Source organism: Staphylococcus condimenti, from assembly GCF_001618885.1.
GTDB lineage: Bacteria > Bacillota > Bacilli > Staphylococcales > Staphylococcaceae > Staphylococcus > Staphylococcus condimenti.
Genome location: NZ_CP015114.1, coordinates 806112 through 863782, shown reverse-complemented (window position 1 = coordinate 863782; position 57671 = coordinate 806112). Strand labels below are relative to the sequence as shown.

Sequence of the window (57671 nt, the reverse complement as noted above, 5' to 3'; positions counted from 1 at the left end):
GAAGTTGTCCGTATGCTTACGACTTCCAACCACATGGATATACACCAACTTATGATGAAGTTATGCTGCAAGATGGTCATGTATGGATTAGTTATGATTGGAAAGGAAAAAGATATTATTTACCAATTCGTACATGGAATGGACAAGCTCCACCTAATCATTCGGTAGGTCCATTGTGGGGAACAATAAGTTAAGTTATAATTGAAGTGTGAGTAATGGATAATGTCCATCCATTTGAGGATTGCTTGGCTGAGCAGTCCTCTTTTTGTGTTTTAAAGTCAAGATTGATATAGAACTTATAAAAAGTAAAATTTGACTGTAAAAATCATTAGCTCTATAATTATCATTAGTACACATATAAATCTGTATCATTCACACCCCAATTATACGAAGCGTTAAAACTTACACTACACTCCCTCCAATAATACAGTTTTGTGTACTTTTTATACATAATTTACCCACCTAAATAATAGGTGGGCTTTTTTTATACATATAAACATTGGAACGCTTATCACTTTATTAGTTCCTTATATGTTCATGTTGCTGTGTAAATCGCCGGAGCTGAAGGCGGTCGGTAAAGCATCCTTTATCCCGACAACCTTCGCAGTAAATGAGCCTTTATTATTTGGTGCACCAATTATCTTGAACCCGGTATTTATGATTCCGTTCATTATTACACCTATTTTAAACTCATGGGTTTTAAAATTCTTCGTAGATAATTTAGGAATGAACGGATTTATGCACTTCTTACCATGGCCGACTCCAGGTCCAATTGGTATCTATATGGCATCAAACTTCTCAGTATTATCACTATTATTAATTGCCATAATCTTAGTTTTAGACTTTTCAATTTGGTTCCCATTTGTAAAAGCGTATGACAAATTGAAATTAGATGAAGAACGCGAAATCGAATTAGCGAAAGCAAGCGGAGTAGCTGTTGCTGGTGCTGAAGCAGGCGCTGCTGCAACTGCACCTGTAGAAGTAGAAGAAAATACTCCTGATTACAATTCACGTGAACATACAAACGTTTTAGTTGTGTGTGCTGGTGGTGGAACAAGTGGTATCTTAGCAAACAGCTTAAACAAATATGCTAAAGATAATGATATTTCATTAGAAGCAACAGCACGTGCATATGGTCAGGATATGGATTTAATAAAAGATATGGATATTGTAATTCTTGCACCTCAAATGGATGCAATGAAAGACGAAATGAGAAAATACACAGATCAATACGGTGCTGTTTTAGTACCAACGACTGGTAAACAATACATTGGCTTAACTCGAGATGGAGAAGGCGCAATGAAATTGATTTTCGAAAAAATCAACGAAAACAACAAATAATAAAAGGAAAGTACACACATTGCCCCTTACTGCATTACCCACGACATCATGAACTTGCATAAGCGGTAAGGGGCACCATTTGTGTGTGAAATCATCATATTGAAGATTCTAATTAAAAAAGGAGACATATATAATGAGTAAATTGCCTAAAGACTTTGTATTAGGTGCGGCAACTGCTGCGTATCAAGTTGAAGGTTCTAGTACTGTTGACGGAAAAGGTAGAGTTTTATGGGACGGATTTTTAGAAAAACAAGGAAGATTTTCTCCAGATCCAGCAAGTGATTTCTACAATCGTTATGAAGAAGATATTCGCTTAGCTTCAGAATATGGTATTAAAGGTATCCGTATTTCAGTAGCATGGTCTAGAATTATACCTGATGGAACAGGAGAAGTTAATCAAAAAGGAATAGAATACTATAGAAATGTTTTTGAAACTTGTCATAAATATGGCGTCGAACCTTATGTGACGTTACACCACTTTGATACACCAGAAACACTTTTTGAAAAAGGAGACTGGCTAAACAAGGCGCAACTTGATGCATTTGATAGATTTGCTGAGTTAGTATTTGATGAATATCATGATATTGTAAAACATTGGATGACTATCAACGAACCTATTGCTTATGTTCAAGGACAATATATTACAGGTGCATTCCCGCCTGGTGAACAATACAATACTTTAAAATGTCTTCAAGCACAACATAACCAAATTGTAGCTCATAGCCGAGTGGTTAACCTTTTCAAATCTAAAGGTTATGAAGGGGAAATCGGTTTAATTCACGCATTAACACAATTTTACAGCATTGATAATCAACCATTGAATCAAATTGCTGCATATAAACATGATATATTCATGAATGGTTTCATGTTAGATGGAACTTTCTTGGGTTACTATACTCCTGAAAAATTAACAGTAGTTCGTGAAATCTTAGGAGACGAATTTGAAAAATTAGATATCCGTGAAGAAGAGTTAGAAGAAATGCGTAAAGCAGCTCCACAACTTGATTTCTTAGGAATTAATTATTATCAAAGTAACTGGATTAAATATCATAATCAAGAAAGCTATATTCATCATAATGGTACTGGTGACAAGGGAACTTCTGTTTTCCGAGTTAAAGGTATTGGTGAAGTAGTTAAAAATGAAGCTATTCCGACAAATGACTGGGATTGGTACATTTATCCACAAGGTTTATATGATATGATTTTACGTATTAAAAATGATTATCCAAATTACAAAAAAATCTATATCACTGAAAATGGTTTAGGTTATAAAGATGTTTTAGAAGAAAATGGAGAAGTTCATGATGAAGATCGTATTGACTATATTAGTCAACACATTGATGCGATTGAACGTGCGTATGTTGATGGCGTTAATGTCAAAGGATACTTTGTTTGGTCATTACAAGATATGTTCAGTTGGTCAAATGGATATAATAAACGTTACGGATTATTCTACATTGATTTCGAAACACAAAAACGTTATATCAAAGATAGTGCAAAATGGTATAAAGCACTTTCATTAGATATTTATGGGAAATAATATTAATGTTTAAAGCCTCGGCATTGCCGAGGCTTTATTTGTTAACGTTCAGTTTCTTTAAAATATTGAATGCGTTTTTTAATATTATCTCTCACTTCTTGGAATTTTGACCAATCTTTTCCTGCTGGGTCTTCAAACCCCCAATGTGCTTTTCTTACATTTGAAGAAATGATTGGGCAATTTTTATCAGCATGATCGCATAGTGTAATGACGAGGTCAGCTGAGTTTAAATCTTGTTCAGTAATTTTATCAGAAGTTTGATGACTGATATCAATGCCGTCTTCTTTCATTGCTTCGATTGCTAATGGATTGACACCGTGGGACTCAATTCCACCTGAATAAACGTTCCAATTTTCTCCTAATATATTTTTAGCATAGCCTTCAGCTATCTGGCTTCGACATGCGTTTCCGGTACAAATAAAATAAATTTTCTTTTTAGTCATTTAGAAACTCCTTATTTAAAATAATAACATTGATATATATAATCCTAACAATGTCGCAAATAAGACAGGTATCGTAATGATAATGCCAGTTTTAAAATAAACACCCCAAGAAATTTTCATGCCTTTTTGCGAAAGTACGTGAAGCCATAATAAAGTTGCTAGAGAACCGATAGGAGTAAGTTTAGGCCCTAAGTCAGCACCGATAATATTTGCGTATATAAGCGCTTCTTTAATTAAACCAGAAACCTGTGCTTGGTTAATAGATATAGCATCTATCATGACTGTAGGCATATTATTCATAATTGCAGATAAAATTGCAGATAAAAAACCCATGCCGATGACACTTGAAAATAATCCCAAGTGTGAAATTTGGGTAATGATTTCTGATAATAATGTCGTAATCCCTACATTTTTCAGCCCGAAAACAACAAGATACATCCCAATAGAAAATACAACAATATTCCACGGTGCGCCTTTAATAACTTCTTTAGTATGTACAGCTTCTGACTTATTAGCTAATAAAAGAAAAATCAATGCGATAACACCTGCAATGATTGAAACAGGTATGCCGGAGAATTCGCTAATAAAGTAACCAGTAAGCAAAATAATAATAACGAACCATGATATTTTAAACAATCGAAAATCTTTAATCGCATGTTCTGGCGAAGTTAACTTTGAAATATCTACAGTTTTAGGAATGCTTTTTCTAAAATAAAGAAATAAAATCAATATACTCGCAATCAAAGAAAAGAGGTTAGGAATAATCATTCTGAAAAAATATTCAATGAAATTAATGTTGAAGAAGTCGGCAGATACAATATTAACTAAGTTACTTACAATTAATGGTAATGATGTTGTGTCTGCAATAAAACCACAAGCAATAATGAACGGGAAGACATGCTTTTTATTGAATTTAAGATGTCTTACCATTGCAAGAACGATTGGTGTTAGTATCAAAGCTGCACCGTCATTAGCAAATAAAGCAGCTATTAACGCACCTAAAAGTACGATATAAATAAACATGCGTACGCCATTACCTTTAGAAGCGCGTACCATGTGCAGTGCTGCCCATTCAAAAAAGCCGATTTTATCTAGTATTAGAGAAATGATAATTAATGCAACAAAAGTGAGGGTGGCGTTCCAGACAATTTGCGTTACTTCACCTAAATCATGAATAGAAACTACACCTGTTATTAAGGCAAGTAACGCTCCTATAATGGCTGTAATACCAATGTCTAATCCTTTAGGTTGCCATATAATAAAAATAAGGGTCAATATAAAAATTGTCAGTGCAATAATCGTCATTCAAAAAATCCTTTTCTTTGTAAGGTTCGTTTTATAAATATTATGATAGCACTAAGTTATATCTATCGTACATAGTGAAAACCACCAAACAAGTAGATGATTGGTGGTTTTCTTTAATGATTTTATTGAATGTAATTATTTAATTGGTGTAGCTGTTTCGTCTAATACTTTATTTAAACTTTCGATATTTGATTTACCTTCAGTGCGGAACCATTCTTGAACAGCTGCGTCACCTTCGGCAAAATGATCAGTAGCGCCTCTCCATGTTGCACGTCCACATAATACACCATTGAAAGTTGATCCTGCTTCTTTAGCAAAATATAAAGTTTTTTGGAATAAATCAGCAGAAACACCAGCACTTAAGTAAATATAAGGTAAGTTTGTTGATGCAGCTTGTTCTTTAAAGGCTTGAACAGCTTCTTCTTTAGTGAATAATGCTTTTTCACCAAATCCTTCAACAAAGTTCATGTTAACAGGTACTTCTACTTTTAATACATCAACATTGAAACGAGGTTCAGAATATTTTTTCATTGCTTCATTTACTTTGTGTGCTTTAACTTTTGCAAATTCTTCAGAACCGCTATCAGCATTGTTGGCATCATAAGAAACGATTTCTAAGAATAAAGGTAAACCTTCAGCAACACATTCGCTGCCTACACGTTCAACAAAAGCTTCTTTTTGATCATTGATTGCTTTATCTTCGTCGATGTCTACATATACTAGTAATTTAACAGCATCTGCGCCAGCTTCTTTAAGACGTTTAACAGACCAAACATTTAATAAGTCAGGAAGACGTCCTGGTTCTGATGCATCGTAACCAGTTTTTTTCATAAGCAAGTAATAACCCAGCATTTTCAGCACGAACTTTAGTTGCAGGTAAACCATATTCAGGGTCAAGTAAGATACTTGAAGCATAAGGAGTTAATTCTTCAGAAACATGGACTTTAAATTGTTCTAAGTCTTCTGTTTTAGCATCTTCGCCTAATAAGCGTTTTAAAGCACCACGTTGGTCAATTGCTAATGCAGCGATGTAGTTTTTGTCGTTTAATAAAGGTTTGATGGATTTTGTCATGAGGTTTTTGCCACCTTTTCAATAATTATTTGATTACTATATTTTTTAAAGTTATCTAAATCAACATGTCCAGTTCTTGCTTCTAATGCATTTGATATTCCTGCTGCCATAGCAAATTTAGCGGCTACTTCATAGTTATTATTTTGTGAAAGACCATAACTGAAACCAGCTAGACTACTGTCTCCAGATCCTACGGGATTCACTGCAACAATTTTTGGAATATCAACGTTGTAAACTTCTTCGTTATAACGCAAAAGTGCTCCATTTTTTCCTAAAGATAATAAAATATATGGGATATGAGCTAAGCGTTCATCTAATAATTGATTTGCTAAATCTAAATTATCTGCACTTGTAATTTCATTAATCTCCTCATCATTTGGTTTAATAAGTAGAGGAGGGCAGTGTGTTGAATGTATTACAGTGTAATTCAGTACTTTGCCAGAAGTGTCTAAACAAACAGGAATCTCTTGTTTGTGTGCGATTTCTAATAATTTAACGTAATAATTTTCAGGGAATCCTTTAGGAAGGCTGCCTGAAATTGTGATTAAATCATAATCAGATGCAATAGTATTGAAGTGCTCTAAAAATCTTGTTTGAATTTCTTCTGGCTGTAAAGCGCCGCTTTCAAGAATTTCTGTTTGACTACCTTCACTATTTATAGCGATACAGAGTCTTGTAGAAGCGGGAGAAATAGTGAAATCATGGTTGATATTCGTTTCATCTAAATTATTTGTAAGCCATTCACCGAATTTACCACCTATAATACCAGTACAAGTTACAGATAGTCCTAATTCGTTAGCTACCCGCGCAACATTAATACCTTTTCCTCCAGCAGATTTATAATCTTCTGAAGCACGCTGTACAGTATTTATTTCAAAGTTGTTAATAGGATAATTAATGTCAATTGCAGGGTTTAATGTAACGGTTAATAATTTAAAAGTCATTAGTCGTGATATTCTCCGTTATCCCATTTTTTCAAGTAACCATCGAACATCTCATGTGAATAATGAACATCTTCTGGTTTTAAAGATTCGTTCATTACTTTAATAAGCGCTTCTTTTTCCGGAGTTGGTTCATACTCTGTTTCAGCAAATGTATCAACAATGTTTTTAATTAAATCTACACCTGTAACCATACCGCCAGCTGCGATAATATTACAGTTATATTCACTTTTAGCTAAGCGTGCGCTTGTTGCATCTCGAACAAGTGCTACACGAGTTCCTGGTACTTTATCTGCACTAGCGGAAATACCTACACCTGTACCGCATAAAGCAACACCAAAATCTACATCTCCGTTAGCGACTAATTCACCGATACGAGTTCCATAAATAGGGTAGTGTGTACGTACATAATCGTAAGTTCCAACATCAATAACTTCGTGTCCGTTATTTTTTAAATAAGTAGCAACTTCTGCTTTAATATTAGTAACAATATGGTCACAACCAATAGCTATTTTCATAATTTCAATTTCCTCCTATTAACATAAAGAATTCAACATATCAATTCTGATTTGATGACGGCCAGCGTCGTATCCTGCTTTTAAGAATGCTTTAACACAGTTTAAAGCGTTGAGTTTACCAACGACTTCACTGCCTAAAACGATAACGTTTGTATTATTGTGTCTATGCGTCATTTTTGCTGATTGCTCATCAGAAACAGTTGCAGCAATGATATTTTTTTGTTTGTTAGCAAGAATAAAAGGTGCAATACCGTATTTATCAATGATAATGGCTTTAGTACCTTCATGTTCTTGAACATATTTAGTAACCTCAAAAGTAATCTCATCAACTGTTTTTGCTGAACTATTTACTGATAAATCCTCGATTTCGTAATCTGCATCAGCTAATGATTTTAAAATAAAATCTTTTAATTCTTGTGATTGTGCATCGCTATGAATAACAATAGACATAATAAATCCTCCTATTCGAAAATGTTTGAAATTGTTCTCATATAGAATATACACTTTGCTTATAAGTATGTCAATTTTATATAGTCGGATATATTGATGTATAAGGTTTTATAGAAGGTGTTGGTGCATATTATTCATAAATTAGACATAAAAAAACGCACATTCAAAATGTGCGTTTATGTTCTAATTAAATTATAAAATTTTAGTGAGCTTACTATAATAGTCTTCAACTTCAGATGATATTGCACTATCAGTAATAATTGCATCTAGATCTCTAACTTTATAGAAGGGGGTGAATGCGCGTGTATTGAATTTTGAACTATCAGATACCAAATATTTTTCAGTTGATTGACTCAAGATGAGTTCATTAGCATTTCCTTCTTCTTCGTTTGCTGTAGTAGCTTCATCATCTATAATACCATTTACTCCAATAAATGCTTTATCAATATGTAAATTTTTGAGCATTGAAATAGCTAAATGTCCGATAAATGAACCTGTCTTTTTTCGATACCGACCGCCAATTAAAACAACATCCATATTTTCAATATCCTTATATTGTTCAAATATATAGAGCGAATTAGTTATAATATGCAGCTTCATTTCTTTAATATATTGATAGATAGCTTCATTTGTCGTTCCTGAACCGATGAAAATGATATCGCCGTTTTGAATAAGTCGACTTGCTTTCTCAGCAATAACACGTTTATTTTCACTATTCAATTGTTGTTTTTCTTCGTTTGCCAATTCATTGTAGAAAGTAGAAGAATCGACAGCACCACCGTGTACTCTGACTAACAAAGATTTTTGTTCAAGTTCTTTTAAATCTCTGCGAATCGTCATAGGCACCACATGCATTTCTTCTGATAATTCCTTAACTGATACACTTTTGGATTGTTTTATTTTATTAAGTATGAATTGATGACGTTCTTCTTTTAAATTCAACATTTTCACAACCTGTGTCTTTTTTTCTTAATGTATTGTAATTATAGCATATAGTATGATGTTACTTTTATTAAAAATGTGTCTTATTTAGCATATGATAATGCTTCAAAAAGCATATTTTTAAATTTAGATTTATCTACTGAAAGTACAACAGTAGCATTTGTTGTTTTGCTGCTAAAATCAACTACAGTTTCTCCTTTAGTGTAGGTGCCTGTCAATTCAATATTTACTTCTGCTTCTTTTACTGTGAAATTTTCAGGGTGAAGTAAGTATAGAATGGTATAAGCATCGTAAACTGCAATACCTTTACCAAATTGATCTCCGTGATAATGATTGAACATGTGATATAGCATGTTTGATGTTTCGTTATTACTTTGCAATTCGTTTATTGCATCATATGAAAGGCTAGCACCGCGTGCTACATCTAAACCGACCATTGTAATTGGGATATGAGCATTAAAAACAATATCTGCTGCTTCTGGATCACAATAAATATTGAATTCAGCAGCTGGAGTAACATTTCCTCTACCAGCACTACCACCCATTAAAATAATCTCCTTAATATAATCAGTTACTTCTGGATAGGTTTTCAATAATAAAGCGATATTAGTCAATGGACCTATAGGGACCAATGTAATGGGTTCGTCTGAATTTAATAAAGTATCTTTCATAGCTTTTACAGCGTTATCTGAATCTAATAAATCATAATTGGCCTCTGGGAATTCATAACCAGCCATCCCTGTTTCGCCGTGTACGTGTTCAGCATCTACAGGTTGATTGATAAGAGGCGTAGCTGCACCTTGATGTAATGGAACATCACTGTTGAAAAATGCCTTTAACTGCAGTGCATTGCTTGTAGTTTTATGGATATTTACATTTCCATTGACTGTAGTAATCATTTTCAAGTCTAAAGCAGGGTGGTTCAATGCAATACTAATTGCAGCTGCATCATCAATACCAGGATCTGTATCTATTATTATTGGTGTTGACATTTATAAATTCCTCCTAAGTGAATATTGTAATTTATTAATATGTACTATTACTTATATTCTATTCTATGTAAAAAAAGCCGGTGGGGCAAATGCCTCACCAGCTTTTTTGTGCTTTCTTGTAGTATAAAGTTTTATATTACATATGTGCACTGTGTCCGCCAACCATTACCCAGTATGAACCGATTACAGTTATAAGAGTAATAATAATGGCGAATATAACTTTGAATGATTGCGCTTGTCCATCTTTACCTTCAGTTAAATGCATGAACATTAATAACTGAACTGCAGCTTGGATGAATGCGAACCCAAAGATAATTGTAATTTTAGCATTGAGTGTCAATGATGTGTAAAGAGTCACGAAAACTGCAAGTAGTGTCAGAACAATAGAGGCTATAAAGCCGACTGTATGTTTTACGATTGTATTCATCCGCTATACACCATCCCTATCATATATACTGCAGTAAAGATGAAAATCCATACAACATCTAAGAAGTGCCAGTATAAACTTACGATAAATAATTTTGGAGCATTGTGTTCATTAAGTCCACGTGTTGCCACTTGGATTAATAAACAAATAATCCAGACGATACCTAACGAAACGTGGGCACCGTGAGTTCCTAACAAGATGAAGAAACTTGACCAGTAAGAACCGATTTGCGGTGTTACACCTTCAGAAGCATAGTGCGCAAATTCGTAGATTTCTAATCCGACGAAGACAGCACCAAGCGCAACTGTGATGATCATCCAAATCATCATTAATTTTTGTTTTTCCTGTCTCATATAGTAAATTGCGATACCGCATGTATATGAACTAATCAATAATGCGAATGTCATCAATAATACTAATGGAAGTTCAAACAATTCAGTTGTTAATTTGTGTGCGTAATCACCAGCATGTTGCATAATTAGCAACGTTGCAAATAGAGTACCGAATAAAGAAAATTCAGCTGTTAGGAAGATCCAGAAGCCAAACTTGTTCAAATTACCTTCATGCGAACGTGCATCAATAGTGTTTGTATCATGCATGACTTGCTGCCTCCCTTTCTTTTTCGCGAGCTTCACGTAGTTTTGCTTCAGTAGCAGCTACTTCAGAAGCTGGAATATAGTAACCGTGATCTTCTTGGAAGCTTCGATAAATCATACAACCGAATACACCGATTAAGCAGATGATTGCTGGAATGATTGTTTCGAATGTTAAGAAGAATCCACCGATTGTCATGAAGATACCCATGAAGAAACCAACAGGTGTGTTGTTTGGCATATGAATATCTTTATAGTTATGGTTGTCTAAATAATGACGACCTTGTTTTTTCATGTCTACAAATGTGTCTAAGTCATCCCAATCTGGAATGATAGCGAAGTTGTAAACAGGTGGTACTGATGAAGCAGTACTCCATTCTAGAGTACGTCCAAGACCCCAAGAGTCACCACTTGCAATGCGTGGTGATTTTAAGTGACTGTAGATAATGTTAGCAACTAAGAATAACACACTTGCAGCCATCATTAATGCACCGATTGTTGAAATAACGTTTAACATGAACCAACCATCTGAAGGCATGTAAGTGTATAAACGACGAGGCATACCATCTAATCCAAGAATGAATTGAGGCATGAAACATACGTTGAATCCAATTACAAATAACCAGAAGAATGGTTTGTTTAAACGCTCATTCAATTTATAACCCATCATCTTAGGATACCAGAAGATAAGTGCTGCGAAACAAGCGAATACAACACCACAAACTAATGTGTAGTGGAAGTGGGCTACTAAGAAATACGTATTATGGTATTGATAGTCAGTAGACGCCATCGCAAGCATTACACCAGTAACCCCACCGATAGTGAATGTTGGGATAAATACTAATGAGAATAGCATTGGTGATTCGAAAGTAATCCGACCTTGATACAATGTGGCTAACCAGTTAAATATTTTAACACCCGTTGGAACAGCGATTAACATTGTTGAGATTGAGAAGAATGAGTTGATTAAAGCACCATTACCCATTGTGAAGAAATGGTGAACCCAAACTAAGAAACTCAAGAATGAAATAGCAGCTGTTGCCCAGATCATACTCTTATGTCCAAATAAGTGTTTACGTGCAAATGTTGGAATGATATCTGAGAAGATACCGAATGCCGGAAGGACAACGATATATACTTCAGGGTGCCCCCATACCCAGAAGAAGTTCGCCCATAACATCGGCATACCGCCATGTGCAACTGTAAAGAATTGTGTACCGAAAATACGGTCAATTGTCATAAGCGCTAGTGTAACTGTAAATACTGGGAATACCAAGATTACGATTAATGCTGTGATAAATGTTGTCACTGTGAACATTGGCATTTCCATAAACTTCATTGTTGGTGATTTACTTCTTAAAATCGTTACAAAGAAGTTAATACCAGTCATTAATGTACCGATACCTGAGATTTGAATCGCAAGTAAGTAGTAGTTAACACCAGGACCAGGACTGAACTCACCAGCAAGCGGTGCATAGTTTGTCCAACCTGCAGCAGGTGAACCACCGACGATAAATGAAAGGTTGAATAATAACATTGCGCCTGCGAACAACCAGAAACTGATATTGTTCATAACAGGGAAGGCTACGTCACGTGCTCCGATTTGCAATGGAATAACTGCATTCCATAAACCGAAGATGAAAGGCATTGCCATGAAGATAATCATGATAACACCGTGTGTTGTGAAAATTTCGTTGTAGTGGTTTGCTTCCAAGAACGTATTGTTTGGAATTGTTAATTGAGTACGCATTAATAACGCATCAATACCACCGCGGACGAACATTAAGATTGCACAAAGCAGGTACATGATACCGATTTTTTTATGGTCAATTGTTGTAAACCACTCTTTGTACAGATATTTCCACAATTTAAAGTATGTGATTACTGCGATGACACCAATAACTAGGAAAGGAGCACCAATTTGCGCCATTGTAATCATCCAGTTACCGTGAACGAGTAATTCATTCCATGGGAAATTCATTAATGTTCACCTCCATCATTTTTCTTTTCTAACTCTGAAGCTTTTTTATCTTTAGAGTTTTTGTGAGCTTTTTCCATTTCGTCCATATTATGAGATTCTTCTTTCTTGAACTCATTGTTATATGGTTTGTCGTTAGGCAAGATCATTTCTTTCATGCCATGACGGTTATACATTACGTTAGTAATTTGTGCTTTACGTGCTGGATATTTTGCATCTGGTTTGCTTAGAACGCCTTCTTTTTGATCATAGAAGTTTGGATCTTTTGGAGTGAAGTGGAAACGTTTATAAGCATAGAAGATATATTCTGGATCAGCTGCTGGATCAACAAATGCCATGTGTGTTCCGCTGAATGTCAACTCTTGGTTTTTAGTTGTAGGTAAAAGTTGTTTGTCGAAAGTATCTTGTTTAAGAGTTTCTTTCTTCTTAGCTTTATCTACCCATTTGTTAAACTCAGAGTTATTAACAACATGAACTGGGAAAGTTTGACGTGCAAAGCCTTCACCGTTGAAGTTAGAGTTACGTCCACGGTATGTACCTTCTTTGTCACCTTCTAAAGTCCATTCCATTGTCATAGCTGTCATAGCATATTTTTGACCGCCAAGTTGTGGAATCCAGAAACTTGTCATAGTATCCATAGATTGCAATTTGAATACTACCGGACGATCTTTAGGAATCGTTAAATGATTCACTGTTTCAATTTTTTGCTCTGGATAAGCAAAGAACCATTTGAAACCTGCACTTGTTGCATAAACAACGACTGGGTCTTTGTCGCTAGCAGGTGGTTTTTCGTAATCATACAATGTTTTGACTGTTGGAATAGCCAAAGCAAGTAAAATAATGAATGGTACGATAAACCAAATAGTTTCTAACAATGTGCTGTGATGAATTTTGCCTGATTCAGTGGTATTTGAATAACGGTATTTATAAGAAAATACAGCAAATAGAACAAACACAACACCAACAATAACAAGCATGAAAATGATTGAATAAATAATCAGCCATTTTAAACTACTTGCCATTGGCCCTTTTGGGTTAAGTACTTCCATATGTTCGCAACCGCTGAGTAAAATCAACGAGCCAAACAATAGAAGCAAAGACTTGATTTTTGACACTTTATTGACCTCCTAATACTACAATTGTAGGGCTTAACAATAATTTTAAGATATTACGTGATATTTACAAGTGGGTGGAGGAAACTTTTTTTGAAAAAATAAAAGGAAGCCCAACAGACACTAGGACTGACGGGCTTTCACAGATTTGTTAAAATTATGTGTCCATTTTGTGAATACTGCCATAAATTGCAATTTCCACAAAAATAGACGCTATAGTTGAGAATCCTTATCAATTAAGGGATGTAAGCGATAGCGTCGGATTTAAAATAAAACAAACTATTATTAATTTTTTTATTCTAATTATTTGACTTCTATGTAACGTTCTGAAATTTCTTTCGCGCCATCTGAGTCAATTACTTGATATTCAACTTTATACTTTCCAATTTTATTAGTATCAATATTTCCTTTAACTTTAATTTGATCAGTTAAATCGCCGTCTTCTTTATCAAAAGCACTGACTCCATTCAATAGGTTGTAATTTTCACCTTTTTGAATGATAGCATCTTCAACGCCTTTTAATTCAGGTACAGAGTTGTCAGTAGCTTCAGCATTCAAATTAGGTGTAACAAGAGTTGCTGAAACACCAAGTGCTGATAAAGACTGTAACAGTTTGTGCATTTTTATCGACCTCCGAATTCAATGGCTAACGTTTTGGTTTATACATATACTATAACGATTTATTTATTAAGTCACATCATACTATGGACCTAATCTTTATGATACATACAATATTAAATGATAATTATGAAAATTAGATTAAAAACGCGTAAAATTTTCAGAAAACCCGAAATAGTGTGGATGGATAGGCCTCTTATATAGTACAAAAAATTGAAACTATATTCAGCTTAATGTTTTAAAGTTAGGCAAAAGTATATAAAAAGTAATAGATATATGTCTAAAAATGTTGTTATTTTTGACTATTATGTGAACTCAGGATTTAAATGTTTATAAATCGACAAAACAGTATTATGATTAAATTGAGTCGAAGAGGGAGTGAAGTTAAATGTTAACTGAACAAGAAAAAGATATTATTACAAAAACAGTACCAGTGTTACAAGACAAAGGTGTTGAAATTACGTCATTCTTCTATAATAGAATGTTTAATGAACATCCTGAGTTACGTAACATGTTTAACCAAACCAACCAGAAAAAGGGTTTGCAATCAACTGCCTTGGCACAAACAGTATTAGCTGCAGCAGCAAATATTGAAAATTTAGGTTCAATTATGCCTGTTGTAAGAGAAATTGCTTATAAACACTGCGCATTACAAGTACCTCCAGCTGGTTATAAAATTGTTGGAGATAATTTAATCGCAGCTATTATGGAAGTTTTAGGTTTAGAGGAAGAAGATCCAATTATTCAAGCTTGGATTAATGCTTATTGGGAAATTGCCGATGTATTTATCGAAGTTGAAAAAGAAATGTATAGCGATATGTTATGGGATGGCTTCCAACCGTTTAAAATTACAAATATTGAAAATGTAGCATCTGACATTAAAGCATTTACAGTTTCTTCAGATGAATATGATTTAAGTCAATTTATTCCAGGTCAATATATCACTGTTGATGTAAGCAGTGAAAAATTACCGTATAGAGCAAAACGTCACTATTCAATCGTTGGTGGAGACAACGACACATTAACATTTGCAGTTAAACGCGACGTTACAGAAGATAATGAAGGCGAAGTATCAACTATCCTTCATGATGAATTGAAAGTCGGAGACGACATTAATCTGACTGCTCCAGTAGGTGCGTTCAGATTGCATGAAGAAAGCAAACCGCAACTATTCTTAGGATCTGGTATCGGGGTAACTCCTTTAGTATCAATGTTCGAAGCTGCAGTTGAAGGCGACGCTGAAAGTGTACAATTCATTCATAACACACGTAATGTCTCAGATGTACCTTTTGCTGAACGTTTAGCAAACTTTGCAGCAGAATATGATAATGCTGAATACACATTACACGATAAAGAAGCAGAAGGTTATATTACTAAAGAAGATTTAAAACCATATGTTTCAGATGATACACAAATTTATATTTGTGGCGGCATTTCTTTCTTAAAATCAATCGTTAATGAATTATATGAGTTGGGTGTCGACAAATCTCGTATCCACTTCGAAACATTCATTCCACGTTTAAGTGTAGAAGTTTAATTTTAAGCAGAATTAAAAATCATTTATTAATATTGGCTCTCTGTCAAATAGGACTGGTGGCTCAAATTATAGAGGTTAAGCAGCTTTTAGCTGCTTAATCTCTTTTTTAGGATTCGAGGAAAAAAGTCTCGTACATAAAATAATACGATTGCGCAAATTAGTGAAGTTTCTATAACCGAAAGAAACCCTTTTTATCAGTTTGATCTTATTATTAATACCTTCGAGCGGACCGTTGGTCAGATTCGAATATTCCAAAGTATTCAGTACCATGTCATGATAATTTTTAAGTGTTCTGATGGAAATTTGAAGTTTGGGGGCAATGTTTCCCATGGTTATTGCCTGTATGGTTGATGTATATAACTGTTCATCATTTTCTTTTAAAGCGTAACGCAGCTGATGGACATAGTGATGCGTGTTTAACAATTTATCATCAAAATCCAATAAGAAATCTACAATTCCTTTGGTGGTTTTCCATTGTTTGAACAGAGGAACTTTATTATATTCGAACATCTCCAATTGTTCATAAGGTTTCAAAAGCAGTTTCCAGTAACGCTTATATTTATTGTAAAGCGGTCTGTCGTTATTTCGGAAAGTATTCATAACACTGACACGAGTCATATTCAAAGCACGATTCAATGATTGTACAATATGGAATCGGTCTATAATAATTTTGGCATTAGGGAATACTTCGTTGATCAAAGACATATAAGGTTCGTACATATCGATAGATACCGTCTTCACACGTTGTCTTTCAGCTAGTGAATAACGATAAAAGTGCGTTTTCAGAGCTGCCAATCTGCGATCGGGAACAATATCTACGATACGATGGGACACAGCATCAGCATAAATAAAACTCATATTATGGCTGACATGTTTGACACTTTTGAATTCATCCATCATTAAATGTTCAGGCAAAGCGCTGAACGGCTTTTGAGCAATCTGAGAAGCAGCTTTATCTATCATCCGAGCAACTGTAGAAGCCCCGACAGCACACGATTCAGCAATTGATTTTTGAGAACGGATTTCGGTAGCTTTCTGCAAAACAGCTAAACGGGTATTATCCGAAATATGGCAATGTCTCTCAACTATTTTTGTTTCAGCAGTGAAGTGCGTACAGCAGTGCTTACAGTAAAAACGCTGCTTCTTCAGGTTCAAATAGGCTTGTCTTTCAGATACCTTAGGTATCGTAATACGGGAATTCTTCATTCCATTTTTTATAATGGAGTACTCGGTATTTTTAAAGCCGCAGTTTTCACAGTGCTCAGGAACGTACGTCAATTTTCCAAAGTAGAATAGACACGTTTTTCCTTTATACTCTTTTTCTTCAACCTTAGTATCGAATTCTATATTTTTATCTTTAATTCCCAGTGTAGTTGATATAAAATGATTCATAGGCGCAACTTATCTCCTTTAATTTGGGTTTGGTCACTTTAAATTATAGAGATAATTGCGCTATTTTTATATCAAAAAATCGGACGAGTGATTTTCTCACCAGTCCGATTTAGTATAGAACCTTAATATTAAGCAGACAAGTCTTGATTATAGGCTTGTCTGCTTTTATTTGTTTTTTAAAGTTGCTAATATTAAATAAAATGAAAGGGGAAATGAAAATGGATGAAACGAATCAATTATTAAAAAAGTTAACAGATGTTAATGGGATTGCAGGACATGAAATGCAAGTTAAGGAAGCAATGCGTGAATATCTTGCCCCTGTATCTGATGAACTGATTGAAGACAACTTAGGCGGTATTTTCGGCAAAAAGAAAGCTGCCAATGGAAATAAGACTTTGATGATAGCAGGACACTTAGATGAAGTTGGGTTTATAGTAACTGATATTGATGAAAATGGTTATATCAAATTTGCAGCTGCCGGTGGATGGTGGAGTCAAGTCATGCTTTCACAAAAAGTGACAGTTACAACTGAAGATGGCAGTGAAATCAGAGGGGTAATCGGATCTAAACCTCCTCATGTATTAGCACCTGAAGAAAGAAAACAAGCGATGGATATAAAGAATATGTTTATTGATATCGGGGTTTCTTCAAAAGAAGAAGCGGAAAAATTAGGAATAGATTTAGGAGATATGATAACACCATATTCTGAATTTGAAGTGATGGCAGATGAGAATTATTTATTAGCTAAAGCTTTTGATAATCGTTTCGGATGTGCGCTTTCAGTGGATGTATTAAGAAATTTAAAAAGTGAAGCGATTGATATTAATCTTGTTTCTGGTGCGACAGTACAAGAGGAAGTAGGTTTACGCGGTGCTAAAGTTGCAGCACATAAAATTAAACCTGATTTGGCAATCGCTGTGGATGTAGGAATTGCATATGATACCCCTGGAATGAAAGGTGGTACTGAGCAATCTGAACTTGGCAAAGGACCACTGGTTATTTTTATGGATGCAACAATTATTGCTCATGTTGGTTTACGCAGACATATTAAAAAAGTAGCTAAAGATAAAGGAATTGAAGTGCAGTGGGGAACTACGCAAGGCGGCGGTACAGATGCCGGAAGTATACATCTTGTAGATGATGGTATACCATCAATTGTCATCGGCGTACCTCTAAGATATATGCACTCGAATGTTTCTATTATGCATAAACAAGATTATTTGAATGCAGTGAAGTTAGTTACTGAAGTTGTGAAATCTTTAGACGATGAAACAGTTGAAAATATTAAATGGTAATAAAATAAATGGAAAAGGGAGAAGCCTACATTTTTTGTAAGCATCTCCCTTTTTGTATAGTGAATGAAAATTAAAAAGTTCCCTCAAACATCTAGATTTTCATTCTTCAAAATGAATTATTCAATACCTCGACGCATTTTCTCAGCTAGTAAAGTATTATTCAATACCATCGTAATTGTCATAGGGCCAACGCCGCCAGGAACAGGAGTGATTGCACCTGCAATTTCTTTGACGTCTTCATATTCAACGTCTCCTTTTAATTTTCCGTTTTCATCAGGTGTATTACCAACATCGATGACAACGGCACCTTCTTTAACATCTTCTTTTGTAACTAATCCAGGTTTACCTACCGCACTGACTATGATATCTGCATCTTTAAGATGTTTGCTCATATCTTTTGAATGAGAATGCAAGATAGTTACAGTTGCGTTTTGTTGAATCAATAATTTTGAAACAGGTTGACCAACGATATGACTGCGGCCGATTACTACTGCATCTTTACCGTCTAAGTCAATATCTGCATTTTTAAGCAATTCCATAATACCAAGTGGTGTACAAGGTACAAAAGTTTGCTCATCAATGTATAATTTACCGATATTTTGCGGGTGGAAGCCATCTACATCTTTTTCTGGGTTGATAGCTTCAAGTACTTTTTGTTCACTTACTTGTGATGGAAGCGGTACTTGAACCAAGATGCCGCTAACGCTGTCATCATTATTCAAACGTTCTAGTTCGTTTAATACTTCTTCTTCAGTTGCTGTTTCCTCTAAATGTACGATTTCTGAGATCATACCGATTTTTTCAGCAGCTTTCTTTTTAGATTTTACATAGCTAAGACTAGCACCATTATTGCCCACTAAGATTACAGAAAGTTTAGGCGTATAGCCCTTTTCTTTTAACGCTTCAACTTGATCTTGCAACCCTTGGCGATAGTCCTTTGCAATTTGTTTGCCATCTAAAATTTTTGCAACCATGTGTAAATTCCTCCTAAATAATTTTCGAACTTTAACAAAGATTAAAAAGTGTAAATTAACGAATTTACGTATAATTACGTAATTTTCTTTAAAAAAACTGTCGAAAGTTCGATTTTTGATTGAAAAAGCATTACCTGATTTGTTATGCTATATCTGTAATATACAACTTACTTGATTAAAATTTCAAATAATTGAAAGGGTGTTCAATTTGAAAGTGGCAGTTATTATGGGCAGTTCTTCTGACTGGAATATTATGTCAGAAAGTTGCCAGATGTTGGACCAATTTGGAATTCCGTACGATAAAAAGGTAGTATCTGCACATCGTACGCCGAAATTAATGTTCGACTTTGCGACAGAAGCCAGATTAAATGGTTATGATGTCATTATTGCAGGCGCAGGCGGAGCAGCGCATTTACCAGGAATGGTTGCTTCAATGACAACATTGCCTGTTATTGGCGTTCCTATTGAATCAAAAAGCTTAAAAGGATTAGATTCACTGTTATCTATTGTGCAAATGCCAGGTGGTATTCCAGTTGCTACAACAGCAATCGGCAAGGCAGGAGCTAAAAATGCAGGTATTCTTGCCGCACGTATTTTAAGCATTAAGAGTGATGAAGTACGTAAGAAGTTAGAAGAGTATCAGCAATCACTAGTAGACAAAGTAGGAGAGATGCAAAGTGAACTTCAATAAATTAAAATTCGGTGCCACTATAGGAATTATCGGCGGCGGACAATTAGGTAAAATGATGGCGCAATCAGCTCAAAAAATGGGCTTTAAAGTTATCGTGTTAGATCCTGATGCTGAGGCTCCTTGTCAGTATGTAGCACATGAATTTATTAATGCTGCTTACGATGACATGGATGCTTTAAGAAAATTAGGAGAAGTTTCAGACGTCATTACTTATGAATTTGAAAATATTGCTGCAGATCAATTGAAAGCATTAACTGAAGAATTCAATGTTCCCCAAGGCTATCAAGCTATCCAATTACTTCAAGACCGTTTGACTGAAAAGCAGACATTAGAAGCTGCTGGAACTAAAATTGTTCCTTATGCACAGTTGACTAAACCTTCTGATTTGGATGCCACAGTTGATAAATTAGGTTATCCATTTATGGTAAAAACACGTTTTGGTGGATACGATGGAAAAGGGCAAATACTAGTTCGAGATGCAAATGACTTGAATGAAGCGAAAACTCTTGTCGAAAACCAAGAGTGTGTAGCTGAACAATTTTTAGATTTATATAAAGAAGTCTCACTAACAGTTACTATCGGAAATGGCGGTCAAATTAGTTATTTCCCACTTCAAGAAAACGAACACCGCGACCAAGTTCTTTTTAAAACAATCGTCCCAGCACGTTCTGATAAAGAAAACGAAGCACGAAACGAAGTAGATAAAATTAAAAATAAAGTACACTTTGTCGGAACTTTCACTGTGGAATTCTTTATCGATAAAAATAATGATCTTTATGTAAATGAAATTGCACCACGACCACACAATTCTGGACATTATTCTATTGAAGCTTGTGATTATTCACAATTTGACACACATATTTTAGCTGTCACAGGTCAGAAGCTGCCAGAAAAAATTGAAGTCTTAAAACCTGCAGTTATGATGAACCTGTTAGGAAAAGATTTAGATTTATTAGAAGATGAATTTGGTGACCATCCAGAATGGCATGTACACATTTATGGCAAAGCATCAAGAAAACCAGCAAGAAAAATGGGACATATGACAGTGTTAACAGATGATGTTGATAAAACAGAACAAGAAATGTTAACAACCTTTAAAGGAGGAAACAAGTAATGTCATTATTATATGAAGGAAAAGCAAAACGTATTTTTTCAACAGATGAAGATGGCGTATTAAGAGTTGAATATAAAGATGAAGTGACAGCAGGAAATGGTGCGAAAAAAGACCACATTGAAGGTAAAGGTCGACTAAATAACCAAATTACTTCAATTATTTTTGAACACCTGAAAAAACATGGTATTAAAAGCCACTTTATAGAACAAACATCAGAAACTGAACAACTTGTACGTTCAGTAGAAATTATACCGTTAGAAGTTGTTGTAAGAAATATTGCAGCAGGTTCAATTACCAAACGTTTGGGTTTTGAAAAAGGACATGAATTCGAAACACCGCTTGTTGAATTCTTCTATAAAAATGATGACTTGAATGATCCTCTTATCACAGATGACCATGTTAAATTATTGAATATTGCAAATGATGAAGAAATTGCAAAATTGAAAAAAATGGCATTAGAAATCAATAAAGCATTAGTTGAAATGTTAGACAGTATTAATTTACGCTTAGTAGATTTTAAAATTGAATTCGGACGAACAGAAGATGGCGATATCTTATTAGCTGACGAAATTTCACCAGATACTTGTCGTATTTGGGAAAAAGACAGCGACACAAATTTTGATAAAGATGTATACCGTGAAGATCGCGGTTCAATTATTGACACATACCAAACTTTCTTAAATAAACTGGAGGCACTTAAATAATGAAAACTATCGAATTGCACATCACATTACAACCGCAAGTATTAGATACACAAGGACAAGCACTTAATCGTGCAGTACATGACTTAGGTTATAACCAAGTTAATGATATTCGTGTAGGTAAATTATTGTACTTTACTGTAGATGAAGCGACAGATGAAGCAGTACACAATATTGTAAACACATTAAGTGAAAAATTGTTTGCGAATACAGTTATCGAAGAATACAGCTATAAAGTTGTCGAAGATGATGAAAAGGAGAATGCATAATGAAATTCGCAGTATTAGTATTTCCTGGCTCTAACTGTGACAGAGATATGCTGAATGGGGCATTGAAAACAGGTGCTGAGGCAGAATATGTAGATTACCGCGAAACTTCATTAGAAGGCTTCGACGGTGTATTGATTCCAGGCGGTTTCTCATTCGGTGACTATTTACGTTCTGGAGCGATGGCAAGTGTTGCACCAATTATTTCTGAAGTTAAACGTTTTGCTGAAGAAGGCAAACCAGTTCTTGGTGTTTGTAATGGTTTCCAAGTTTTAACGGAAGTAGGATTATTACCTGGAGCTTTATTGCATAATGATACGCATTTATTTGTAAGCCGCAACGAAACTTTGAAAATTGTTAATAACCAAACACCTTTTACAAAAGAATATGCTGAAAACGAAACAGTTGTTTATCCAGTAGCACATGGTGAAGGAAATTATTATTGTACTGAAGAAATGTATAAAGCATTAGAAGCAAACAATCAAATCATTTTAAAATATACAGATAACCCTAATGGTTCTTATGATGATATCGCAGGCATCGTAAATGAGCGCGGAAATGTATGCGGAATGATGCCTCACCCAGAACGTGCATTAGAATCAATTTTAGGAACAGAAGATGGTGTGAAATTATTTGAGTCAATGGTAAATAGTTGGAGGGAACAAAATGCCTAAGTTTATTGAGCCAAGTATTGAAGAAATCAAAGCTGAGAAATTATACAGCGACATGGGATTAACTGATGCAGAATATGATAAAGTAGTCGACATTTTAGGAAGAGAGCCGAACTTTACTGAAATAGGAATTTTTTCAGTAATGTGGAGTGAACATTGTTCATATAAACATTCAAAACCATTTTTAAAACAGTTCCCAACAACAAGTGAACATGTGTTAATGGGGCCTGGTGAAGGTGCTGGTGTTGTTGATATCGGCGATAACCAAGCTGTTGTGTTTAAAGTTGAATCTCATAACCATCCATCAGCGATCGAACCTTATCAAGGTGCAGCAACAGGTGTTGGCGGTATTATTCGTGACATCGTATCTATCGGTGCACGCCCAATCAACTTATTAAACAGTTTACGTTTTGGTGAATTAGACGAAATTCAAAACCGCACTTTAACACGCGGTGTTGTTGCAGGTATCGGCGGTTACGGCAACTGTATCGGTATTCCGACAACTGCAGGTGAAATTGAATTTGATGAACGTTATGACGGCAACCCATTAGTAAATGCAATGTGTGTTGGTATCATCGATCACGATATGATTCAAAAAGGTACTGCTAAAGGTGTTGGCAACTCTGTAATTTATGTTGGTTTAAAAACAGGACGTGATGGTATCCATGGTGCGACTTTTGCTTCTGAAGAATTGAGCGAAGAAAGTGAAAGCAAACGTCCTTCAGTTCAAATCGGTGACCCATTTGTAGGTAAAAAATTAATGGAAGCAACACTTGAAGCCATCACATTCCCAGAATTAGTCGGCATTCAAGATATGGGTGCTGCTGGTTTAACATCTTCATCATCTGAAATGGCAGCTAAAGGCGGAAGCGGCATGCATATGCGTTTAGATCAAGTGCCTGTACGTGAAGAAGGTATTTCACCTTATGAAATGATGCTTTCAGAAACACAAGAACGTATGTTATTAGTTGTTGAAAAAGGTACAGAACAAAAATTCTTAGATTTATTCGATAAACACGAATTAGACAGTGCAGTTATCGGAGAAGTAACAGATACAGATCGTTTCGTTCTTACTTATGAAGATGAAGTATATGCTGATATTCCTGTAGAACCATTAGCAGATGAAGCGCCTGTTTATATTTTAGAAGGCGAAGAAAAAGCATACAACACTTCAAAAAATGATTACAGCAATGTAGATGTGAATGATGTATTCAAGAAATTATTGGCTCATCCGACAATTGCTTCTAAACGTTATTTATACGAACAATACGATCAACAAGTAGGTGCTAATACTGTTGTAAAACCAGGACTGCAAGCATCAGTAGTTCGTGTTGAAGGTACAAATAAAGCAATTGCTTCTACAATTGATGGTGAAGCACGTTATGTATATAACCAACCTTATGAAGGCGGTAAAATGGTTGTAGCAGAAGCTTATCGTAACTTAATCGCAGTAGGTGCTACACCACTCGCTATGACTGACTGCTTGAACTATGGTTCTCCTGAGAAAAAAGAAATCTATCAACAATTAATCGATTCTACAAAAGGTATGGCAGAAGCATGTGAAGTACTTAAAACACCAGTTGTGTCTGGTAACGTTTCTTTATATAACGAAACTAAAGGTACTTCAATTTTCCCAACACCAGTAGTAGGTATGGTCGGTTTAATTGAAAATATTGATTACTTAAATGATTTCCACCCGCATGCGGGAGATAAATTATATCTTGTAGGAGAAACTCGTAACGATTTCGGCGGCAGCCAACTTGAAAAATTATTATACGGTAAAGTCAACCATGAATCAGAAGCTTTAGATTTATCTGAGGAAGTAGAAAAAGGCGAACAAATCAAAAAAGCTATCAGAGACGGAAAAGCTTCTCATGTACAAACAGTCGGTAAAGGCGGTTTATTAATTACACTTGCACGATTCAGTGCTTTCTATGGTTTAGGCGTAGATGCTGAATTAGACGTATCTGATGCGCAATTATTCAGTGAATCTCAAGGTCGTTATATTGTCGCAGTTAAAGAAGGGCAAACATTAGATATTCCGAATGCACAAGAAATCGGAACGGTAAAAGACAATGGTCAATTTAAAGTAACTAACGGTCAAACAACAGTAGAAGAAAGCGTGTCGACGTTAAACGAAATTTGGGAAGGAGCAATTCCTCAATGTATGACATCCGCGGATTAAATGAAGAATGTGGAGTCTTTGGAATATGGAATCATCCTCATGCAGCTACACTAACTTACATGGCGTTGCATAGTTTGCAGCATCGTGGACAAGAAGGTGCAGGTATTGTGTGCTCAAACGGCGAATCGCTGTTTGGCGCACGCGGCATGGGTTTGTTAACTGAAGCAATTTCAGATGCACAATTAGAATCATTGCAAGGTTTTCAAAATGCAATCGGACATGTGCGTTATGCGACAAGAGGAGCTAGCGAGATTGCCAACGTACAACCATTCTTATTCAAACATTCAAAAGGTGATTTAGGATTAGCACATAACGGCAATTTGACAAATGCAGTTCAAATTCGCCATGCCTTAGAATCAGAAGGCAGTGTGTTCCAAACAACAAGTGATTCAGAAGTATTGGCTCATTTGTTGATCAGAGGTAAATCACCAAACATTAAAACCAATCAAAAAGCGGCATTAAATCAAGTTAAAGGTGCATTCAGTTGTGTCATGCTGAATACGAATCAATTAGCAGCAGTCAGAGACAACAATGGTGTACGTCCTTTGATGTTGGGTGAAGTTGACGGGGCATATTGTGTTGCAAGTGAAACATGTGCGTTTCAAGCTATCGGCGCAACATATATTCGTGATATTGAACCAGGTGAATTGATTACATTCAGCGGCGAAAATGACGTTGATTATGATTATTATTCTACAAATATCAATCATAATATGTGTTCGATGGAATATGTTTACTTTGCACGTCCTGATTCAGAATTTCATAAACATTCTATTTACAATGTACGTAAAGCTTTAGGTAAAAAATTAGCAAGTGAAATGGGAATTGAAGCTGATATTGTCATCGGTGTACCTGATTCTTCTTTACAAGCAGCCAAAGGCTTTTCAGAGTATACAGGTATTCCGAATGAACAAGGTTTATTAAAAAATCGTTATATCGGACGTACTTTTATTACACCTGACCAAAGTGTGCGTGAGAAACAAGTGCGTATGAAGCATTCGCCTATCAGAGACGTAATTGAAGGCAAACGTGTAGTCGTTATCGATGACTCTATTGTACGTGGTACAACAAGTAAATATATTGTGAAAGCTTTAAAATCAGCAGGAGCTAAAGAAGTACACATGGGTATTTCGTCACCGCCTTTAGTAGATCCGTGCTACTACGGCATTGACGTTTCAACACATGCTGAATTAATGGCAGCTCAACATACAGTAGAAGAAATGAAAGAAATGATCGGTGCAGATTCTTTAACATATCTTTCTGTAGAAGGTATGCACGAAGTATTCCATGAATTTGATTCAAAAGGCGAATGTGATGCTTGCTTTACAGGAAATTATCCAATTGAAATTGTCGATCATCAATTACCAGAAGTAAAAGAACTTAAGAGAAGAGGAGTGTAAAGCTGTGGCAGAGTCATATAAAAATGCAGGTGTAGATATTCATGCGGGTTATGAAGCGGTAGAACGTATGAAAAGTCATGTACAACGTACGATGCGTAAAGAAGTTCTAGGTGGCTTAGGAGGTTTCGGTGCAGCATTTGATTTATCGCAATTAAATATGCAGAAACCTGTTTTAGTTTCAGGTACAGATGGTGTAGGTACTAAATTAAAACTTGCGATTGATCATAACAAACATGACACAATCGGTATTGATGCCGTTGCAATGTGTGTGAACGATATTTTAACAACAGGAGCTGAACCGCTTTATTTCTTAGACTATATTGCAACAAATAAAGTAGTGCCCGAAGTGATTGAACAAATCGTTAAAGGTGTAAGTGATGGTTGTGAAGAGACTAACACGGCTTTAATCGGTGGTGAGACTGCTGAGATGGGCGAAATGTATCATGAAGGTGAATATGATTTAGCGGGCTTTGCAGTAGGTGCGGTTGAAAAGGATGATTATATCGATGGATCAGCTGTAAAACCAGGACAAGTGATTATTGGACTTGCTTCAAGCGGTATTCATTCAAATGGTTATAGTCTTGTACGTCATTTGATTAAAGCTTCAGAAGTTGATCTTAATGCAGACTTTGAAAATGGTAAATCTTATTTAGATACATTCTTAGAACCTACACGTCTTTATGTTAAACCTGTTTTAGCGGTGAAAGAACAAGTGAAATTGTTTGCGATGACACATATCACTGGCGGCGGATTCTATGAAAATATTCCACGTGCATTGCCTGAAGGTGTCACAGCTGAAATCGACGTTAAATCCTTCCCGACACCAGCTGTTTTTGATTGGCTACAAAAAGAAGGCAGCATTGAAACTGAAGAAATGTATAACATCTTTAATATGGGTATCGGATTTACATTAGTAGTTGATGAAGCGGATGCCGAAAAAACATTGAGCATTTTAAAAGAACAAAATGTGGATGCTTATCAAATCGGTAAAATTATTGAAGCGGGCGATGAACCGATTGTGTTAACGGGGGTTAAAGCGTGACTAAAGTAGCAGTTTTTGCCTCAGGTTCAGGAAGTAACTTTGAAAATATCGCTCAGCGTATACAAGATGGCAGATTAGATAATATTGAAATTACAGCACTATATGTTGATCATGATGATGCTTATGCAATTCAGCGTGCTGAAAAATTAGATATTCCGGTCCATATCACATTACCTAAAACTTTCAATTCTAAAAAAGAATACGAGCAGCAACTGCTTAAACTTTTAAAACAAGAAAAAGTGGAATGGATTGTGCTTGCAGGATATATGCGTCTAATCGGTGCCGATTTATTAGATGCATACGAAGGCCGCATTTTAAATATTCATCCTGCACTCTTGCCGAAATATAAAGGTATTGATGCAATTGGACAAGCATATGAAAGCGGAGATAAAGTCACAGGTACAACAGTACATTTTGTTGATAGCGGCATGGATACTGGAGAAATTATCGAGCAAAGCCAATGTGACATCTATCCAGATGATACAAAAGAACAACTTGAAGACCGCATTAAACATTTAGAATATGAATTATATCCTAAAGTAATTGCGAACATTATTCGATAAGAGGGGCTATTTTTAAAATGAAAAAAGTTATTTTGAGTGTTTCAGATAAAAGTGGAATTGTAGACTTTGCCAAATCATTAGTTGGTTTAGATTATGAATTATATTCAACTGGCGGAACAAAACGTGCGCTAGACGAAGCAGGGGTGCCAGTTAAATCAGTATCAGATTTAACGCAATTTGATGAAATCATGGATGGTCGTGTAAAAACACTACATCCTGCAGTGCACGGGGGTATTTTAGCAGACAGAGATAAACCGGAACATTTACAACAATTGAAAGATAAAGGTATAGATTTAATTGATATGGTCGTTGTAAATTTATATCCTTTTAAAGAAACAGTTGCTAACCCAGATGTAACAGAAATGGACGCGATTGAAAACATTGATATCGGCGGACCTACTATGTTGCGTGCGGCTGCTAAAAACTTCAAACATGTTACAACTGTTGTAGATCCTTCTGACTATGATGCAGTGATTGAACATATTAAAAATGACACTTTAGATGAAGCATTCCGCAAATCATTAATGATTAAAGTATTTGAACATACAAATGATTATGATAATGCGATTGTCAACTTCTTTAAAGAAAATAAAGAACCTTTACGTTATGGTGAAAACCCTCAGCAAGATGCATACTTTGTACGTACTTCTGATGCACCGAATACAATTGCAGGTGCAAAACAATTACACGGTAAACAATTGAGCTTCAATAATATTAAAGATGCTGATGCAACATTAGCTTTAGCTAAAAAGTTTGAAGAACCTGCTGCTGTTGCAGTAAAACATATGAATCCATGCGGTGTAGGTGTAGGTTCTTCTATCGAAGAAGCATTCCAAAATGCATATGATGCAGATAGCCAATCTATCTTCGGTGGTATTGTAGCAGTGAATCGTCCTGTTACAAAAGAACTTGCTGAAAAGTTACATTCAATCTTTTTAGAGGTTGTTATTGCACCTTCATTTACTGAAGAAGCTTTAGAAGTATTGACGAAAAAGAAAAATATTCGTTTGCTAGAAGTTGAAATGACAGTAGACCACGATGAGAAAGAATATGTATCTGTATCTGGCGGTTATTTAGTACAAGACAAAGATACAAAAACAATTTCTCGTGACGATATGAAAGTAGTAACAAAAGCAGAACCGACTGAAGAACAATGGAAAGCTATGGAATTAGGCTGGAAAGTAGTTCCTTCAGTAAAAAGTAATGCCATCATTCTAAGCAATAATCATCAAACAGTTGGTATTGGCGCAGGTCAAATGAATCGTGTGGGTTCAGCTGAAATCGCAATTGAGCGTGCGATTGAAATTAATGATAATGTCGCACTTGTTTCTGATGGTTTCTTCCCAATGGATGATACAGTAGAACTTGCTGCTAAAGCAGGCATTAAAGCAATTATACAACCAGGCGGATCTATTAAAGACCAAGACTCTATTGATATGGCAGACAAACACGGCATTGCAATGGTAATGACAGGTGTACGCCACTTCAAACATTAAGGTATCAGGAGGTTTAAGCTTAAGATGAAAGTATTAGTAATCGGCGGTGGGGGCAGAGAACATGTCCTTGCGCATAAATTAAATCAATCTGAACTCGTAGATCAAGTGTTCGCAATTCCAGGTAATGCAGCAATGAAAAGTGTTGCTGAAGTGCATAGTGAAATTGCTGAAACAGCCCATGATGAGATTGTTGAATTTGCGAAAGACCATGATGTTGAATGGACAGTAGTAGGACCAGAGCAACCATTAACTGAAGGTTTAGGAGATAAATTGCGTCAAGCAGGTGTTAAAGTCTTCGGACCAGGAGAAAAAGCAGCACAAATTGAAGGTTCTAAATCATTTGCGAAACGTATCATGGAGAAATATGATATTCCAACAGCAGAATATGTAGAAGTGGATTCTAAGTCTGAAGCGTTAAAATATGTTGAAGACTGCAAGATTCCTGTTGTCTTAAAAAAAGACGGCTTAGCTGCGGGTAAAGGTGTTATTATTGCGATGACACGTGAAGAAGCTAAAGAAGCAGTTGAAACATTATATCCAGAAGAAACTGGAAAGGTTGTCTTTGAAGAGTTCTTAGAAGGCGAAGAGTACTCTGTGATGACATTTGTTAATGGAGATTATGCTGTACCTTTTGATACGATTGCACAAGACCATAAGCGTGCATTTGATGATGATAAAGGTCCTAATACAGGGGGTATGGGTGCTTATTGTCCTGTACCGCACATTTCGGAAGATATATTAGAACGTACAAATACTGAAATTGCACAACCTATTGCGAAAGCGATGCAAGAAGAAGGTTATCCGTTCTTTGGTGTATTATACATTGGTGCGATTTTGACTGAAGAAGGGCCTAAAGTCATCGAATTTAATGCACGTTTCGGTGATCCGGAAGCACAAGTGCTGTTAACTCGCTTAGAGAGTGATTTGATGCAGCATATCTTAGACTTAGAAGCACGTAAGGCAATAGAGTATCAATGGAAAGATGAAGCGGTTGTTGGTGTTATGCTAGCATCTAAAGGCTATCCTGGAACTTATGAAAAAGGTGTTAAAGTCAGCGGCTTTGATTTAGATGGTCAAACTTTTGTTAGCGGCTTGAAAAAAGAAGACAATGATTATGTTACTTCCGGCGGACGTGTTATCTTAGTTATCGGTGAAGGCAAGACTGTAAGTGAAGCTAAAGTGAATGCTTATAAAAAAGCTGATGCAATTGACAGTGAAGGTTTATTCTATCGTCGTGATATCAGTGATAAAGCAATCAAACATGAAGCGTAAATAATAAATGAGATGCCTCTTAAGGTGTCTCATTTTTTCTCAAGTAAAATTATAAATCGGTATAAGAAAATGATAACTATACAAAAAAGTGCTCTATTAATTCTAAATACAATTGTTTAGATAATAGAGCACTTTTTCATTTAGTTTTAAGAAAGAAATTTTTAAAATTCAATAGAAGGCATGTTTTAAGTTAATCTTCTGGAACAGATTTAGCCATGTCGATATAAGCTTGTTTATAACCCGCGATAAAGCGAGAGCTGTGTTTATTGAATAATTGACGCCACTTCCAAGCTCTTTTACGTTTTTTAATATAACGATTTAAGCGTCTCTTTTTATTTTTTAATTTTGCCATAGTGTCAATTTCTTTAGCGGCTTGCTGATAACCCTTATCATATGCGTCATTTCTCTTTTTCATAATGAAATCCTCCAGTTTCTGTGCGAATATTCAGTATATATTTATTATAGCATTAATTGCACGATACTTTTAATTATTTTAAGGTTAAAAAAATAAGCAGTAAACGGTTGAATCGGTAACCGCTCACTGCTGGAAAAGATATGGATGAATGAAAATGTAAAATTGGTTGGGTTGCAGCTCGACTACCACAACCCAGATATGCATTGTAAGGAAAAGTTTTGAGTGCGTCAACCGCGCACGTCTGTAATTCCTGTAATAGGTAAATAATGTGCTAATAATACAGCAATAATTAAGATTATCGCAAACAACAGGATAAAGAGGATATCACGATAACTAAATGGTGCATTATAATAATATGTTCTCGGACCGTCTTTAAAACCTTTTTTCTCCATAGCAACTGAAAGTTGATGTGCTTTACGAATGTTTTGACTGAGCAACGGAATAATTAAATGTTTCATTCGTGCAAATCCACGATAATTCGATTTATCCACCATTTGATAACGCATTTTTAAAGACTTGCGTAATTGTACAAATGAGGAAATAATAAGCGGCACCATACGAATTGCTGCCATAAATGCATAAGCTACTTTTGGTTTAACTTTTAAGTGCTGCATTAAACTGTAAAAAATCATGACAATTTGAGAAGTAAAGGCCATAACGATGCCAAAGAATGTCACAGTATCTGTACGCATTGATAAATGCAGACCACGAACTAAACTTTCAGTTGTGATGTTGATAATACCTAACTTGAAGAGGGTATGTGTCCCGTCTCCGTAAAAAATCATAAAGAGTGCAGAGATAATACTGAATATTACGGTATATAAAACAAACAAAGCTGTGACTTTGAATTTCATGCCCCCGAAAATAAGTAAGAATATCAACATAAACGCAGTCAAATAAATCATAATATCAAAGTTGTGCACGAAAATAACGAAGAAAAATAGGAATACACCTAATCCTAATTTCGTGATGATATTGACATTATCAACGAAGGTGAAATAGCGTTTCCATGCTTCATACATTATATTCACCTTCCGTTTCAAAAAGTTGTTCTTCACTTAGTAAATGATCGCGTAATTCAATGCGTCTTGTCGGATAGCGCTCAATTATATGAGGGTCATGTGTTACCATCACAATTGTTTGACCTTGAGCGACACGTTTTTGAAATAAAGATAACAAGTTGAAAGTATTATGACTATCTAAACCAAAAGTCGGTTCATCCAACAAGATAATATCTGCACGTGAACTTAATGCAGTTGCGACACTTAAACGACGCTTTTGTCCCATTGAAAGTTCGAATGGATGGTGGTCGCGCACAGCTTCTAAGTTCAGCATTTTAATAAGTTCCTCAGTTGCATCTTTTGCGTGGTCGCCACTAAAATTAATAAAGATTTCTTCATATACAGAGTTTGTAATGAACTGTAATTCAGGATTTTGATAGACCAAATACATATGCTGAGCAGCTTCTTTAATTTTATTTAAATGCTGACCTTGGTAGGTCATTTTACCGCGATACTTGATCAACTGCATCATAGATTCTAGCAATGTTGTTTTGCCTGAACCGTTTTTTCCGGTAATAGTAATCCATTCTCCAGCCCCGATTTCAAATTCCGGGATTTGAATTAATGATTTTTTACCGCGTATAATTTCACCATTACGGAATTGAAAATCAGGTTGGATTTCAGAATCTGATGGCAAAGTACTTTCAGGTGCATAATCCCAAGCACGAGGATGCCACACACCATATTCAGTTAATAATGCTTCATGTTGATGTAAAATAACTTCAGGTGTATCATCGGCAATAATCTCACCGTGGTAATTCATTAAAATAACACGGTCAATATGTTCCCAAATATGTTCAACTTTGTGTTCAACGATTAAAACAGTTTGGTCATGCCACATTTCTTTAATATGATTCCACAGATCTTCAGTAGCATCCACATCTAACATTGCTGTTGGCTCATCTAAAAAGAGGGTGTGAGCTTTTTGTAAGACTGTTTCAGCAATTGCTAATTTTTGTTTCATTCCGCCACTTAACTTTTGTACAGTTTGCTTTGGTCCCACATCTAAATCAACTGAAGCTAAAGCATCTAAAATTAATTGATCCATTTCTTTGCGGGGGACTTGTCTATTTTCTAATACAAAAGCAAGTTCTTCATAAACTTTCGGCATACAAAATTGAGTATCAGGATCTTGGAAAATAACACCACTATTTAAATCAACTTCTAGTTCATCATACTTCATCGGAAACTCTATTAAATTAGGAACAATCCCACTTAGTACATTGAGTAATGTACTTTTTCCACATCCTGATGGTCCTAATAATAAGACTTTTTGCTTATCCTGTATTTCTATATTTAAGCCATCAAATATTTTGTCAGGCGCATTTGGATATTTGAGTCGTAAATTTTTGGCACGTAACAAGGTGAATTCTCCTTACAAATTATCGTAATCTTTTTGAGAAGCAGGTCTGAATAATTTCGTAACACCTGTCTTATCGAGTGCTTTAACTAAGTAATAAGGGAAGAGACCTGCAAGTACAATACCGCTGATACAACGGAAGAATACATATAAGAACAAGTTCCAACCTGCAACTTCTCCTAAATAACCATAGTAGTAGTCGATAGGGAAAGTCACTAGTGCGGCAGCTAAACCAGCAAGCATTGCGACCATTACTGTACGTGATTTGTAACGGAAAATCGCAAAAATGATTTCACAAGCTATCCCTTGCAATAATCCATAAACCATTGTTGCAATATCAAAGCGTCCCATAACAATTGTTTCACCAGCACCCGCTGCAAATTCAGCAAGTATTGCAATACCAGGTTTAGGGATGATCAAGTAAGCTACGACTGCAGCTGCGAACCACATACCATAAGAGAGTTCTTCAAGGTGTAGTCCAGTGACTTGCATCGCTTTGTAAACTAAATTCCAAATGTTGTAAATAATAGCGAAAACCACTGCAATTAATACAGTTACCAAGATGTCTGAAAGTTTAAGTCCTTTTGACATAAGCAATAATTCCTCCTATAAATAAAAAACACACAAACTTGTCTAGCAAGCTGCGTGAAATAGGCATCGGAACAGACCGGCATAGCCCTTATTAAATTGCCGGCAGACATCCCACACTTTCCTACGCTAGTCTCAGCTAGATCAGGTTCAAAGGGTTTGAAGCAAAACTGCTTCATCTCAGTTACGAAACACCCCTAGTGCTTTCTATATTGATTTATAATAAATGTATGCTTTTTAAACGTGATTGTCAAGGTGCTTTTAGAACGTTAAGGCTTACTATTACAATATCCTTTAGGATTTTTATGAATAAGCATTTTAAGCATTAATTTAGGGTATTAACCGATTGAGAGTAAACTTTAATTCCTATATACTATGTACTACCATAGAATGATTTATTGCATTCACTAAAGACACAACACTTATGTTCCTATATAATAACTATGAGGTGAAAAACATGTCGTATTTTAAGAAGCACGCTGAGATCATTTTTAGTTTGATTATTGGCATTGTTTCACTTTTCATTGGAATCATAATACTTTTGAATTTGTCCTTTATTCATAAGCTTGCTAAGGGGAGCAAGGTTGATATACATATTTATAATGTGTGGGATTTTATCAACGCATTTTTCGGAGAAATTATCCGGATTATGAGTCGGTTTATCGGCCAGTTCCCTATATTCAGTGCCATATTTATCATAGTATTCGGCGTTGCATTATTATGGATTGGTTATTTGTTATTCGTGACAACAAAATATGATTATGACATTTCAATATTCTTCCTAATTGTGGGAATTTTATTCTTTATTATTACAATTATCTTGATGACACAAGTCTATGGCTTTGCGGCAATTATTTTTGTTGTACCATTTATCGTGCATACAGGTTACATTGTCTATAAAGATGATTTGAACCATAATCATAGAAAAGAACACTATTTATGGATAATTTCTGCATATGGAATTAGTTATTTAATAACACAAATTGCATTATATGGCCGTATCGAGAGTCATGAAATTGCGATGATAGATATTTTAAGTGTAAATGCTTTCTTCATCGTAATGTGGATACTAGCCCAAATATCGATTTGGAATTTCCTTTTCCTTAGAAGATCATTACCGCTTACTAAAGCAGAGCTAGGCGAAGAGATGGAGTATTCTCGTACGGATAAAAATGGTGCAATGAGCCAGACGAAAGAACAATTCCGTGAGTTCCAAGAACGTACACAAGAATTTACACATCGAACTCGACGAAGCATCGATTTAGAAAAAATCAGAAATAAACGTGATAAATTCAAAAACACAATCAAGGAAAAAATTGATATACAAGACGATGATATTCCTAACTGGATGAAACGTCCAAAATGGATTAAACCGGGAATTGTTGAACTGATTTGCGGTATTGTTTTATTCTTATTTACCTTATTAGAATTGAATAACAGAAATGCTTTATTTGCCTCAGGTGAATGGGAATTATCCCAAACTTCTTACGTCATTGAATGGATTACTTTATTCTTACTGTTAGTTGTGATTATAATTTATATCATTACAACATTAACGCATTTCTTACGTGGTAAATTTTATTATGTACAAATGTTCATGATCAGTATCTTATTCTTTAAATTGTTGACTGAGTTTGTGAATATCATGATTCACGGGTTGTTATTATCTATTTTTATCACACCAATTTTATTAATTATGCTGGTTGCAGTCATTATTGCGTTTGTAATTCAAATGCGTACTCCTGTAGATAATCAGTAAAATTCAAAGCTGAGGAACGCTAAGTAGTTTCTCAGCTTTTTAAACTTTCTTTTTAGAAAGGAAAGTTATGATACGTTAACATGAAATAAAATACTTATAAAAGGCGGAATTTAATATGAAGACAGCAGTTATTAATAAAGGTAAAGAACAAAAGTATTTAAATCAATATCCTTTAGTAGACGAAGAAGATATATATGAGCATAGCCATTTAGAAGATGGAGATATTTTTCACATTGTTACTGATAATGGACGTTATATCGCAACTGCTTATGTTGGACGTCAACATAAAGGATTAGGTTGGGTATTAAGTTATGACTCAGAGCAAACAATCGATACATCATTTTTTACAGAATTATTCCAAGAAGCATTAGATTACCGTCAATATTTCTTTAATATAGATGGCACAAATGCATTTCGTCTTTTTAATGCAGAAGGAGATGGAATCGGCGGATTAACTATAGATAATTATAATGGTCACTTACTTGTTCAATGGTATTCAAAAGGTATTTATGCATTTAGAAATATTGTACTTAATGCGGTTCAAGATGTCTTTCCATATACTTCAATCTTTGAAAAAACACGATTTAAAGATGATGCTGTTGAAAGTGGATACGTAACTGGTGAAGCTCCAGAATTTCCAATTATCATTGAAGAAAACTTTACATTTTATAATGTTGATTTAGACGACGGTCCAATGACGGGCATTTTCTTAGACCAAAAAGAAGTACGTAAAAAACTACGTGATGTTTATGCACCTGATCATCATGTATTGAATCTTTTCAGTTATACTGGAGCATTTTCAGTTATTGCAGCTGAAACCGCAGCGGATACTACAAGTGTTGATTTAGCAAACCGTTCAAGAAGTTTGACAGAAGAGAATTTCGGGGTAAATGGTATTGACCCGAAAACACAATTTATTTATGTAATGGATACTTTTGATTTCTATCATTATGCTGCAAGACATAATCGTGTATACGACACAATTGTGATTGATCCCCCAAGTTTTGCACGTAATAAGAAGAAGGTATTTACAGTACAAAAAGATTATCATAAGTTGATTGAAGAAGCATTACCGATTTTGAATGAAGACGGTGTATTAATTTTAAGTACAAATTCAAGTGCACTTTCTTCTAAAGCATTCAAAAATATGATTAAAAAAACATTGAATGATGCGAATGTAGATTTTGAAATTGAAGAGGTAATGGGATTGCCAAAAGACTTCAAAACTAATCCGCATTATAAACCTTCTAAGTATCTAAAAGTGGTATTCGTTCGGGTATCAAGTAAAGAAGAAATTATATAATGGAGGTTGAAAGAAAATGGGAATTAAAGATAAATTGATTAAAAATACAAGTGATAAATTAGGCAATAAAGTGATGGATTTAGAGCCGGTTACAGGGAAATCAGCTTTACCAGTCAATGACAGTGATTTAGAGCGCAGACGTGCAAGAGCAGAAGAACTTGTGCGCAAGAAGTCACTTTGGTCTTCTGCAGCGAGTGTCGTTCCAATTCCTGGGCTTGATTTCGGTGTAGATTTAAAATTGATGAAAGACATTATTGAAGATATCAATAAAATTTACGGTTTAGATCATAAACAAGTGAGTCATATGAGTGATGACTTGAAAGAGCGTATTTTAGTAGCCGCATCTATTCAAGGTAGCCAATTTATCGGGCGTACAGTATCCAAAGCTATTTTAAAAGTCGCAATTAAAGATGTTGCTAAGCGTACTGCTGCTAAGCAAACAAAATGGTTCCCATTAGTGGGTCAAGCTATTTCTGCGTCAATCAGTTATTACTTTATGAAAAAATTAGGAGATGAACACATCCAGAAATGTGAAAACGTTGCCAAAAAATTATTGGCAACTCCAACGGGTGAATAATTGTTAATTTTTTCACAAATTAGAAAAAAATCTTACGGTCTCAAGGAATTAACAAATTGAATTTAGATGCATATTTTGGTAAAGTTAATGTGTAATAATGTAAAGGTGAATTATCACTAATTTATTGATGCGAAGGAGAAAGATTATTATGGAACAACAATCATACACTATCATCGACGAAACAGGTATTCACGCTCGTCCAGCAACAATGCTTGTACAAACAGCTTCAAAATTTGATTCAGATATTCAATTAGAATACAACGGCAAAAAAGTCAACTTGAAATCTATTATGGGTGTTATGAGTTTAGGTGTCGGCAAAGATGCAGAAATTACTATCTATGCTGACGGTAGCGACGAAGCAGATGCTATCCAAGCTATCACTGAAGTGTTATCTAAAGAAGGATTAACTGAATAATATGGCTAAACAAATCAAAGGCATTGCAGCATCTGATGGTGTTGCAATTGCAAAAGCCTATCTGTTAGTTGAACCTGACCTATCATTTGATAATGAATCAGTGGCAGATACGGATGCTGAAGTCGCTAAATTTAATGGCGCACTTAATAAATCTAAAGTTGAATTGACTAAAATCAGAAATAATGCCGAAAAACAATTGGGTGCGGATAAAGCAGCTATTTTCGATGCACATTTATTAGTTCTTGAAGATCCTGAACTTATCCAACCAATTGAAGATAAGATTAAAAACGAAAATGTTAATGCTGCACAAGCTTTAACAGACGTTTCTAATCAATTTATCACAATTTTTGAATCAATGGACAATGAGTATATGGCAGAACGTGCGGCTGATATCCGTGATGTTTCGAAACGTGTATTAGCACATATCTTAGGTGTTGAATTACCAAATCCGAGTATCATTGATGAAAGCGTAGTCATTATTGGTAATGACTTAACACCATCTGATACTGCACAATTGAATAAAGAATATGTGCAAGGATTCGTAACAAACATCGGAGGCAGAACATCTCATTCAGCAATTATGAGTCGTTCTTTAGAAATTCCAGCAGTAGTAGGTACTAAATCTATTACTGAAGAAGTTGAGGCTGGAGATACTGTTATTGTTGATGGTATGACTGGTGACGTACTTATTAATCCAAGTGATGAGGTAATTGCAGAATATCAAGAAAAACGTGAAAACTTCTTTAAAGATAAGCAAGAATTGCAAAAATTACGTGATGCTGATTCAGTAACTGCTGATGGTCATCATGTTGAACTTGCAGCAAATATCGGTACACCTAATGACTTGCCTGGTGTTATTGAAAATGGTGCAGAAGGTATTGGTTTATATAGAACTGAATTCTTATACATGGGCAGAGACCAAATGCCTACTGAAGAAGAACAGTTTGAAGCATATAAAGCAGTATTAGAAGCAATGAAAGGTAAACGTGTAGTTGTTCGTACTTTAGATATCGGCGGCGACAAAGAATTACCTTATCTTGACTTGCCAGAAGAAATGAATCCATTCTTAGGTTACCGTGCAATTCGTTTATGCTTGGCTCAACCTGAAATATTCCGACCACAATTACGTGCGTTATTGCGTGCCTCTGTGTTCGGTAAGTTGAACATTATGTTCCCTATGGTTGCTACAATTCAAGAATTCCGTGATGCTAAAGCTATACTTGAAGAAGAACGTGCTAATCTTAAAAAAGAAGGCTATGAAGTAGCAGATGATATTGAATTAGGAATAATGGTAGAAATTCCTTCAACTGCAGCACTTGCTGATGTATTTGCTAAAGAAGTAGACTTCTTCAGTATTGGTACAAATGATTTAATTCAGTATACAATGGCTGCTGACCGTATGTCAGAACGCGTTTCTTATTTATACCAACCATACAATCCAGCAATTTTGCGTTTGGTTAAGCAAGTTATCGAAGCTTCACATGCAGAAGGTAAATGGACAGGTATGTGTGGTGAAATGGCTGGGGATCAAACAGCAATTCCATTGTTGTTAGGTTTCGGATTAGATGAGTTCTCTATGAGTGCTACATCAATCTTAAAAGCTCGTCGTTTAATTAGATCATTGAATGAAAGTGATATGAAAGAATTAGGCGATAAAGCAATTCAATGTGCGACTTCAGAAGAAGTTGTAGCTTTGGTTGAAGAATATACTAAAAACGCTTAAGTATAATTACAAAATAAACCGTGTAAGCACGAAGTGAAATTCATGCTTACACGGTTATTTTGTGTGTCATCATTTATCGAAGCGCAGTTCTGTCTTCTTTTATTATCAACTTTTGACAATTTTTTTAATTGTGTCGACATATTTTTATCTTTTACAAATTTGTGACAAAATATTAGGATAAAAAAACTATATAATGTAAAATGTGATTATAATAATTGTAAAGAAGCTTGATGAAGCGTAACATAGATAGTACTGTGTATGTACTAGCCGAACTATAATTGTTTAAACTATTACACTTCATGGTAATTATAAGAATACAGTGCATTTTTTCTTAAGTGACTAATGATGTATTTGAAGTAGTTGATTGATTTTATCTAAATCTACCTGATACATAGGATGATCGTCAATCAAGATAAAAGGTGTAGAAAAAGCATCATAATCAATCATTTCATTTCGAAAAGTCGAGTTTGAGATATTTTTTTCGGTATAAGCCACGTTATGTTCATCAAAATAATTTTTTACAAATTGACAAGGTGGACATTCATTTTGTGTGTAGATTGTTACTTGAGTCATAGTTAAATCTTCCTTTGTATAAATTGATGACTTAACTTTATTAAAAGTGAAAAACAAAATCAAGCTTGGTGCATTAGTGAAGAGAAAGAGTGTATGAAATACCACATGTGTGAAGTTGAAAAGATTAGTATCATCACCTAGAACCACACCAAAATTTTAAATACAACTCCTTAGAAACTTGCGGGCATTATACAGTACCAAATATAAAAAGATTAGGGTGATATCATGGGAGCAGTAGAACTAAGCAGATTTTTAACTGCTATGACATTAGCTGTCCACATAGTTTTCGCAACTATCGGCGTGGGGATGCCACTAATGTTTGTAATTGCTGAGTTTATCGGCATCAAGAAGAACAGCGCACGCTTTATTACATTAGCTAAAAGATGGGCGAAAGGCTATGCTATTACTGTAGCTGTCGGAGTTGTAACTGGTACGATTATCGAGTTGCAATTATCATTACTTTGGCCGACATTTATGAAAACAGCAGGTCACGTCATTGCATTGCCATTATTCATGGAAGTATTTGCATTCTTCTTTGAAGCAATTTTCTTAAGTATATATTTCTATACTTGGAATCGATTTAAAAATAAATGGACACACATGATTATAGGTTTACCAGTTGTTATCGGAGGTATGCTATCAGCTTTCTTCATTACATCAGTGAACTCATTTATGAACACACCAGCTGGTTTCCAAATGAAAGATGGTCGTATGATTCATGTGGATCCAATTGCAGCAATGTTCAATGCTTCATTTGGCGTTAGACAATTCCACGTTATTACGACAGCAATTATGACAATGGCCTTTTTATTAGCAGCTATTGCAGCATACAAATTATTAAGAGACAAAATTCCTCAAGATAGAGACTATCATAAGGGTGCATTAAAATTAACAATGATTGTAGGTTTGATTTTTACACTCGGTTCTATTTTAGCAGGAGATATGTCAGCAAAATTCTTACACAAAGAACAACCTGAAAAATTAGCAGCCTACGAATGGCATTTTGACACTGAAAAACGTGCGGACTTACAAGTCTTTGGTGTATTGAATGAAAAAGATCAGAAAGTTACAGGTGCAATCAAAATTCCTGGTATGCTAAGTTTCTTATCTGATAACAATATTAATACTAAAGTTGAAGGCTTGAATGAGTTTCCTAAAGATACACAGCCACCTTTAATTGTCCATTACTTCTTTGACTTAATGGTTACTGGCGGTATGTATTGTTTAGCAGTATCAGGTATTTATACGTTAACGAGAATCGTTAAAAAATGGCGTAAATTCTCAGTTAACAAAATTTTGTTATATGCAACGTTGATTACAGGACCAGCAGCAATGTTATCTATTGAGTTCGGTTGGTTCTTAACAGAAATGGGTCGTCAACCTTGGATTATCAGAGGTTACATGAAAGTTTCAGATGCGGCTACAAATGCTGCAGGTTTAACTGGCGTAACTATAGCATTTGGATTAGTTTACTTTATTATTATGTTCACATCAGCATATGTGCTAATTCGTATGTTTAAAAATAAACCGCCATATAAAGATATTGAGAAATTAGAAGGAAACCGAGGTGAAGCATCATGAGTTTTACAGCATTAGGAATGATTGTATTGTACTTGTTCTTATTCTGTTATATCGTTGTAGCTTCAATTGACTTTGGTGCCGGTGTTTTCCTTTTACAAGCTAGATTAAGAGGAACACAAAAAACTTTGACGCCAATCATTGCGCGTTATTTAAATCCTATTTGGGAAGTTACTAACGTATTTTTAGTATTCTTTACAGTAGGTATAGTAGGGTTCTTCCCTGACTTTGCTTACTATTACGGAACAGTTTTGTTAGTGCCTGGTTCTATTGGATTGTTATTACTAACAATGCGTGGTAGTTTCTACGCTTTCCAAAACTACGGTGTAGATTCTAAGTTTTCATGGTTATTGATTTATAGTATAGCCGGTTTATTAATACCGCCATCATTAAGTATGGGACTTGTTATTTCTGAAGGCGGCTATATCACTAGAAAAGGCGGCCATGTTGATTTAAACTGGGCAGACTTATTCTTCAGTCCGTTTGCTTGGTCAATCGTATTCTTAGCTTTAGTTGCAGTGATGTATATTTCTTCAGGTTTCTTAACATTCTATGCTCGAAAAGCACAAGCGATGAAAGCTTATGCTTTACTTAGAAAATGGTTTATATTCTGGGGACCGCCTATGGCACTTGTGTCATTATTTGCTTTCATTACATTACGCAGTCAAAACAAAGAACACTTTGATATTGCTGTTTCACAATACTGGTGGTTATTCTTAATCAGTATTATCTGCTTAATTGCAGCTTGGGTATTAACAATTATGAAAAAATCCCCAGGTACAGCGTTTATGTTAGTGATTTTACAAATGGCTACAGCAATTGGAGGATACGGTATCAGTAAGTGGCCATACATCTTATATCCTTACATTAATGGTAATGTGAATAAAACAGATGACCCGATGGCATTGGCACTTACAATTGCAGCAGTTTGTGGTTTACTTTTATTAATACCATCGTTAATATTATTAATGAGATTATTCATCTTCAGCAAAGACTATGTTGAAGGTAAAAGTGAAGAAGGTCATTATTAATATTTAAAATCAGATGGGGCGAGGCAATCTATACACTTGTACCAAACAAGGTATAGTTAAACAATGCCTCGCCTCATTTTTATTTTTCGGAGGTTACTATGGAAAAAGAATTTGTAGTGATTGGATTAGGGCGCTTCGGCGGAAGTATTGTTAGAGAACTGAATGCATTAGGCATGGATGTTATGGCAATTGACTTAAGCGAAGCTCGAGTTAATGAATATAGTGAAATTGCGACACATGCTGTTGTAGCGGATACAACAGATGAAGCAGTGATGAAAAGTTTAGGTATTAGAAACTTTGATCAAGTCATTGTTGCAATCGGTGAAAATATTCAAACGAGTACTTTGACAACATTGATTTTAAAAGAATTAGGTGTTAAAAAAGTAATTGCTAAAGCGCAAAATGATTATCACGCTAAAATCTTAAATAAAATCGGAGCGGATTTAGTTGTCCATCCAGAACGTGATATGGGACGTAGAATCGCTCATAATATTGCGAGTGCAAGTGTATTAGATTACCTAGAATTAGCAGATGAATACTCAATTGTTGAGGCTAAAGCAAATGAACGTATTGCAGGACAATCAATTGTAGATTTAGATATTCGTGCGCATTATGGTATTAATATTATTGCAATTAAGCGAGATAAAGATGTCATTATTTCCCCAGATCCTAATATGAATATCGAATTAGGGGATATCTTGATTATGATTGGTCACGATAATGACCTTAATAGATTTGAGAAAAAATTAGTCCACTAAATATATGTATAGTAATTAAATGGGGAGATGAATTTTTAGAGTTTATCTCTCAAGGAAAATAAGAAAATCCCGTACTACCAAACTGGTAATACGGGATTTCTTAATATATAAATATACTATTCTTTGTTTTCTTTTTTAGAATCAGGTTTATTTTTAGGTTTTGGATGTGGTTTTTGTGTACTGTTTGAACCTGACTTAGAACTTGATTCTTTTTTATTAGCGGGTTTATTGTTTTTAGATTGATCGTTACGTCCGTTATTATTGCGTTTAGGTGGACGACCGCCTTGATTATTTTTTGATTCATTTTTTGGGTTCGAACCATTACCTTTTTTGTTGTTTTTCTTAGGTTTAGAATTTGATTTCGGTTTAGATGGTTTAGTAATTTGCTCGCCATCTTCATTTACTTTCATAATTACCGGTAAAATCATGGGTTTACGTGCTGTTTTTTCATAAAGATAAGGTTGCAATGTTTCTATAATAGATGACTTGATTTGATGCCATTGTATATCTTTGTTTTGGTTTAATTTACCGATGACATCTGTTTTAATTTTACGTTGTGCATCATAAATTAAATGACCTGATTCACGCATGTATACAAAACCACGAGAAATAATATCAGGACCTGAAAGTAGAGTGTTTGTATTGAAGTCGATACTTACTACAACAATCACTAAACCTTCTTCAGATAACAATTTACGGTCACGGATAACAACATTACCGATGTCTCCAATACCGCTTCCATCTACCAGCACATCTCCAGACGGAATACGTCCTGCTTTACGTGCAGAATCTCTTGTTAATGCCAACACATCACCATTATCAAAGATAAACACATTATCTTCTTCAACACCGCATTGCACACCAGTTTGAGAATGTGCTTTCAACATACGATACTCACCATGAATCGGCATAAAGAACTTCGGACGAATCAAACGAAGCATCAGTTGCTGATCACCTTGAGAACCGTGACCTGATGTGTGGATATTAGAAATCTTACTATGAATAACATCTGCACCAGCTCGGTACAATGCATTGATTGTACGGTTAATACTTTTTGTGTTGCCTGGGATAGGTGAAGAACTGAATACAACAGTATCCTCAGGAATAATTTTAATTTGTTTGTGTGTACCATTTGCAATTCTAGAAAGTGCAGCCATTGGCTCACCTTGAGAACCAGTACATAAAATTAACAATTCATGTTTTGGTACTGAATTGATTTTATTAGGTTCAATAAATGTTTCAGGTGGTGCTTTAATGTAACCAAGTTCCATCCCGATTTTAATGTTATTTTCCATAGAACGACCAAAAACAACAATTTTCCGATTATATTTAACAGCCGCTTCAACAGCTTGTTGTACGCGGTAAATGTTAGAAGCGAATGTAGCAAAAATAATTCTGCCTGTACATTTACGGAAAATTTTGTCAACATTTTGTCCAACTTCGCGTTCACTTAAAGTGAAATTCGGGACTAAAGCATTGGTAGAATCAGAAAGAAGACATAAAACGCCTTCTTCACCGATTTTGGCCATTTTTGCAATATTCGCAGGTGTGCCGACAGGAGTGAAATCAAATTTGAAATCACCTGTATGCACAATTTTACCTTCTGGAGTATCCACAATCACACCGTAAGCTTCCGGAATACTGTGAGTAGTCAGATAAAATGAGATATTGAAATATTTAGAATCAATTTCTGTATCTTCATTGATTTCATGCAACTCAGCAGTTCTTAGCAAATGATGTTCTTCTAATTTGTTGCGGATAAGTCCAAGTGCTAAAGGACCGCCATATATCGGTATATTAAGTTCTTTTAATAAGAAGGGCACACCGCCGATATGGTCTTCATGTCCATGTGTGATGAAAAGCCCGACAATCTTATCTTTGTTTTGTACAAGATAAGAATAATCAGGGATGACATAGTCAATCCCTAATAAATTGTCATCAGGGAATTTTATCCCTGCATCAATAAGGACAATTTCATCTTTATATTCGACAGCATACGTATTCTTGCCGACTTCTCCAAGTCCGCCAAGTGCGTATACGCCGACTTCATTATTTTTTAGTTGCTTCATTATTGGATATGCTCCACTTTATAATCTTCCGATTGTTGTTCATATTCTAAATGTGCGCCCTCTAATTTAGTTATAAACTCAATGTTATAATTTCTGTTTTTCAAATATTTTCTTACTTCTTCTTCAGAATTTCCTTCAACGTAGATAGTGTGTGTGTTTTCACGCACGATCACTTCTGATTTATCATCTTGAAAAAATACTTTGTAAATTGCCATAATTTATTTCTTCCTCCTATTGTTTGAGTTCTTTTCATATATAGTATTAATTAACATCCTAGTAATTATTGGGTGTATATTTCATCATAAATGATGTGCAAGCTTATTCTTATAAATAAATACAACATACCAGCTTAACTGCCCAGTATGTTTGCTAGGATACTTATTTTAATGACGTTCTATTTTGAAATGAATAATTTAGTATAACTAGAGACTCTTACTACTTTTACTCATTTTCAGTTACCTCTTATTTTACATGATGTATACCAATAAATAAAGCGGTTTTACTTGCATACCAATAATCTGATAGATAGTAAACAAAAAAGAAGGGAATAACCTTGAACTATGCTAAGATGAAAGGGCATTCATCGCATATATAAACAAATACGATTTAAATGGTTATTGATAAGTTGTTTGTCGGAAAATAATCATATGTTAAAGGAAAGAAAGGGTTGATAGGGTGGAGATTGAGGATTATATCATGAAAATTGATGAAAAAAGACGACCAGCCTTCAGAAAATTATTCGAAACAGTAGCTGAACATTTGCCAAAGGGTTTTCAGGTTGTTATGCAGTATGGAATGCCAAGTTTTGTAGTGCCGTTAGCACTGTATCCTGATGGTTATTTAAATCGCAAAGATGAACCGCTTCCTTTTATCAGCATCGCAGCTCAGAAAAATTCTATCAACCTCTATCATATGGGAATATATGGGGATGAAAAATTGAAGCGATGGTTTATATCACGTTATCAAAAAGACGTGCCGACAAAGCTGGACATGGGGAAAAGCTGTATCCGCATGCGCAATGTCAATCATATACCTTATGATTTAATCGGTGAATTGAGTGAGAAAATAACAGTAGACGACTGGATTCAATTTTATGAAAACAGAAATCATGACATTTGTTGAATACACAAGTTGAACAAGCTCAATAAAAAGACAAAATAAAAAAGTGCTGACTTTAACATCAGCACTTCATTACGATTGCCCAAAAAGCAATCTATATGGTTTGTTTTGTTGTTCTTATTATTTAAAACAGACGGATAGCATCTTCGTGCGGTTGAAGCGGATTTTCTTTATCAATATGGTCATAAAACATAATGCCGTCCAAATGATCAATTTCATGTTGGACTACAATTGCAATATAACCTTTAAGACGTAAGTTAATGTCGTTGCCGTCGATATCTTTCGCTTTAACTGTTACACGATTATGGCGATGAACAAGTCCTGGAATGTCTTCATCAACACTTAAGCAGCCTTCGCCAGTCGGCAGATAAGCTTCTTGAACACTATAGCTGACAATTTTAGGGTTGATTAACATCAATTCATAAGATTTGCCTTCTCCATCATCAGGAAGATGAACAGCAAGCATACGTTTAGAGATATTTAATTGAGGTGCTGCAATACCAACACCTGAACGTAAGCCGTATTTTTTTGCGATTTCATCATCTTGGCTGTTAACTAAAAACTCATGCATTTCTTGGATTTTATTGCGATCTTCATTTGATAAAGGAAACTCAACTTCTTTTGCTTTTTCACGAAGTGTAGGGTGTCCGTCTCTAATTATATCTTTCATAGTAATCATGTCATACACCGTCCTTATTATAAAATATAACAAAAAAATTAAGGATAGAACAGAAAAGTATTTGCGAAATGAGTGGAAATTAATTAACATCATTATTGAAATACCCAAGGAGGCTAATCAAAAAAATGAAATTTAACAAGACACTCGGTTTGGTGGTTGCATCTTCACTCGTATTAGGTGCCTGTTCAACGGATACACACGAGATTAAAGAGTACAACAAGACACTTAAAGAAGCTGTCAACAAAGAAAATGCAGCAGTTAAAGTTGGAGAAAAGCTCAACAAACTTACGAATGAGAAAAATGATTTAGCTAAGAAGATTAACGGGAAAGACACAAATAAAGTCGTAGATACTTCTAAGAAAATCATCGATAATGTAGATCAACGTAAAAAAGAATTTAAAAAAGAAGAAAACGCTTTCGATGCATCTGAGAAAAAATTTGATGAAGCAAAGAAACGTACAAGCAAAATCCGCAATAAAAAACGTAAAGACGGCATAGAAAAAACAAATAAAGCAATGGAAGATAATTATAAAGCGCACGATGCTTATGCTAAAGCTTATACAAACAGCTTGGATAAAGAAAAAGACTTGTTCAAATATATTGTGGATACAAACGGTAAAGCAGAACAATCTAAAATTGATGAAAAAACAAAAGCAATTGATAACTCATATAAAGATGTAAATAAAAAAATTAAAGCATATAGTAAAACACGCAACGAACGCGGTAAACAGATGGAAGCGGCTGAACAGATTAAATAAACAACACTGGTACAGTTTCATTATTTTGACTAGTACAGGTCTTCGAACTGTACTTTGTATCAGTGATACAGAACTTTTTATATTTGTTTAACAGTTTTTGAAATGTATGCTATAATAATTATTGGATGAAATGAATTTTAATTATACGGGAAAGGTATGGTGAATTGAATGGCTCCGAAGTTACAAGCCCAATTCGACGCTGAGAAAGTATTGAAAGATACTGAAGCACAATTTAAGATGGTTCAAATATTGGACCAAGATGGGAACGTAGTTAACGAAGACTTATTACCAGACTTAACTGATGATCAATTAGTTGAATTAATGGAAAGAATGGTTTGGACACGTGTCTTAGACCAACGTTCTGTATCATTAAACAGACAAGGACGTTTAGGTTTCTATGCGCCAACTGCTGGTCAAGAAGCTTCACAACTTGCTTCTCAATATGCTCTTGAAAAAGGAGACTGGATTCTTCCAGGTTACCGTGATGTTCCACAATTAATTTGGCACGGTTTACCATTAACAGAAGCTTTCTTATTCTCTAGAGGACATTTTAAAGGAAATCAAATACCTGAAGGTGTAAACGCATTCAGTCCTCAAATTATTATCGGTGCTCAATATGTACAAACTGCTGGTGTAGCACTTGGTATTAAAAAACGCGGTAAAGATGCAGTAGCAATTACTTATACTGGTGATGGTGGATCATCACAAGGTGATTTCTATGAAGGTATCAACTTCGCATCTGCATATAAAGTACCTGCTATCTTTGTAATTCAAAATAACAACTACGCTATTTCAACACCAAGAAGCAAACAAACTGCTGCGCAAACATTAGCTCAAAAAGCGATTGCAGTAGGTATTCCTGGTATTCAAGTAGATGGTATGGATCCTTTAGCTGTATATCAAGCAACTAAAGAAGCACGTGATCGTGCAGTAAATGGAGAAGGACCAACTTTAATTGAAACAATGACTTACCGTTATGGTCCGCATACAATGGCTGGTGACGATCCAACTCGTTACAGAACTTCTGATGAAGATTCAGAATGGGAGAAAAAAGACCCATTAGTTCGTTTCAGAAAATTCTTAGAAGGCAAAGGATTATGGTCTGAAGAGAAAGAAACAGAAGTTATGGATCAAGCTAAAGATGACATTAAGAAAGCAATCAAAGAAGCTGATAAAGTTGAAAAACAAAAAGTGACTGACTTAATGGAAATCATGTATGAAGAAATGCCGTCTAACTTGGCAGAACAATATGAAATTTACAAAGAGAAGGAGTCGAAGTAAACCATGGCACAAATGACAATGGTACAAGCGATTAACAACGCACTTAAAACTGAACTGCAAAATGATGAAAATGTGTTAGTTTTTGGTGAAGACGTTGGTGTTAACGGTGGCGTATTCCGTGTAACGGAAGGTTTACAAAAAGAATTCGGTGAAGATCGTGTGTTCGATACTCCATTAGCTGAATCAGGAATCGGCGGTTTAGCTTTAGGTTTAGCTGCTGAAGGATTCCGTCCTGTAATGGAAATCCAATTCTTAGGTTTCGTATTCGAAGTATTCGACTCTGTAGCTGGACAAATTGCACGTACACGTTTCCGTTCAGGCAACACTAAACCAGCACCTGTAACAATCCGTACACCATTCGGTGGTGGTGTGCATACACCAGAACTTCACGCTGATAACTTAGAAGGTATTTTAGCGCAATCTCCTGGATTGACTGTTGTTATCCCTTCTAACCCTTACGATGCAAAAGGTTTATTGATCTCTGCAATTAAAAGCAACGACCCAGTCGTTTATTTAGAGCATATGAAATTGTATCGTTCATTCCGTGAAGAAGTTCCGGAAGAAGAATATGAAATTGAACTTGGAAAAGCTAAAGTGAAAAAAGAAGGTACAGACCTTACTGTTATCGCTTACGGCGCAATGGTTCAAGAATCATTAAAAGCAGCTGAAGAACTTGAAAAAGACGGCGTTTCTGTTGAAGTGATCGACTTACGTACAGTTCAACCAGTTGATTATGAAACATTAGTTGCTTCTGTTGAAAAAACAGGCCGCGCAGTTGTAGTACAAGAAGCACAACGCCAAGCTGGTGTAGGTGCACAAGTTGCAGCTGAGTTATCTGAACGCGCAATTCTTTCATTAGAAGCTCCGATTGCACGTGTTGCAGCAGCAGACACTGTTTATCCGTTCACTGAAGCTGAAAACGTTTGGTTACCAAACAAAAACGATATCATTGAACATGCTAACGCAACTTTAAACTTCTAATCGCTTTATAATTAGAAAGTTGATCGGCATATTAATAACAACTTTCGGGTAGATAACAAATAACCGCAACTATCTGAAAGTTTGACAAAACATTTCTGTCCTTGCAGCTTTTAAGTAGTGCAAGGGCAAATGGTTTGTCCGAGAAGTAAAATGAAAAATTGAAGATAGATTTCGTTGAAACGGAATCAAGTTTTATGTCAAAATATAAACTAGAACAATATATTGATTTGATTTCAGTATGACTGTCGTCTCAAGGGTTATAGCTTGAATGAATGACACTTTGTTTCAAATTTTGTTCTTTGTACTAGTTTATATGACTTAAATTGACTTTTAGGAGGACAAGAACGTGGCATTTGAATTTAAATTACCCGATATTGGTGAAGGTATCCACGAAGGTGAAATTGTAAAGTGGTTTGTTAAAGCTGGAGACGAAATTGAAGAAGATGATATCTTAGCTGAGGTTCAAAATGATAAATCAGTTGTAGAAATCCCTTCTCCAGTTTCAGGTACAATCGAAGAAGTTGTAGTTGACGAAGGTACAGTAGCAGTTGTAGGTGACACAATTGTTAAAATTGACGCACCTGATGCAGAAGAAATGTCATTCAAAGGCGGACACAGCCACGATGACAGCAAAGAAGAATCAGCAGAACAACAAGAAACTAAACAACAAGCAGCAACAGTTTCAGAAGAGGGAACTGAATCAGCTTCTGGTGATGCACCGCAAACACCAGTTCAAGATGAAGAAATTGACGAAAACCGCGTTGTTAAAGCAATGCCTTCAGTTCGTAAATTTGCTCGTGATAATGATGTAAATATCAAAGCTGTTAAAGGTTCTGGTAAAAACGGACGTATCACTAAAGCAGACGTTGAAGCTTACTTAAGCGGAGATACAAGTTCTAGCGTTGATGAAAGCGCTGCATCAAGCGAATCAGCACCTGCAGAAACTTCATCAGCACAATCAGCACCTGTATCAGCTGAAGGTGAATTCCCAGAAATACGCGAAAAAATCCCAGCAATGCGTAAAGCAATTGCAAAAGCTATGGTAAACTCTAAACATACTGCGCCTCATGTAACATTGATGGACGAAGTAGAAGTACAAGCTTTATGGGATCACCGTAAAAAATTCAAAGAGATTGCTGCGGAACAAGGTACTAAATTAACATTCTTACCTTATGTTGTTAAAGCACTAGTTTCAGCGCTTAAGAAATACCCAGCATTAAACTCTGAATTTGATGAAGAAAACGGTGAAGTAGTTAATAAACACTACTGGAATATCGGTATTGCTGCTGATACAGAACGTGGTCTATTAGTACCAGTTGTTAAACACGCTGATCGCAAATCAATGTTCGAAATTTCAGATGAAATCAACGAACTTGCTGTTAAAGCTCGTGATGGTAAATTGACTTCTGACGAAATGAAAGGTGCTTCATGCACAATCAGTAACATCGGTTCTGCAGGCGGTCAATGGTTCACTCCTGTAATTAACTACCCTGAGGTAGCAATTTTAGGAATCGGCCGTATCGCTCAAAAACCTATTGTTAAGGATGGGGAAATTGTAGCAGCACCTGTATTAGCATTATCATTAAGCTTTGACCATAGACAAATTGATGGTGCTACTGGTCAAAACGCAATGAACCACATCAAACGTTTATTAAATAATCCAGAATTATTATTAATGGAGGGGTAAAACATGGTAGTTGGTGATTTTCCAATTGAAACAGATACTATTGTAATCGGAGCAGGTCCTGGGGGTTATGTTGCAGCAATCCGCGCAGCACAATTAGGACAAAAAGTTACAATCGTTGAGAAAGGCGAATTAGGCGGTGTATGTCTTAACGTAGGATGTATCCCATCTAAAGCATTATTGCACGTTTCACACGTATTCCAAGAAGCGCAACATTCAGATAACTTAGGTATTATCGCTAAAGATGTTGAACTTAAATATGATAAAGTTCAAGACTTCAAAAAATCTGTCGTTAAAAAATTAACTGGCGGTGTTGAAGGTTTATTAAAAGGAAACAAAGTTGAAATTGTAAAAGGTGAAGCTTACTTCCACGACAGCAACAGCTTACGTGTTATGGATGAAAAAAGTGCACAAACTTACAACTTCAAAAATGCAATCATTGCTACAGGTTCTAGACCGATTGAAATTCCTAATTTCAAATTCGGTGAACGTGTTATCGACTCAACAGGCGCTTTAAACTTACAAGAAGCTCCTAAAAAATTAGTCGTAGTAGGCGGCGGTTACATTGGTTCTGAATTAGGTACAGCATTTGCGAACTTCGGTACAGAAGTTACTATTTTGGAAGGTGCCAAAGATATCTTAGGCGGTTTCGAAAAACAAATGACACAACCTGTTAAGAAAAAAATGAAAGAAAAAGGTATCGAAATCGTTACTGAAGCAATGGCTAAATCTGCAGAAGAAACAGCAGACGGTGTTAAAGTAACTTACGAAGCTAAAGGCGAAGAAAAATCAATCGAAGCTGATTATGTTTTAGTTACAGTTGGACGTCGTCCAAACACTGACGAAATGGGTCTTGAAGAATTAGGACTTAAATTTGCTGACCGCGGATTATTAGAAGTTGACGATCAAAGTCGTACTTCTGTTAAAAATATCTTTGCTATCGGTGATATCGTTCCTGGTTTACCACTTGCGCATAAAGCAAGCTATGAAGGTAAAGTTGCTGCTGAAGCAATTTCAGGTGAAAAATCTGCAGTAGATTACATTGGTATGCCTGCTGTATGTTTCACTGAACCAGAATTAGCAACTGTAGGTTATAACGAAGCACAAGCTAAAGAAGAAGGCTTGGATTATAAAGCTTCTAAATTCCCTTATGCTGCTAACGGTCGTGCATTATCATTAGACGATACTACTGGATTTGTTAAATTGTTAACACTTAAAGAAGATGGTACTTTAATCGGTGCTCAAGTTGTAGGTACTGGTGCTTCTGATATCATCTCTGAATTAGGTTTAGCTATTGAATCTGGTATGAATGCTGAAGATATCGCATTAACAGTACATGCTCACCCAACTTTAGGTGAAATGAGCATGGAAGCTGCTGAAAAAGCAATCGGATTACCAATCCACACTATGTAATAAAACCCAACATTAGATTAAGCATATCATTAAGCCGTCGAGTAACTGCTCGGCGGTTTTTCTTATCTTTGAAACAGTTTAAAGCGTGGTATAATACAAAAGAATTCAACACCCATAAAAGGAGGATGTCTATATGGAATATCAATATCCAATCGATGTTGATTGGTCACAAGATGAAATGCTTGCGGTCATTAATTTCTTTAATAAAATTGAAGATTATTATGAAAGAAAAGTAGAAGGATCTGCTTTGAAAAATGCATATAGCGACTTTAAAAAAGTAGTCCCTGGCAAAGCGGATGAAAAAAATATCTTTGATGATTTTGAAAAAAGCAGCGGCTACAACAGCTATAAAGTTGTGAAGTTAGTCAAAGATAATCCTGATGAAAAATATTTCAGCGCAAATGAATAATTTAGTATTGTAAATTCACCTGGATTTTGGTATTTTTATTAAGCATTAAACTTAATGTTTAGTAAAAGTAAACAAATCCAGGTTTTTTCATTTTAAAAATGGAATAGAAAGTTATAGGTGAACAGTTTGAATATTGGTCAGAAACTGCGTAACTTACGTAAAATTAAAAATTTAACACAAGAAGAATTAGCTGAACGTACAGATTTATCAAAAGGTTATATTTCACAGATTGAAAGTAGTCAGTCTTCACCCAGCATGGAAACCTTTTTGCATTTGTTAGAAGTACTCGGCACTTCACCAGAATTATTTTTTAAAGAGAAGCCCAAAGAGAAAGTGTTATATCCAAAAGCAGAACAAGCTGTATATGATGAATATGACGAAGGTTATATTTTAAATTGGCCTATTAATCGTTCTAATGATTTTGAAATGGAGCCGTTGCTGATTACACTTCGTCCTAATACTTCATACAAAACATTCAAACCATCCGAATCAGACACTTTTATTTATTGTTTTGAAGGAGAACTAACTTTAACTTTAGGCGAAGAGACATATATTGCAAACGAAGGGGATGCGCTTTATTTTAAAGCAGAAGAAAAGCATCAGCTTTCAAATACTACAGATTTTTACGCAAAGGCAATGATTGTTGCGACTGCGTCATATTTATAGGAGGAACAATGATGGCACCATTATTATCTTTAAAATCAGTCAGCAAACAATTTGATGGCCAACAAGTATTGAAAGATATTGATTTAGACTTCGAATCAGGACATTTTTATACACTTTTAGGGCCCTCTGGTTGTGGAAAAACAACCGTATTAAAATTAATTGCAGGGTTTGAACAAGCAGATTCTGGCTCTATTATTTATCAAGGAAAGTCAATTAATAAAATACCCGCAAATAAACGTACAGTGAATACTGTTTTCCAAGATTACGCGCTTTTCCCGCATTTAAATGTATATGACAATATTGCATTTGGTTTGAAGTTAAAGAAAAAGAAAGATACAGAAATTAAGGAAAAGGTAAAAGAAGCCCTGAAACTGGTTAAATTAGAAGGGTATGAAAACCGTAATATTGATGAAATGAGCGGTGGGCAAAAGCAGCGTGTAGCTATTGCTCGAGCTATCGTCAATGAACCTGAAGTTTTATTATTAGATGAATCTCTATCAGCACTTGATTTAAAGTTGCGTACAGAAATGCAGTATGAATTGCGTGCGTTGCAATCACGTCTTGGTATTACATTTATTTTTGTGACACATGATCAAGAAGAAGCCTTAGCTTTGAGTGATTATATCGTTGTATTAAAAGACGGTAAAGTTCAGCAATTCGGTACGCCTATAGATATTTATGATGAACCTGTGAATCGCTTCGTAGCAGATTTTATTGGAGAATCTAACATTATTGAAGGGACTATGGTTCAAGACTATCTTGTAAATATCTATGATAAAGATATTGAATGTGTGGATATGGGAATTCCATCAGGTCAAAAAATTGAAGTAGTTATTCGTCCGGAAGATATTACAATCACAACACCTGATAAAAGTTTATTCCAAGCAAAAGTGGATGCCATGCTTTTTAGAGGTGTGCATTATGAAATCAACTGTATTGACCAAGAAGGTTATGAATGGATGATTCAAACAACTAAAAAAGCTGAAGTGGGCAGCACGGTAGGTCTTTATTTTGAACCTGAAGCAATTCATATCATGGTGCCGGGTGAAACAGAGGAAGAATTTGATAAACGTATAGAAAGTTATGAGGAAACAGACAATGAGCAAGATGAATAAATGGTTGTTTATTCCTTATATCATTTGGATGATTGGTTTCATTATTATTCCGGTTATTTTGCTTGTTTACTTTTCATTTATCGATATACACGGACATTTCAGTTTTACGAATTATGAGCAGATATTTTCAATGCGCTATTTTAAAATGATGGCATATTCAATTTTGTATGCGGCTATCATTACAATTGTTACTTTAATTATCAGTTATCCGGCAGCGTATTTTATTCGTAATTCTGTCAATCAAAACTTATGGATATTGATTCTCATTATCCCGACATGGATTAATTTACTTCTTAAGACGTATGCATTTATCGGGATTTTCAGTCATGATGGTATTATCAATCAAATTTTAGGTTGGTTGCATCTTCCGAAAGCAGAATTACTATTTACAGCGCCTGCTTTTGTTATTGTTGCAAGTTATATTTATATTCCATTCATGATTTTGCCTATTTTCAATAGTATGAAAACAATTCCTGAAAATTTACTGCAAGCTGCAAGTGATCTGGGAGCGGGAAAATGGACGACTTTTAGAAAAATTATTTTACCGCTTACTAAAGAAGGCGTGTTATCAGGAATTCAAGTAACATTCATTCCTGCCTTGTCGCTCTTCATGATTACACGTTTAATCGCCGGAAACAAAGTGATGAATATCGGGACATCTATAGAAGAACAATTTTTAGTAATACAAAACTATGGTATGGGTTCTACCATTGCGATTGCACTAATTGTCTTTATGGCAGTAGTTCTGATTATTACGAAGTCCGGTAATGAAGGGGGCAGACGCTCATGAAATGGTATGGTAAATTATATCTTGGTTTATTAGTTATTGGGTTGTATATTCCAATTATTTTCTTAATGGTATATTCGTTTAACTCAGCGGGCAACATGATTCACTTTGAAGGGTTTACTTTAGAGCATTACCAAACGCTATTTCAAGATGACCGTCTGATGTCGATTCTTTTTAATACGATAGCAGTAGCATTGTTGGCTGCTTCTATTTCAACAATTATCGGTACACTGGGTGCAATTGCATTGTATCAATTGCGCCAAAAGAAATTGCGCTTAACTTTCTTGACATTGAATAATGTATTGCTTGTTTCATCTGATGTTGTAATTGGTGCATCATTTTTAATTATGTTCACAGCTATCGGACATTTTACAGGACTAGGGCTCGGATTTTGGACTGTGCTCGTTTCTCACATTGCTTTTTGTATACCGATTGTTGTGATTATTATCTTGCCGCAGCTGTATGATATGAATCAGCATATGTTTGATGCTGCACGAGATTTAGGTGCGAGTGAATGGCAGATTTTAAACCGTGTGATGCTGCCTAACTTGATGCCTGCTGTGATTGCTGGATTTTTCATGGCTCTTACTTATTCACTAGATGATTTCACTGTAAGCTTTTTCGTGACGGGTAATGGATTCAGTGTATTATCTGTTGAAGTTTATGCGATGGCTCGCAAAGGAATCAGTATGGAAATC

General features: G+C 35.3%; 58 protein-coding genes, 1 pseudogene and 1 riboswitch (2 of these 60 cut by a window edge). Of the genes and pseudogenes, 35 read left to right on the top strand and 24 right to left on the bottom strand.

Translation table 11 applies throughout. From position 1 onward, the window contains the following. The 3 genes from A4G25_RS04365 to lacG all read left to right on the top strand — a co-directional run. Window positions 1–194, top strand: partial view of an SH3 domain-containing protein gene (locus tag A4G25_RS04365; RefSeq protein ID WP_063164616.1) — the final stretch only. The gene continues 1273 nt to the left of window position 1, outside the view; the window shows 194 of its 1467 coding nt (coding positions 1274–1467); its start codon lies beyond the left edge, outside the window; the stop codon is at window positions 192–194. A gap of 337 nt (window positions 195–531) precedes the next feature. Then, window positions 532–1341 carry a PTS lactose transporter subunit IIBC gene (locus A4G25_RS04360; RefSeq protein WP_232011928.1) on the top strand — a complete coding sequence of 270 codons (810 nt, stop codon included), beginning with the start codon at window positions 532–534 and terminating at the stop codon, window positions 1339–1341. Between the two features lie 133 nt (window positions 1342–1474). Continuing rightward, window positions 1475–2881 (top strand): 6-phospho-beta-galactosidase, encoded by a 1407-nt coding sequence (gene lacG, locus A4G25_RS04355; protein WP_047132920.1) that lies wholly within the window; start codon window positions 1475–1477, stop codon window positions 2879–2881. Window positions 2882–2922: 41 nt separating this feature from the next. Here the strand turns inward: lacG and arsC are convergent, their stop codons facing one another. From arsC to A4G25_RS04290, 14 genes are all read right to left on the bottom strand, one after another. Next, entirely contained in the window at window positions 2923–3324 is a 402-nt protein-coding gene (gene arsC, locus A4G25_RS04350) for an arsenate reductase (thioredoxin) (protein WP_047132921.1), read from the bottom strand. A 15-nt stretch (window positions 3325–3339) separates the two neighbouring features. Then, window positions 3340–4629, bottom strand: coding sequence for an arsenite efflux transporter membrane subunit ArsB (gene arsB / locus A4G25_RS04345; RefSeq protein WP_047132922.1), 1290 nt, complete (start codon window positions 4627–4629; stop codon window positions 3340–3342). A gap of 135 nt (window positions 4630–4764) precedes the next feature. Beyond that, window positions 4765–5460, bottom strand: coding sequence for a tagatose 1,6-diphosphate aldolase (locus A4G25_RS04340; protein ID WP_236590710.1), 696 nt, complete (start codon window positions 5458–5460; stop codon window positions 4765–4767). Further along, the gene (locus A4G25_RS13300) at window positions 5414–5701 is read right to left on the bottom strand and encodes a beta/alpha barrel domain-containing protein (protein WP_236590711.1); all 288 of its coding nucleotides are present in this window, start codon (window positions 5699–5701) and stop codon (window positions 5414–5416) included. Before A4G25_RS13300 ends, A4G25_RS04340 begins: the two co-directional genes overlap by 47 nt. Beyond that, window positions 5698–6645 carry a 1-phosphofructokinase family hexose kinase gene (locus A4G25_RS04335; protein WP_047132923.1) on the bottom strand — a complete coding sequence of 316 codons (948 nt, stop codon included), beginning with the start codon at window positions 6643–6645 and terminating at the stop codon, window positions 5698–5700. Before A4G25_RS04335 ends, A4G25_RS13300 begins: the two co-directional genes overlap by 4 nt. Continuing rightward, window positions 6645–7160 carry a galactose-6-phosphate isomerase subunit LacB gene (gene lacB / locus A4G25_RS04330; RefSeq protein ID WP_047132924.1) on the bottom strand — a complete coding sequence of 172 codons (516 nt, stop codon included), beginning with the start codon at window positions 7158–7160 and terminating at the stop codon, window positions 6645–6647. Before lacB ends, A4G25_RS04335 begins: the two co-directional genes overlap by 1 nt. A gap of 18 nt (window positions 7161–7178) precedes the next feature. Beyond that, entirely contained in the window at window positions 7179–7610 is a 432-nt protein-coding gene (locus tag A4G25_RS04325) for an RpiB/LacA/LacB family sugar-phosphate isomerase (protein WP_047132925.1), read from the bottom strand. 192 nt (window positions 7611–7802) lie between these two features. Next, window positions 7803–8555: a DeoR/GlpR family DNA-binding transcription regulator gene (locus A4G25_RS04320; RefSeq protein ID WP_047132926.1), complete on the bottom strand. Its 753-nt coding sequence runs from the start codon at window positions 8553–8555 to the stop codon at window positions 7803–7805. An 80-nt stretch (window positions 8556–8635) separates the two neighbouring features. After that, a complete protein-coding gene (gene rihC, locus A4G25_RS04315) occupies window positions 8636–9544 on the bottom strand; it encodes a ribonucleoside hydrolase RihC (RefSeq protein ID WP_047132927.1) in 909 nt (302 codons plus the stop codon). 136 nt (window positions 9545–9680) lie between these two features. Beyond that, complete coding sequence (gene qoxD, locus A4G25_RS04310) at window positions 9681–9971, bottom strand: cytochrome aa3 quinol oxidase subunit IV (RefSeq protein WP_047132928.1); 291 nt, start codon at window positions 9969–9971, stop codon at window positions 9681–9683. Beyond that, window positions 9968–10570 (bottom strand): cytochrome aa3 quinol oxidase subunit III, encoded by a 603-nt coding sequence (gene qoxC, locus A4G25_RS04305; RefSeq protein ID WP_047132929.1) that lies wholly within the window; start codon window positions 10568–10570, stop codon window positions 9968–9970. The genes qoxD and qoxC overlap by 4 nt, the downstream gene beginning before the upstream one ends. After that, window positions 10563–12545, bottom strand: a complete 1983-nt coding sequence (qoxB, locus tag A4G25_RS04300; RefSeq protein WP_047132930.1) for a cytochrome aa3 quinol oxidase subunit I — start codon at window positions 12543–12545, stop codon at window positions 10563–10565. The genes qoxC and qoxB overlap by 8 nt, the downstream gene beginning before the upstream one ends. Beyond that, window positions 12545–13657 (bottom strand): cytochrome aa3 quinol oxidase subunit II, encoded by a 1113-nt coding sequence (qoxA, locus tag A4G25_RS04295; RefSeq protein WP_047132931.1) that lies wholly within the window; start codon window positions 13655–13657, stop codon window positions 12545–12547. Before qoxA ends, qoxB begins: the two co-directional genes overlap by 1 nt. Before the next feature lie 300 nt (window positions 13658–13957). Further along, window positions 13958–14275: a DUF5011 domain-containing protein gene (locus tag A4G25_RS04290; RefSeq protein ID WP_047132932.1), complete on the bottom strand. Its 318-nt coding sequence runs from the start codon at window positions 14273–14275 to the stop codon at window positions 13958–13960. 385 nt (window positions 14276–14660) lie between these two features. Between A4G25_RS04290 and A4G25_RS04285 the strand changes: the two genes are divergently transcribed. Beyond that, window positions 14661–15809, top strand: a complete 1149-nt coding sequence (locus tag A4G25_RS04285) for a globin domain-containing protein (protein WP_047132933.1) — start codon at window positions 14661–14663, stop codon at window positions 15807–15809. Between the two features lie 75 nt (window positions 15810–15884). Here the strand turns inward: A4G25_RS04285 and A4G25_RS04280 are convergent, their stop codons facing one another. Further along, window positions 15885–17201 carry an ISL3 family transposase gene (locus tag A4G25_RS04280; protein ID WP_063164607.1) on the bottom strand — a complete coding sequence of 439 codons (1317 nt, stop codon included), beginning with the start codon at window positions 17199–17201 and terminating at the stop codon, window positions 15885–15887. Between the two features lie 218 nt (window positions 17202–17419). Here A4G25_RS04280 and A4G25_RS04275 point away from each other — a divergent pair, with 218 nt between their 5' ends. Beyond that, on the top strand, window positions 17420–18496 hold the full coding sequence (locus A4G25_RS04275) for a M42 family metallopeptidase (protein ID WP_047132381.1): 1077 nt from the start codon (window positions 17420–17422) through the stop codon (window positions 18494–18496). 116 nt (window positions 18497–18612) lie between these two features. Here the strand turns inward: A4G25_RS04275 and folD are convergent, their stop codons facing one another. Continuing rightward, the gene (folD, locus tag A4G25_RS04270) at window positions 18613–19470 is read right to left on the bottom strand and encodes a bifunctional methylenetetrahydrofolate dehydrogenase/methenyltetrahydrofolate cyclohydrolase FolD (RefSeq protein ID WP_047132382.1); all 858 of its coding nucleotides are present in this window, start codon (window positions 19468–19470) and stop codon (window positions 18613–18615) included. A gap of 208 nt (window positions 19471–19678) precedes the next feature. Between folD and purE the strand changes: the two genes are divergently transcribed. Genes purE through purD form a run of 11 tightly spaced genes read left to right on the top strand, consistent with a single transcriptional unit; the run spans window position 19679 to window position 30871 of the window. Beyond that, window positions 19679–20161, top strand: a complete 483-nt coding sequence (purE, locus tag A4G25_RS04265; RefSeq protein WP_041612960.1) for a 5-(carboxyamino)imidazole ribonucleotide mutase — start codon at window positions 19679–19681, stop codon at window positions 20159–20161. Further along, complete coding sequence (gene purK / locus A4G25_RS04260; protein ID WP_047132383.1) at window positions 20148–21275, top strand: 5-(carboxyamino)imidazole ribonucleotide synthase; 1128 nt, start codon at window positions 20148–20150, stop codon at window positions 21273–21275. Before purE ends, purK begins: the two co-directional genes overlap by 14 nt. Then, window positions 21275–21979, top strand: coding sequence for a phosphoribosylaminoimidazolesuccinocarboxamide synthase (gene purC, locus A4G25_RS04255; protein WP_047132384.1), 705 nt, complete (start codon window positions 21275–21277; stop codon window positions 21977–21979). The genes purK and purC overlap by 1 nt, the downstream gene beginning before the upstream one ends. Next, complete coding sequence (gene purS / locus A4G25_RS04250) at window positions 21979–22245, top strand: phosphoribosylformylglycinamidine synthase subunit PurS (protein ID WP_015899943.1); 267 nt, start codon at window positions 21979–21981, stop codon at window positions 22243–22245. The genes purC and purS overlap by 1 nt, the downstream gene beginning before the upstream one ends. Then, window positions 22245–22916: a phosphoribosylformylglycinamidine synthase subunit PurQ gene (gene purQ, locus A4G25_RS04245; protein WP_047132385.1), complete on the top strand. Its 672-nt coding sequence runs from the start codon at window positions 22245–22247 to the stop codon at window positions 22914–22916. The genes purS and purQ overlap by 1 nt, the downstream gene beginning before the upstream one ends. After that, entirely contained in the window at window positions 22909–25098 is a 2190-nt protein-coding gene (gene purL / locus A4G25_RS04240; RefSeq protein WP_047132386.1) for a phosphoribosylformylglycinamidine synthase subunit PurL, read from the top strand. The genes purQ and purL overlap by 8 nt, the downstream gene beginning before the upstream one ends. After that, window positions 25077–26498, top strand: a complete 1422-nt coding sequence (gene purF, locus A4G25_RS04235) for an amidophosphoribosyltransferase (protein ID WP_047132387.1) — start codon at window positions 25077–25079, stop codon at window positions 26496–26498. Before purL ends, purF begins: the two co-directional genes overlap by 22 nt. A 4-nt stretch (window positions 26499–26502) precedes the next feature. After that, a complete protein-coding gene (gene purM, locus A4G25_RS04230; RefSeq protein ID WP_047132388.1) occupies window positions 26503–27540 on the top strand; it encodes a phosphoribosylformylglycinamidine cyclo-ligase in 1038 nt (345 codons plus the stop codon). Continuing rightward, window positions 27537–28103 (top strand): phosphoribosylglycinamide formyltransferase, encoded by a 567-nt coding sequence (gene purN / locus A4G25_RS04225; protein WP_047132389.1) that lies wholly within the window; start codon window positions 27537–27539, stop codon window positions 28101–28103. Before purM ends, purN begins: the two co-directional genes overlap by 4 nt. Before the next feature lie 17 nt (window positions 28104–28120). Further along, window positions 28121–29599 (top strand): bifunctional phosphoribosylaminoimidazolecarboxamide formyltransferase/IMP cyclohydrolase, encoded by a 1479-nt coding sequence (gene purH / locus A4G25_RS04220; protein ID WP_047132390.1) that lies wholly within the window; start codon window positions 28121–28123, stop codon window positions 29597–29599. Between the two features lie 24 nt (window positions 29600–29623). Continuing rightward, window positions 29624–30871 carry a phosphoribosylamine--glycine ligase gene (gene purD, locus A4G25_RS04215; protein WP_047132391.1) on the top strand — a complete coding sequence of 416 codons (1248 nt, stop codon included), beginning with the start codon at window positions 29624–29626 and terminating at the stop codon, window positions 30869–30871. 190 nt (window positions 30872–31061) lie between these two features. On the opposite strand, the gene A4G25_RS04210 is transcribed toward purD, so the two are convergent. The 4 genes from A4G25_RS04210 to A4G25_RS04195 form a co-directional block, all read right to left on the bottom strand. Continuing rightward, on the bottom strand, window positions 31062–31286 hold the full coding sequence (locus A4G25_RS04210) for a hypothetical protein (RefSeq protein WP_047132392.1): 225 nt from the start codon (window positions 31284–31286) through the stop codon (window positions 31062–31064). Between the two features lie 227 nt (window positions 31287–31513). Next, window positions 31514–32308, bottom strand: coding sequence for an energy-coupling factor transporter transmembrane component T family protein (locus tag A4G25_RS04205; protein ID WP_047132393.1), 795 nt, complete (start codon window positions 32306–32308; stop codon window positions 31514–31516). After that, a complete protein-coding gene (locus A4G25_RS04200) occupies window positions 32301–33710 on the bottom strand; it encodes an ABC transporter ATP-binding protein (protein ID WP_047132394.1) in 1410 nt (469 codons plus the stop codon). The genes A4G25_RS04205 and A4G25_RS04200 overlap by 8 nt, the downstream gene beginning before the upstream one ends. Window positions 33711–33722: 12 nt before the next feature. Beyond that, a complete protein-coding gene (locus A4G25_RS04195; RefSeq protein WP_047132395.1) occupies window positions 33723–34298 on the bottom strand; it encodes an ECF transporter S component in 576 nt (191 codons plus the stop codon). Window positions 34299–34399: 101 nt separating this feature from the next. Further along, window positions 34400–34504: riboswitch (TPP riboswitch) on the bottom strand. A 248-nt stretch (window positions 34505–34752) separates the two neighbouring features. Between A4G25_RS04195 and auxA the strand changes: the two genes are divergently transcribed. The 5 genes from auxA (at window position 34753) to ptsP (ending at window position 40072) form a co-directional block, all read left to right on the top strand. Beyond that, window positions 34753–36054 (top strand): lipoteichoic acid stability factor AuxA, encoded by a 1302-nt coding sequence (auxA, locus tag A4G25_RS04190; RefSeq protein WP_047132396.1) that lies wholly within the window; start codon window positions 34753–34755, stop codon window positions 36052–36054. Window positions 36055–36169: 115 nt separating this feature from the next. Beyond that, a complete protein-coding gene (locus A4G25_RS04185) occupies window positions 36170–37357 on the top strand; it encodes a class I SAM-dependent rRNA methyltransferase (RefSeq protein ID WP_047132397.1) in 1188 nt (395 codons plus the stop codon). Between the two features lie 16 nt (window positions 37358–37373). Continuing rightward, a complete protein-coding gene (locus tag A4G25_RS04180) occupies window positions 37374–37934 on the top strand; it encodes a hypothetical protein (protein ID WP_047132398.1) in 561 nt (186 codons plus the stop codon). Between the two features lie 148 nt (window positions 37935–38082). Then, on the top strand, window positions 38083–38349 hold the full coding sequence (locus A4G25_RS04175; protein WP_047132399.1) for a phosphocarrier protein HPr: 267 nt from the start codon (window positions 38083–38085) through the stop codon (window positions 38347–38349). 1 nt (window position 38350) lies between these two features. Then, complete coding sequence (gene ptsP, locus A4G25_RS04170; RefSeq protein ID WP_047132400.1) at window positions 38351–40072, top strand: phosphoenolpyruvate--protein phosphotransferase; 1722 nt, start codon at window positions 38351–38353, stop codon at window positions 40070–40072. 339 nt (window positions 40073–40411) lie between these two features. On the opposite strand, the gene A4G25_RS04165 is transcribed toward ptsP, so the two are convergent. Continuing rightward, the gene (locus A4G25_RS04165) at window positions 40412–40645 is read right to left on the bottom strand and encodes a glutaredoxin family protein (protein ID WP_047132401.1); all 234 of its coding nucleotides are present in this window, start codon (window positions 40643–40645) and stop codon (window positions 40412–40414) included. A 225-nt stretch (window positions 40646–40870) separates the two neighbouring features. On the opposite strand from A4G25_RS04165, the gene A4G25_RS04160 reads away from it, so the two are divergent. The 3 genes from A4G25_RS04160 to A4G25_RS04150 all read left to right on the top strand — a co-directional run bounded on the left by A4G25_RS04160 (window position 40871) and on the right by A4G25_RS04150 (window position 44012). Further along, window positions 40871–42226: a cytochrome ubiquinol oxidase subunit I gene (locus A4G25_RS04160; protein WP_047132402.1), complete on the top strand. Its 1356-nt coding sequence runs from the start codon at window positions 40871–40873 to the stop codon at window positions 42224–42226. Continuing rightward, window positions 42223–43254, top strand: coding sequence for a cytochrome d ubiquinol oxidase subunit II (locus A4G25_RS04155; protein ID WP_047132403.1), 1032 nt, complete (start codon window positions 42223–42225; stop codon window positions 43252–43254). Before A4G25_RS04160 ends, A4G25_RS04155 begins: the two co-directional genes overlap by 4 nt. A gap of 98 nt (window positions 43255–43352) precedes the next feature. Further along, window positions 43353–44012: a potassium channel family protein gene (locus tag A4G25_RS04150; protein WP_015899963.1), complete on the top strand. Its 660-nt coding sequence runs from the start codon at window positions 43353–43355 to the stop codon at window positions 44010–44012. A gap of 374 nt (window positions 44013–44386) precedes the next feature. On the opposite strand, the pseudogene rnjA reads toward A4G25_RS04150, so the two are convergent. Together rnjA and A4G25_RS04140 are read right to left on the bottom strand one after the other, a co-directional pair. Next, window positions 44387–46081: pseudogene (rnjA, locus tag A4G25_RS04145) on the bottom strand (ribonuclease J1); the annotation flags it as partial. Next, window positions 46081–46296 (bottom strand): DNA-dependent RNA polymerase subunit epsilon, encoded by a 216-nt coding sequence (locus A4G25_RS04140; RefSeq protein WP_047132405.1) that lies wholly within the window; start codon window positions 46294–46296, stop codon window positions 46081–46083. The pseudogene rnjA and the gene A4G25_RS04140, both read right to left, overlap by 1 nt. A gap of 481 nt (window positions 46297–46777) precedes the next feature. Between A4G25_RS04140 and A4G25_RS04135 the strand changes: the two genes are divergently transcribed. Further along, window positions 46778–47203, top strand: coding sequence for a DUF1801 domain-containing protein (locus A4G25_RS04135; RefSeq protein ID WP_047132406.1), 426 nt, complete (start codon window positions 46778–46780; stop codon window positions 47201–47203). A gap of 121 nt (window positions 47204–47324) precedes the next feature. Here A4G25_RS04135 and def read toward each other — a convergent pair whose 3' ends face one another. Then, window positions 47325–47879, bottom strand: coding sequence for a peptide deformylase (def, locus tag A4G25_RS04130; RefSeq protein WP_015899969.1), 555 nt, complete (start codon window positions 47877–47879; stop codon window positions 47325–47327). A 125-nt stretch (window positions 47880–48004) separates the two neighbouring features. On the opposite strand from def, the gene A4G25_RS04125 reads away from it, so the two are divergent. The 10 genes from A4G25_RS04125 to A4G25_RS04080 all read left to right on the top strand — a co-directional run. Continuing rightward, the gene (locus A4G25_RS04125; RefSeq protein WP_047132407.1) at window positions 48005–48637 is read left to right on the top strand and encodes a YkyA family protein; all 633 of its coding nucleotides are present in this window, start codon (window positions 48005–48007) and stop codon (window positions 48635–48637) included. A 168-nt stretch (window positions 48638–48805) separates the two neighbouring features. Next, window positions 48806–49918 carry a pyruvate dehydrogenase (acetyl-transferring) E1 component subunit alpha gene (gene pdhA / locus A4G25_RS04120; RefSeq protein ID WP_047132408.1) on the top strand — a complete coding sequence of 371 codons (1113 nt, stop codon included), beginning with the start codon at window positions 48806–48808 and terminating at the stop codon, window positions 49916–49918. Between the two features lie 3 nt (window positions 49919–49921). Then, window positions 49922–50899: an alpha-ketoacid dehydrogenase subunit beta gene (locus A4G25_RS04115; RefSeq protein WP_047132409.1), complete on the top strand. Its 978-nt coding sequence runs from the start codon at window positions 49922–49924 to the stop codon at window positions 50897–50899. A gap of 346 nt (window positions 50900–51245) precedes the next feature. Then, window positions 51246–52586: a dihydrolipoamide acetyltransferase family protein gene (locus tag A4G25_RS04110; RefSeq protein ID WP_047132410.1), complete on the top strand. Its 1341-nt coding sequence runs from the start codon at window positions 51246–51248 to the stop codon at window positions 52584–52586. A 3-nt stretch (window positions 52587–52589) separates the two neighbouring features. Further along, complete coding sequence (gene lpdA, locus A4G25_RS04105) at window positions 52590–53996, top strand: dihydrolipoyl dehydrogenase (RefSeq protein WP_047132411.1); 1407 nt, start codon at window positions 52590–52592, stop codon at window positions 53994–53996. 133 nt (window positions 53997–54129) lie between these two features. Further along, entirely contained in the window at window positions 54130–54405 is a 276-nt protein-coding gene (locus A4G25_RS04100; RefSeq protein WP_047132412.1) for a UPF0223 family protein, read from the top strand. 126 nt (window positions 54406–54531) lie between these two features. After that, entirely contained in the window at window positions 54532–55071 is a 540-nt protein-coding gene (locus tag A4G25_RS04095) for a helix-turn-helix domain-containing protein (protein WP_047132413.1), read from the top strand. 11 nt (window positions 55072–55082) lie between these two features. Beyond that, window positions 55083–56186: an ABC transporter ATP-binding protein gene (locus A4G25_RS04090; protein ID WP_047132414.1), complete on the top strand. Its 1104-nt coding sequence runs from the start codon at window positions 55083–55085 to the stop codon at window positions 56184–56186. Further along, the gene (locus tag A4G25_RS04085) at window positions 56170–56976 is read left to right on the top strand and encodes an ABC transporter permease (protein ID WP_047132415.1); all 807 of its coding nucleotides are present in this window, start codon (window positions 56170–56172) and stop codon (window positions 56974–56976) included. Before A4G25_RS04090 ends, A4G25_RS04085 begins: the two co-directional genes overlap by 17 nt. Continuing rightward, a protein-coding gene (locus A4G25_RS04080) for an ABC transporter permease (RefSeq protein ID WP_047132416.1) crosses the window boundary here: on the top strand, window positions 56973–57671 show its 5' portion. The gene runs 114 nt beyond the window's last position; only the first 699 of its 813 coding nucleotides appear in the window; the start codon lies at window positions 56973–56975; its stop codon lies beyond the right edge, outside the window. Before A4G25_RS04085 ends, A4G25_RS04080 begins: the two co-directional genes overlap by 4 nt.

What these genes read in the sequence shown, in the direction of transcription:
- A4G25_RS04175 (WP_047132399.1), top strand. Translation starts at nt 38,083, where the DNA reads ATGGAACAACAATCATACACTATCATCGACGAAACAGGTATTCACGCT.
- A4G25_RS04205 (WP_047132393.1), bottom strand. Translation starts at nt 32,308, where the DNA reads ATGTATGAAGCATGGAAACGCTATTTCACCTTCGTTGATAATGTCAAT.
- A4G25_RS04325 (WP_047132925.1), bottom strand. Translation starts at nt 7,610, where the DNA reads ATGTCTATTGTTATTCATAGCGATGCACAATCACAAGAATTAAAAGAT.
- A4G25_RS04165 (WP_047132401.1), bottom strand. Translation starts at nt 40,645, where the DNA reads ATGACTCAAGTAACAATCTACACACAAAATGAATGTCCACCTTGTCAA.
- A4G25_RS04360 (WP_232011928.1), top strand. Translation starts at nt 532, where the DNA reads ATGTTCATGTTGCTGTGTAAATCGCCGGAGCTGAAGGCGGTCGGTAAA.
- A4G25_RS04285 (WP_047132933.1), top strand. Translation starts at nt 14,661, where the DNA reads ATGTTAACTGAACAAGAAAAAGATATTATTACAAAAACAGTACCAGTG.
- lpdA (WP_047132411.1), top strand. Translation starts at nt 52,590, where the DNA reads ATGGTAGTTGGTGATTTTCCAATTGAAACAGATACTATTGTAATCGGA.
- A4G25_RS04115 (WP_047132409.1), top strand. Translation starts at nt 49,922, where the DNA reads ATGGCACAAATGACAATGGTACAAGCGATTAACAACGCACTTAAAACT.
- A4G25_RS04320 (WP_047132926.1), bottom strand. Translation starts at nt 8,555, where the DNA reads ATGTTGAATTTAAAAGAAGAACGTCATCAATTCATACTTAATAAAATA.
- A4G25_RS04275 (WP_047132381.1), top strand. Translation starts at nt 17,420, where the DNA reads ATGGATGAAACGAATCAATTATTAAAAAAGTTAACAGATGTTAATGGG.
- ptsP (WP_047132400.1), top strand. Translation starts at nt 38,351, where the DNA reads ATGGCTAAACAAATCAAAGGCATTGCAGCATCTGATGGTGTTGCAATT.
- A4G25_RS13300 (WP_236590711.1), bottom strand. Translation starts at nt 5,701, where the DNA reads ATGACAAAATCCATCAAACCTTTATTAAACGACAAAAACTACATCGCT.
- rihC (WP_047132927.1), bottom strand. Translation starts at nt 9,544, where the DNA reads ATGTCAACACCAATAATAATAGATACAGATCCTGGTATTGATGATGCA.
- lacB (WP_047132924.1), bottom strand. Translation starts at nt 7,160, where the DNA reads ATGAAAATAGCTATTGGTTGTGACCATATTGTTACTAATATTAAAGCA.
- A4G25_RS04185 (WP_047132397.1), top strand. Translation starts at nt 36,170, where the DNA reads ATGAAGACAGCAGTTATTAATAAAGGTAAAGAACAAAAGTATTTAAAT.
- purF (WP_047132387.1), top strand. Translation starts at nt 25,077, where the DNA reads ATGTATGACATCCGCGGATTAAATGAAGAATGTGGAGTCTTTGGAATA.
- A4G25_RS04150 (WP_015899963.1), top strand. Translation starts at nt 43,353, where the DNA reads ATGGAAAAAGAATTTGTAGTGATTGGATTAGGGCGCTTCGGCGGAAGT.
- A4G25_RS04155 (WP_047132403.1), top strand. Translation starts at nt 42,223, where the DNA reads ATGAGTTTTACAGCATTAGGAATGATTGTATTGTACTTGTTCTTATTC.
- A4G25_RS04290 (WP_047132932.1), bottom strand. Translation starts at nt 14,275, where the DNA reads ATGCACAAACTGTTACAGTCTTTATCAGCACTTGGTGTTTCAGCAACT.
- A4G25_RS04140 (WP_047132405.1), bottom strand. Translation starts at nt 46,296, where the DNA reads ATGGCAATTTACAAAGTATTTTTTCAAGATGATAAATCAGAAGTGATC.
- purQ (WP_047132385.1), top strand. Translation starts at nt 22,245, where the DNA reads ATGAAATTCGCAGTATTAGTATTTCCTGGCTCTAACTGTGACAGAGAT.
- purL (WP_047132386.1), top strand. Translation starts at nt 22,909, where the DNA reads ATGCCTAAGTTTATTGAGCCAAGTATTGAAGAAATCAAAGCTGAGAAA.
- A4G25_RS04195 (WP_047132395.1), bottom strand. Translation starts at nt 34,298, where the DNA reads ATGTCAAAAGGACTTAAACTTTCAGACATCTTGGTAACTGTATTAATT.
- A4G25_RS04180 (WP_047132398.1), top strand. Translation starts at nt 37,374, where the DNA reads ATGGGAATTAAAGATAAATTGATTAAAAATACAAGTGATAAATTAGGC.
- A4G25_RS04090 (WP_047132414.1), top strand. Translation starts at nt 55,083, where the DNA reads ATGGCACCATTATTATCTTTAAAATCAGTCAGCAAACAATTTGATGGC.
- purS (WP_015899943.1), top strand. Translation starts at nt 21,979, where the DNA reads ATGAAAACTATCGAATTGCACATCACATTACAACCGCAAGTATTAGAT.
- arsB (WP_047132922.1), bottom strand. Translation starts at nt 4,629, where the DNA reads ATGACGATTATTGCACTGACAATTTTTATATTGACCCTTATTTTTATT.
- A4G25_RS04280 (WP_063164607.1), bottom strand. Translation starts at nt 17,201, where the DNA reads ATGAATCATTTTATATCAACTACACTGGGAATTAAAGATAAAAATATA.
- A4G25_RS04210 (WP_047132392.1), bottom strand. Translation starts at nt 31,286, where the DNA reads ATGAAAAAGAGAAATGACGCATATGATAAGGGTTATCAGCAAGCCGCT.
- qoxD (WP_047132928.1), bottom strand. Translation starts at nt 9,971, where the DNA reads ATGAATACAATCGTAAAACATACAGTCGGCTTTATAGCCTCTATTGTT.
- auxA (WP_047132396.1), top strand. Translation starts at nt 34,753, where the DNA reads ATGTCGTATTTTAAGAAGCACGCTGAGATCATTTTTAGTTTGATTATT.
- arsC (WP_047132921.1), bottom strand. Translation starts at nt 3,324, where the DNA reads ATGACTAAAAAGAAAATTTATTTTATTTGTACCGGAAACGCATGTCGA.
- A4G25_RS04085 (WP_047132415.1), top strand. Translation starts at nt 56,170, where the DNA reads ATGAGCAAGATGAATAAATGGTTGTTTATTCCTTATATCATTTGGATG.
- lacG (WP_047132920.1), top strand. Translation starts at nt 1,475, where the DNA reads ATGAGTAAATTGCCTAAAGACTTTGTATTAGGTGCGGCAACTGCTGCG.
- folD (WP_047132382.1), bottom strand. Translation starts at nt 19,470, where the DNA reads ATGGTTGCAAAAATTTTAGATGGCAAACAAATTGCAAAGGACTATCGC.
- purC (WP_047132384.1), top strand. Translation starts at nt 21,275, where the DNA reads ATGTCATTATTATATGAAGGAAAAGCAAAACGTATTTTTTCAACAGAT.
- purD (WP_047132391.1), top strand. Translation starts at nt 29,624, where the DNA reads ATGAAAGTATTAGTAATCGGCGGTGGGGGCAGAGAACATGTCCTTGCG.
- qoxB (WP_047132930.1), bottom strand. Translation starts at nt 12,545, where the DNA reads ATGAATTTCCCATGGAATGAATTACTCGTTCACGGTAACTGGATGATT.
- A4G25_RS04135 (WP_047132406.1), top strand. Translation starts at nt 46,778, where the DNA reads ATGAAAATTGATGAAAAAAGACGACCAGCCTTCAGAAAATTATTCGAA.
- A4G25_RS04125 (WP_047132407.1), top strand. Translation starts at nt 48,005, where the DNA reads ATGAAATTTAACAAGACACTCGGTTTGGTGGTTGCATCTTCACTCGTA.
- pdhA (WP_047132408.1), top strand. Translation starts at nt 48,806, where the DNA reads ATGGCTCCGAAGTTACAAGCCCAATTCGACGCTGAGAAAGTATTGAAA.
- A4G25_RS04335 (WP_047132923.1), bottom strand. Translation starts at nt 6,645, where the DNA reads ATGACTTTTAAATTATTAACCGTTACATTAAACCCTGCAATTGACATT.
- A4G25_RS04100 (WP_047132412.1), top strand. Translation starts at nt 54,130, where the DNA reads ATGGAATATCAATATCCAATCGATGTTGATTGGTCACAAGATGAAATG.
- purH (WP_047132390.1), top strand. Translation starts at nt 28,121, where the DNA reads ATGAAAAAAGTTATTTTGAGTGTTTCAGATAAAAGTGGAATTGTAGAC.
- def (WP_015899969.1), bottom strand. Translation starts at nt 47,879, where the DNA reads ATGATTACTATGAAAGATATAATTAGAGACGGACACCCTACACTTCGT.
- A4G25_RS04340 (WP_236590710.1), bottom strand. Translation starts at nt 5,460, where the DNA reads ATGAAAAAAACTGGTTACGATGCATCAGAACCAGGACGTCTTCCTGAC.
- A4G25_RS04160 (WP_047132402.1), top strand. Translation starts at nt 40,871, where the DNA reads ATGGGAGCAGTAGAACTAAGCAGATTTTTAACTGCTATGACATTAGCT.
- qoxC (WP_047132929.1), bottom strand. Translation starts at nt 10,570, where the DNA reads ATGCATGATACAAACACTATTGATGCACGTTCGCATGAAGGTAATTTG.